Here is a 53,235-nt window from a genome sequence, read left to right as displayed (position 1 = left end):
CAGGCCCGCGACCGCGGCGCCCGCGCCGGCCGCACCCGCACCCGCGGCCGCGGCGGCGGGCAGCACGCAGTGGCTCACCGGCTACTGGCACAACTTCGACAACGGCTCGGTGACGATGCGCCTGTCGGAGATCCCGCAGGCGTACAACCTCGTCGCGATCGCCTTCGCCGACAACCTGGCCGGCACGCCGGGCGGCATCACGTTCAACCTCTCCAGCGCGGAGCTCGGCGGCTACACGGAGGCGCAGTTCAAGGCCGACGTCGCGACGATCCGCTCGCAGGGCCGCAAGGTCGTGCTCTCCGTCGGCGGCGAGAAGGGCAACGTCATCGTCTCCAACGCGACGGAGGCCAAGAACTTCGCGGACACCGCGTACGGGCTCATGCAGGAGTACGGGTTCGACGGCGTCGACATCGACCTCGAGCACGGCATCAACGCGACGTACATGTCGAGCGCGCTGCACCAGCTCTCGGCGAAGGCCGGCCCGAGCCTCGTCCTCACGATGGCGCCGCAGACGATCGACTACCAGGCGACGAGCATGGGGTACTACCAGCTCACCCTGGCGATCAAGGACATCCTCACGATCGTCAACACCCAGTACTACAACTCGGGCTCGATGATGGGCTGCAACCAGCAGGTCTACTCGCAGGGCACGGTCGACTTCCTCACCGCGCTGACCTGCATCCAGCTCGAGATGGGTCTGCGCCCCGACCAGGTCGGCATCGGCGTGCCCGCCGTCCAGAAGGCCGCCGGGGGTGGCTACCAGCCGCTCGCCAACGTCGTGAAGGCCGTCGACTGCCTCGAGGTCGGCACCGGCTGCGGCGCCTTCAAGCCCGCGAAGCCGTACGGCAAGATCGGCGGCGTCATGACCTGGTCGATCAACTGGGACAAGACGAACAGCTACCAGGTCGCGTCCGTCATCGGCTCGCGCCTCGCCAGCGGCCCGACCACGCCGACGGACCCGACGGACCCCACGGACCCCACGGACCCGACCGACCCGACGGACCCCACGGACCCGGGCACCTGCACCGCCCCGGCGTGGTCCGCGTCGGCCGTGTACACGGGCGGCAACCGCGTCTCCCTCCAGGGCCACACCTACGAGGCGAAGTGGTGGACGACGAACGAGAACCCGACGCAGAGCGGGCAGTGGGGCGTCTGGAAGGACCTGGGCGCCTGCTGACCCGGTCCTCCTCCTGAGACGACGACGGCGCGGCACCCTCGCAGGGTGCCGCGCCGTCGTGCGTGGTGCGGGTGGTGGACCACCCGCGGGAGGGACTGCCGTCAGGCGGCGTCGTCCTCGAGCAGCTTCGTCGTCTTGGACTGGTCCAGCGGGATGCCGGGGCCCATCGTCGTCGTCAGCGTGGCCTTGGTGATGTAGCGGCCCTTCGAGGACGACGGCTTGAGACGCAGGACCTCTTCGAGGGCCGCCGCGTAGTTCTCCACGAGCGACTTCTCGTCGAACGAGACCTTGCCGATGATGAAGTGCAGGTTCGCGTGCTTGTCGACGCGGAACTCGATCTTGCCGCCCTTGATGTCGGACACGGCCTTCGCCACGTCCATCGTCACGGTGCCGGTCTTCGGGTTCGGCATGAGACCACGGGGGCCGAGCACCTTGCCCAGGCGGCCGACCTTGCCCATGAGGTCCGGCGTCGCCACGGCGGCGTCGAAGTCGGTGTAGCCACCGGCGACCTTCTCGATGAGGTCGTCGCCGCCGACCTCGTCGGCACCGGCCGCACGGGCCTCCTCCGCCTTCGCGGCGTTCGCGAAGACGATGACACGGGCCGTCTTGCCCGTGCCGTGGGGCAGGTTGACCGTGCCACGGACCATCTGGTCCGCCTTGCGCGGGTCGACACCCAGGCGGAAGACGACCTCCACGGTCGCGTCGTACTTGACCGACGACGTCTCCTTGGCGAGGCGGACCGCCTCGAGCGGCGCGTAGAGACGCTCGCGGTCGATCTTCTCCTCGGCGTTGCGGTACGCCTTGCTGCGCGTTGCCATCTGCTTCTCCTTCTGCAGTCGTGGTCAGCGGGTCCGCGCGGACCCTGCCACCGTCGTCCGCGGGTGCGGATCGACGTCGTGCCCGAGGCCGGCACGCGGTGCGGGCCGGCCTCGGTACGTCGTCCGGGGCGCCTCGGGCGCCCCGGGACAGACGTCGTCTGTCGTCAGCCCTCGACGGTGATGCCCATCGAGCGGGCCGTGCCCGCGATGATCTTCGACGCGGCGTCGAGGTCGTTCGCGTTGAGGTCCTCGAGCTTGGTCCGGGCGATCTCGCGCACCTGGTCGGCGGTGATCTTCGCGACCTTGACGGTGTGCGGCGTGGCCGAGCCCTTCTGCACGCCCGCGGCCTTCTTGATGAGCTCCGCGGCCGGCGGGGTCTTCGTCACGAACGTGAACGAACGGTCCTCGTAGACCGTGATCTCCACGGGGATGACGTTGCCGCGCTGCGACTCGGTCGCCGCGTTGTAGGCCTTGCAGAACTCCATGATGTTCACGCCGTGCTGACCGAGCGCGGGGCCGATCGGCGGGGCGGGCGTCGCCGCACCGGCCTGGATCTGGAGCTTGATGAGGCCGGAGACCTTCTTCTTGGGAGGCATGACTCTTCCCTGTCTTTCTTCTCGTGGACCGACGCCGTGGGCGATGACCCGGTTGCAGTGTTTCCTGAGGTGCTGCGCTCACGAACCGCACGCCTGTGCCGTGCGGCGCGCGTCAGATCTTGGCGACCTGGTTGAACGACAGCTCGACCGGGGTCTCCCGGCCGAAGATGGAGACGAGGACCTTGAGCTTCTGGTTCTCGACGTTGATCTCGGAGATCGTGGCGGGCAGCGTGTCGAACGGGCCGTCGGTGACGGTGACCGACTCGCCGACCGCGAAGTCGACCTCGACGGGAGCCTTCGCGGTGGCCTGGGCAGGCTTGCCGGGCTCCGGGGCGGGTGCCAGCATCGGCGCGAGCATCGAGAAGACCTCGTCGAGTGTCAGCGGCACGGGCTGGTGGGTGTGGCCGACGAAGCCGGTGACACCGGGCGTGTGGCGCACGGCGCCCCACGACTCGTCGGTGAGGTCCATGCGGACGAGGACGTAGCCGGGGATGCGCACGCGTCGGACGATCTTCTTCTGCGCGTTCTTGATCTCGGCCACCTCCTCCATGGGCACCTCGATCTGGAAGATGTAGTCCTCCATGTTCAGGCTCTGGATGCGGTTCTCCAGGTTGGCCTTCACACGGTTCTCGTAGCCCGCGTAGGAGTGGATGACGTACCAGTCGCCGAGCTGCGAGCGCAGCGTGCGCTTGAACTCCGCGACCGGGTCCTCGATGACGTCGCCGTCCTCGTCGACCGGGCGCTCGTCCTCCGACACCTCGTCGTCCGACGCGTCCTCGTCCGCCTCGTCGTCCGAGGCGTCCTCGTCGACCGTCTCGTCAGCCTCGTCGACCGCCGGGACGTCCGTGGTCTCCTCGACGTCGTCCTGGGCACCCTCGGGCTGCGTCGGGTCGACGTTCTCCGTCTGGTCCAGCGACTCCTGGGACACGAACGAACCTGCTTTCTGACGAACTGCTCGATGACTTCTTCTGGAAGCGCCGACGGCGCCCCGAGGGGCGCCGGCTGCCGTGGTGAGGCCCGGCGTGACCGGGCGGAGGTGCGCTCGCTAGCCGAAGACCCACATAACGGCCTTGCCGATCCCGAGGTCGAGCACGGTCACGAATGCCATGACCACGACCACGAAGACCAGGACCACCGTCGTGTAGGTGATGAGCTCCGAGCGCGTCGGCGTGACGACCTTGCGGAGCTCGGCGACCACCTGGCGCACGAACAGGGCGATGCGCGCGAAGATGTTGGGCTTCTTGTCCGCGGACGGACCGCCCTTCTTCTTCACCTCGTCGGCGCGTGCGCCGCCTGCACCCACGGCCTCTGACGGCGATTCGCTCACTCGTTCTTCCCCATCGCTCACGTACGGGACCTGCTCGAACCCTCGGTGCGACCCGGTGCCGGGCCGCGCGCGGTTCCCGGGAAGGTCCCACGAGAGCCACGCCGTGCAGGGTAGACAGGACTCGAACCTGCAACCTGCGGTTTTGGAGACCGCTGCGCTACCAATTGCGCCACTACCCTTCGTGCTCGACGACGCCGTACGAGCCCCCGGCCCCGGGACGAAACACGTCTCACGGGCGCGGACCAGCGTGGCGGGCGTCAACCACCGAGGGATCACTGTACGCGACGCGAGGCCCCTGGTCGAACCGCCGTCCACCGATCGGTGGACACGAGGTCCGGACGAACGGCCGTCGCGGGCGGCAGGGCTCCGCCGACAGGCTGGTCCCATGACGACGACACCCCTCCCCACCGGCTCCCACGCCGCCGGGGCCCGGCAGAGCGGCCCGGCCGTCGAGGTGCGCGGCCTGCGCAAGAGCTACGGCGCCAAGCAGGCGGTCGACGGCGTCGACCTGCGGGTCGAGCGCGGCGAGATCTTCGCCGTGCTCGGCCCCAACGGCGCCGGCAAGACCACGACCGTCGAGATCCTCGAGGGCTTCCGACGCCGCGACGCGGGCGAGGTCCGCGTGCTCGGCGAGGACCCGCAGACCGCGGGCCGCGCGTGGCGCTCGCGCATCGGCGTCGTGCTCCAGGACTCGCGCGACCAGGCCGAGCTCACGGTCGCCGAGATCGTCCGGCACTTCGCGACGTTCTACCCGGCGCCGCGCGACCCGGACGAGGTGATCGACGCCGTCGGGCTGCGGGAGAAGGCCCGGACCCGCACGCGCCAGCTCTCCGGCGGCCAGCGGCGGCGGCTGGACGTCGCGCTCGGCATCGTCGGGCGTCCGGAGCTGCTGTTCCTCGACGAGCCGACGACCGGGTTCGACCCGCAGGCCCGGCGCGCGTTCTGGGCGCTGGTCCGCTCGCTGCGGGAGGACGGCACGACGATCCTGCTCACCACGCACTACCTGGACGAGGCAGCGCACCTGGCCGACCGTGCGGCCGTCGTGCGCGCGGGCCGGGTCGTCGCGCTCGACGCACCCGACCGCCTCGGTGGCCCGGACGCTCGCCGGCCGGAGGTCCGCTGGCTCGACGACGGTGCCTGGCGGTCGGAGCGCACCGACTCCCCCACCGCTCTCGTCGCGTCCCTCGCCGCGCGGTACGCGGGACCCGACGGCGAGGTCCCCGGCCTCGCGGTGACCCGCCCGAGCCTGGAGGACGTCTATCTCGAGCTCATCGGCGAGCCGGCCACGGCGCCCGCCGCCGCGCCGGCCCGCACAGCCGCACCCGGTCCCCTCGACGCACCCGCCGAGGACCCCACGCCCGACGGCACGACCGCCGTCGTCCCCGAGGAGGCCCGCCCGTGACCACCGCCCCGACCGCCACCCGGTCCGCACGCTCCGCCCGGCCCGCCGCCCTGCCCGGCGCCGGCCGGCTCGGGATCGAGCGCACCCGCGCCGAGCTGCGCGCGTTCTTCCGCGAGCGCGACGCCGTGATCTTCATCTTCACGTACCCGCTCATCATGCTCGCGATCTTCGCGACGGTGTTCGACGGGCAGGACCAGGGCACGGCCGGGTACTCCGTGCCGTTCGCGCAGTACTTCCTGCCCGGCATGATCGCGACGGGCGTCATGCTCACGAGCTTCCAGTCGCTCGCGATCTCGATCGCGGTCGAGCGCGACGACGGCTCGCTCAAGCGGCTGCGCTCCACCCCGCTGCCGCCGTCCGCGTACTTCTACGGCAAGGTCGGGCTCGTCCTGCTGACGTCCGTCGTGCAGACCGGGCTGCTCCTCGCGCTCGCCGCGACGGTCTACGACGTCCCCATGCCGTGGGAGATGCCCGACGGCGGTGCGCGCCTCGCGACGTTCGCGTGGGTGTTCGTGCTCGGGTGCGCCGCGGGCGCGGTGTGCGGCGTGGCGTTCTCGTCGCTGCCGCGGTCCGGCAAGTCCGCGACGGCGGTCGTCACGCCGGTCGTGCTCGTGCTCCAGTTCATCTCCGGGGTGTTCTTCGCGTTCTTCGCGCTGCCGTCCTGGATGCAGACCGTCGCGTCGCTGTTCCCCCTCAAGTGGATGGCGCAGGGCATGCGCTCGGTGTTCCTCCCGGAGCAGGCGGCGGCGCTCGAGCCGTCGGGGTCGTGGCAGCACGGCGCGACCGCTGCTGTACTGGTCGCATGGCTGGTCGTGGGGCTCGTGGTGGGTGCGCGGTCGTTCCGGTGGCGGCGCCGTGACGACGGCTGAGACGCCGTCGCCGGGCGGGGCGGTCGCCGGGGTGGTCGACGGGACGTCCGCCGACGCCGCGACCGCCGAGCTCGACGGGACGTGGGCCCGCGACGTGCGCTGGTGGGACGTGGCGTTCTACGTCATCGTCGTGCTCAGCGCGCTCGCGCTCCTCACGGCCGGCGTCAGCGGGAGGGCGCTGCTCGTGTCCCTGGCGGCGGTCGCGACGATCCTCGTGGCCTACCTCGCCTGGGGGCGCCGGGCGGCGCGTACCCGCGACCAGGTGCCGGCCCACGTCTACCTCGTCGTCGCGATCGCGTGCACCCTCGTCGTCGTCGGGCAGGACGCGCTCGGCACGCTCCTGCTGTTCGCGGTGTTCACGCAGATCTGGATGCTGTCGGAGCACCTGTGGGCCCAGGTCGTGCTGTGCGTCGCGCTCGCGGCCGGCACGGCGCTCGCGCTCGCGTTCGACCCGCAGACGGGGCGGGTCGAGCCCGAGGAGCTCGCGAGCGCCGCTCCCCAGATGGGCGTCGCGCTCGCGTTCGCGCTGAGCCTCGGGCTGTGGACCGCGCACACGCTCCGGCAGTCGGAGCGTCACGCACGGCTCGTCGACGAGCTGCGCGCCACGCAGGCCGAGCTCGGCCGGGCCTCGCACGAGGCGGGGGTGCTCGCCGAGCGCGAGCGCGTCGCCCAGGAGATCCACGACACGCTCGCCCAGGGGTTCACGAGCGTGGTGATGCTCGCCCAGGCCGCGAGCGCCGACCTCGACCGGGGCGCTCCGGACGCGGCGCGCGAGCGCCTGGCCCTCGTGGAGTCGACGGCGCGGGACAACCTCGCGGAGGCTCGGGCGCTCGTCGCCGCCTCGGCCCCGGCCCCGCTCCAGGGCGGCACGCTCAGCGAGGCGCTGCGCCGGCTCGCGGACCGGTTCGCCGAGGAGACCGGGACGCGCGTCGCGCTCACGGCGCCGGAGGCTCTGCGCCTGTCGAGCGCCGACGACGTCGTGCTGCTCCGCTCCGCCCAGGAGGCGCTCACGAACGTCCGGCGCCATGCGGACGCGGCGGCCGTGCGCGTCGACCTCCGGCAGGACCGCGCGGGGACGGTGCTCGAGGTGACCGACGACGGGCGCGGCCTGCCTGCCGACGCGTCGGGCTTCACCGAGGGCTACGGCCTGCGGGGCATGCGGGAGCGCGTGGCCGCGGAGGGCGGGAGCCTCGAGGTGGGTCCCGCCCCCGGCGGCGGGACGCGCGTCGCGGTCCGCCTGCCCGCCGGTGCCTCGCTGGACGGACCGTCCACCGGCACCAGCGCGACGGTGCGGGCGGGAGACGCCCGATGAGCCCGGCCGGGAACCCCGTCGTCCGGGTGCTCGTCGTGGACGACCACCCGGTCGTGCGCTCGGGCATCACCGGCATGCTGGCCGCCGAGCCCGACCTGGAGGTCGTCGGGGAGGCCGGCGACGGCGAGCAGGCCGTGGCGCTCGCCGGCGAGCTGGCGCCCGACGTCGTGCTCATGGACCTGCGCATGCCCGTGCTCGACGGGGTCGGTGCGACGGCTGCCATCGTCGGCGCGCCCGGCCGGGGCGGGGGGCGCGGCGCGGCGGGCGCCCCCCGCGTCGTCGTGCTCACGACGTACGAGACCGACGCGGACATCCTGCGCGCGGTCGAGGCGGGGGCCACCGGCTACCTGCTCAAGGACACGCCGCGGGACGAGCTCGTCGCGGGCGTGCGTGCCGCGGCGCGCGGGCAGACGGTGCTCGCGCCGAGCGTCGCGACCCGGCTCGTCACGTCGGTCCGCGGGGCGGACCGGCTCACGGACCGGGAGATCGAGGTGCTGCGCCTCGTCGCGCGCGGGCTGTCGAACGCGGCCGTCGGGAGCGAGCTGTTCATCACGGAGGCGACGGTGAAGACGCACCTGCTGCGCGCCTTCGCGAAGCTCGGGGTGGACGACCGGACCGCCGCGGTGACGGTCGCCATGCAGCGCGGGTTCCTCCCCGGGACGTGACCCGACGTCGGGCGGGGACGGGGCGCGCGCAGGGGGCGGGCCACCGTCGGGCCCCGGCCCGTGCGCGACGGCGCGGGCCGGGTCCGCGTGACAGACTCCCCGTGTGCGAGACCTGGCGACGCTTCCCAAGGCCCACCTGCACCTGCACTTCACCGGGTCGATGCGCCCGGAGACGTTGCGCGACCTCGCCGCGCAGTACGGCGTGCGGCTCCCCCATGCGCTCGTCGACGGCGACCCGCTCCGGCTCCCGCCGACCGAGCGGGGCTGGTTCCGCTTCCAGCGCCTGTACGACGCCGCGCGCGCGTGCGTGCGCTCCGAGGCCGACATGCGACGCATCGTGCTCGAGGCCGCGCAGGACGACGCGGCCGAGGGGTCGGGCCGCCTCGAGATCCAGGTGGACCCGACGTCGTACGCGCCGTTCGTCGGCGGCATCACCCCGGCGGTGGAGATCGTGCTCGACGCGGCGCGGTCCGCGAGCGCCGCGGCGGGGACGGAGGTCGCGGTGGTCGTCGCGGCGTCGCGCATGCGGCACCCGCTGGACGCGCGCACGCTCGCGCGCCTCGCGGCGCAGTACGCGGGCGAGGGCGCCGGCGAGGTCGTGGGGTTCGGCCTGAGCAACGACGAGCGCCGCGGGGACACGGCGGAGTTCGCGCGCGCGTTCGCCATCGCGCGCCGGGCCGGGCTCGCGTCGGTGCCGCACGGGGGCGAGCTGCTGGGGCCGGCGCACGTGCACGAGGTGGTGCGCGAGCTCGTCCCCGACCGCCTGGGCCACGGTGTGCGGTCCGCGGAGGACCGGCGCGTGCTGGACGACGTCGTGGACCGCGGGATCGCGCTCGAGGTGTGCCCCGCCTCCAACGTCTCTCTCGGGGTCTACGAGGACGCGGGGCAGGTGCCCCTCGGGGCACTGGTCGACGCCGGCGCCCGCGTCGCCCTCGGCGCGGACGACCCCCTCCTCTTCGGCTCCCGCCTCGTCGCGCAGTACGAGACGGCGCGCCACGAGCACGGGTTCTCCGACGACGAGCTCGCCGCGCTCGCGCGGTCGTCGATCCGGGCGAGCCGGGCGTCGTCGGGCACGAAGCAGCGGCTGCTGACCGGCGTCGACGACTGGCTCGCGGCGGGCTGACGGCCGCCGCCTTCTCATGTGCGTCTCATCCTGCTCTCCGATACTGGCCTCATGACTCGTCGGACCGTCGCGTGGCTCGTGGGGGCTCTCGTGCTCGTGCTCGGGGGCGCGGCCGCCGCCGGCGCGCTGGCCTCGCGCCCTCAGGACCGGGAGGTCGGGGGCGCCGTGGTCGTGACACCCGCGCCCACGACCCCCGCCCCGACCACCACCGACGACCCGTCGCCGACCACCTCGCCCGACGACGACGATGACGACGACGATGACGACCGTGTGACGCCCGCCCCGCCGTCGAGCGACGACGACGATGACGATGACGACGGGTCGGGCGACGACGGCGGGTCCGACGACGAGGACGACCGCAGCGGCTCCGACCAGGGCGACGGATGAGCTCCCGGGCGCGCCGCGCCGGGCTGACCGTCCGCACCCGCATGCTCGCGGCGTTCCTCGGCCTCTCCGCCCTGGCGCTGCTGCTCGCGGGCGGCGCCGCCTGGTTCCTCCAGCGCGGGCAGATCGACGCGCGCATCGACGAGAGCCTCACCCGGAGCGCGAACGAGCTCGAGACGCTCGCGGCCTCGGGCGTCAACCCCGTCACGGGCGAGCCGTTCACGTCCGCCGAGGACGTCGTCGTCGCCTCGATCCAGCTCACGGTGCCCGCGCACAACGAGGGCATCCTCGGCCTCCGCGAGGGTCGCACGCCGCTCGTCTCGCAGCAGGACGTGCGGCTGCGGCTCGAGGAGGACCCAGAGCTCGTCGCCGCGCTCGCACCGCTCGTCGCGGGGGACGACGTCGTGCTCCGCTCCCCGCGGACCGCCACGGCGGACTACCGCGCCCTCGTCGCCCCCGTGCAGGCGATCGGCGGCGCGGGGGCGTCGCCCGGCCAGGCGCCCGCGGCGCTCGTGCTCGCCTACGACCGCTCGGCCGAGCACGCCGAGTTCGTGCAGGTCTTCCGGACCTACGCGGTCGTCGCGCTCGGCGCGCTCGTGCTCATCGGCGTCGTCGGCTGGGTCGTCGCCGGGCGCCTGCTCCAGCCGATCCGGACGCTCTCGCGCACCGCGCAGCGCATCGGCGACACGGACCTGTCCGCCCGCATCCCCGTGACCGGCAACGACGACCTCTCGGACCTGTCACGCACCGTGAACGGCATGCTCGACCGGCTCGAAGGGTCGTTCGAGTCGCAGCGGCGCCTCATCGACGACGTCGGGCACGAGCTGCGCACGCCGCTCACGGTGGTGCGTGGCCACCTCGAGCTCATGGACCCGCGCGACGCCGCCGACGCGTCCGAGACGCGCGACCTCGCGCTCGACGAGCTCGACCGCATGAACCGCCTCGTGGACGACCTCGTGACGCTCGCGACCGCCGGCCGCCCCGACTTCGTCCGCCCGGGCGACACCGACCTCGGTCGCCTCCTCGACGACGTGCATGACAAGGTCCGCACGCTCGGCGACCGCCGCTGGCTCGTCGACGCGCGCGCCGACGTCGCGATCCTCGCGGACGGGCAGCGCCTCACCCAGGCGCTCCTGCAGCTCGCGGCGAACGCCGTGAAGTTCTCGCAGGCCGGGTCGGTCGTCGCGCTCGGCTCTGCCGTGTCCGACGACGGCGCGCACGTGCGCGTGTGGGTCCGCGACGAGGGCGTCGGGATCGCACCCGAGCAGCAGGAGCGGATCTTCGAGCGCTTCGCCCAGGCGACGACGCCCGGAGCGACCCATCCCGAGGGCGCCGGGCTGGGGCTCGCGATCGTCGCGGCGATCGCCGAGGGGCACGGCGGCCGGGTGCTCGTCGCGTCGACGCCCGGCGTCGGGTCGACGTTCACCCTCGACCTCCCGCTCGTCCCGGTCGCGGGCCCGTCCTCCGGGGCGCGGGCCGACGCCGTCGGTCCGCACGCTCCCGCGCTCGACGGGCGGCACGGCCAGGCACCGGGGGCGCTCACCGCGCCGACCGTGCCGAGCGCGCCGTCGGCCGCCACCCCCTCGCTGCCCCCGCCGACCTCCGGGCCCGCGCCGGACGCGCCGCCCGCCGTCGGGCCGGACGACCCGCACCCGCCCGCGCACCCCGCCCCCGACGGAAGGACCACCCGGTGAGCCAGATCCTCGTCGCGGAGGACGAGACCCGCATCGCGTCGTTCGTGGCGAAGGGCCTGCGCTCCGCGGGCTACGCCAGCACGACCGTCGCGACGGGGCGAGAGGCGTTCGACCTCGCCAGCACCGGCGACTTCGCGCTGCTCGTGCTCGACCTCGGCCTGCCCGACCAGGACGGCTTCACCGTGCTGCGGCGCCTGCGGGAGACGGGCAACCCGATCCCCGTCATCATCCTCACCGCGCGCACGTCGGTCACGGACACGGTCGCCGGGCTCGAGGGCGGCGCCGACGACTACATGGCCAAGCCGTTCCGGTTCGAGGAGCTGCTCGCGCGCATCCGGCTGCGCCTGCGCACCGAGCCCACGGGCGAGGTCACGGTGCTCACGCACGGCGCCCTCAGCCTCGACCTGCGCACGCGCCGCGCGCGCACCGCCGACCGCGAGGTCGACCTCTCGGCGCGCGAGTTCGCGCTCGCCGAGGCGTTCCTGCGCAACCCGGGCCAGGTGCTGAGCCGCGAGCAGCTCCTGTCGCGCGTGTGGGGGTACGACTTCGACCCCGGCTCGAACGTCGTCGACGTCTACGTGCGCTATCTGCGCAACAAGCTCGGCTCCGAGCACTTCGTCACCGTGCGCGGCATGGGGTACCGGCTCGCCGACGCCACCCGCTGACGCGCCGAACCCGGGCCTGCGGGTCGCGAGGTGGTCCCTCGTGACCCGCAGACCCGGGTTCGGCCGGGTCGCTCGGTCCGGCGGATCGGCCGGGCGCCGAGATCAGTCGGCCGACTGCGGCGACGGCGGCGTGACCGGGCTGGGCGGGGTGTTCGGCGTCTGCGGCGTGTTCGCCGTGTTCGCCGTGGGCGGCGTGTTGGGGGTGTTCGGCGTCTGGCTCGTCACGGCGGAGCCGGACGTGTTCGCGGAGCCCGCGGTGTTCGGGGAGGCGGAGGTGTTCGCCGTGACGGTCGTGATCGACGTCCCGTTCTGGACGTCGGTCGGGCTGGGCGTCGCGGACGTGGCGGGGGCGTCGGTCGGCGTGCTGGCCGGCGTGCTCGACGACGTGCTCACCTGGACCGACGGCGAGACGGTCGCCGGCTCCGGGGCGTCGAACGCGCCCTGGGCGGTGGCCACCGTGGCCCCGAGACCGACCGCGCCGAGCGCCCCGGTGACGATCCATGCGCTGCGTGCCTTCATGATCCTTCTCCTTCGTCCGATGGTGCGCACGACCCCTCGGCCGTGCATGATCCGAGCCTCTCGGTCACGCGTGAGATGCCGAGGAAGCGCCGATGAGAGTGCTCTCAGGAACGGGGGCGATCTCGTCGGCGAGCGTCCCGGGGGCCGCGTCCAGCAGCTCCTCCGCGACCCGCAGCCACGCGTCCGCGAGGTCGCGCGAGGCCGCGCCCGTCGTGAGGGACAGCACGACTCCGGCCGCGCGCGCCCGCAGGGCCACGGGGTCGACGCGCTCGTCGAACACGGCCAGGCAGCGGTCGACGAGCTCCCCCACGCCGCCGTACGCGGCCGGGGCGAGCGACGGGAGCACGGCGAGGTGCGCGACGAGGCACGCGAGGTCGTCCACGCGGTGCCCCGGGCCGAGCGTGTCGACGTCGAGCAGGACGCCGACGCGGGCGCGTCCCCGCGAGGCGGGGTCGCCGGGTGCCGCCGGGGTGTCGAGCAGGACGTTCGCCTCGTAGAAGTCGCCGTGGGTCGCGACGACCGGCCCGCGGTCGCGCGACGCGACGGCCGTCCGGACCGCGCGCGCGACGCGGTCCACCCGGTCTGCGTCGAGGCCGTGCACCGCGAGCGCCGACGCCGCGTAGTGCTCGACGCGCTCGGCCCACGCGGGGCGGCGGCGCAGGGTCGTCGCGCGCGCCGGGAGGGCGTCGAGCGCGCGGAGGAGCTCGCGCGGGTCGATCGCGGCGGGCTGGTCGTCCGGTCCGAGCGCCGCGAGGTGCTGCGCGAGCGACGGGCCGCGCGCCTCCTCGAGGACGACCACGCCGTCGTCGTCCCGCGCGAGGCAGCGCGGGGCGTCCACTGCGGCGGACCGGAAGAGGTCGTGCCGACGGACGAGCGAGCGCGCCCGGTCCGGGCGGACCACCTTGACGTAGACCGTGCGCGAGGACGTCCGCGCGCGCAGCACCGCGCGCCGCAGCGGGCGGTAGGCGACCATCGTCACCGACTCGACGGCCTCGCCGTCCGCGAGCTCTCCCGCCGCCGCGAGCCGGCGCGTGAGCTCGACCGCGTCGCAGGCCGCCGCGAGGCCGGGCAGCATCGGGTCGGCGGGATGCCGCCACACGTGCACGACGCGCGGGCCGTCCGCGAGACGGACGACGCCGGGTCCGACCGCGTCCGGAGAGAGGGGCGCCGTCGTCGCGAGCAGGTACTCGGCGGCGTCCGCCGAGACGGCGCCCGCGCCGGGGCCCGCTGGGAGCGCCCGCCGCGCGACGACGTCGTACCCGACGGTGACCTCCGCGCCGGGTCGTGCGTGCACCTGGTGGACGCGCCACGTGTCGAGGCTCGCGCCGTCGGCGCCCAGCGCCACGGCGAGCAGCTCCCCCGCCCCGGGGGCGGTGAGCAGGTCGAGCCAGGCGCGCTGGTCGGGCGCGGGAGGGGCGAGCGTCATGGGTCCAGCGCACCGCACGCGCGTGGGTCGGCGGTGAGACGTGCATGAGAGACCTCTCATGCACGGCGCGGGACCGCTCGGCGACCGGCGGGTCTTGACCAGCCAGGGTCGCCGTGGGAATGTATTGAGGTGTTGATACAAATGTCGTCCGAGCCGCAGGGCATCGACCTGTTCCTCCCGGCGGGCTACGACCTGCTGTGGAGCGGCGCCGTGCTCGCCGTGCTCGTGGGGCTCGGCGTCGCCGTCGTGCTGGTCGTCCGGGCGGCGACGCGCGCGCCCGAGCCCTCGCTCCACGGGCTCACCCAGGAGGACCCCGTGCGCCGCGCCGCGCGCCGGCACGCGACCACGGTGAGCGCCGCCGCGGTCACGGCGGCGCTCCTCGTCGGCGCGGGCGTCGCCCAGGCCGCCGCGACGGCCGTCGGCGGTCTCGCCGAGGGCGTGCTCGTGGGGCTCTCCCCCGCGGTCGTCGGGCTCACGTTCCTCGGCGCGCACGCGGTCGGGGAACGCACCTGGCCCCGGCAGCGGACCGCCGTCCGCGCGGCCACGCTGCGGCCGCGGACCGTCGACGACGTCGCACCCCGGGGCCTGCGTCGCCTCGCCTGGTCGCTCGCGGTGCTCGTCGTGCTGCTCGCGGTGGTCGGGGCGCTCACGGCGGGCGACGACGGGCGGTCCGTCACGCGCGTCGCGGGCGACACCACCTCGACCGCGAGCCCCTACCCCGGCGCGTTCTACGGCGTGTGGCTCGCGCTCGCGGCCGTGCTGGTCGTCGCGGGTGCCGAGGGCGTGCTGCGCCTCGTCGCACGCCGCCCGGCGGTCGCGCAGGTCGACGAGGCGTGGGACGTCGCCCTGCGCCGCTCGTCGGCGCACCGGGTCCTGCGGGGCGCGCAGCTCGCGCTCGGGCTGACGTCCGCGGGGATGCTCGGCGTCGGCGCGAACGCCGCGGCGCGGGTGGGGTACCCGGGGGCGGTCGTCCTGGTGGTCGTCGCTGTCGGGCTCGCGCTGGCGACGATCGCGGTCGTCGTGCGGGCCGCCCCGGACCCGGACGCGTGGGCGGACGAGCACGCGAGCGCGCCGACCGTGGCGGGGCGCGGCCATGCCGCCGGCTGAGCTGCGCGTCGAGATCGACCTGAGGTCGGGTCTCGCGCCGTACGAGCAGATCCGCCGCCAGGTCGTCGCGCACGTCGCCGCGGGGCGCCTCCGGGTGGGCGACCGGCTGCCGACGATCCGCGCCCTCGCCACCGACCTCGGGCTCGCGCCGGGCACCGTGGCGCGCGCGTACCGCGAGCTCGAGGCGGCTGGCGTCGTCACGACGCGGCGCCGCGCCGGGACCGTCGTGTCCGACGGAGTCTCCCCCACCGACGTCGCCGCGCGCCACGCGGCGCACGAGCTCGTCCGCGCCGGCCGCGAGGCGGGGCTGTCCGACGACGCGATCCTCGACGTCGTGCGCGGGGCGCTGCTCGACGAGCCGCCGGCTACCGGTCCGGCCCCGCGCTGAGGCTCGCGCCCCGCGCGACCGGGGCCCGCGACCCGTGCTCGGTCGTGACCGAGCCGGCACCCGACGTTCCGAGGCAGCCGAGCGTCCAGACGTACGACGAGGTGACGAACGGGTGCGGTCGTGTCACGACCGGGTCACGATCCGGCGACTGGCGCCGACGCGGACCATCCGCGACCAGGTCGGGGCGCATGATGGTCTCCGCGGCGGAGGCCGCGGACGCACGAAGGGGGAACAGGTGGAGGACGGGGCTTCGAGGGCCGGCGTGCGGACACGCGCGACGACGGGGACGTGCACGACCGCTGCGACGAGCGCGACGGCGTCGGACGTCGCGACGGCGGCCCGGACGCAGGGTCAGGGCGCGCTCCGGCGCGGTGCGCGGGCGGCGTCGCGCGCCGTCGTGACCGTACTGGCCGCGACGCTCGTGCTCGCGGGCTGCCAGGCCGGGCTGCCCGACCTCGAGCCGGGCCGGACGCCGTCGGCCACCGCGGACGGACCCGCGACGACGGAGCCGGTGAGCCCGAGCCCGACGGAGACCGCTCCCGAGCCCACGGAGACGCCGGCGGCCGAGCCGACGCCCACCGAGGCGCCCGCCCCCGAGCCGACCACGCCCCCGCCGCCCGCGCCGGAGCCGACCCCCGAGCCGCCGCCCGCACCGGTCGAGCTGGCCCGCGGCGCGACCGGCGAGCGCGTCGTCGCGCTCCAGCAGCGCCTCGCCGACCTCGGCTACTTCATCGGCTCGCCCGACGGCGACTTCGGCGGCGGCACCCAGCAGGCCGTGTGGGCGCTCCAGAAGGCCGCGGGGCTCTCGCGCGACGGGGTGGTGGGCCCCGCGACGCAGGCCGCGCTCGACGAGGGCGTCACCCCGCAGCCGCGCAGCGGGTCGGGCAAGGTCATCGAGATCGACCTGGACCGCCAGCTCCTGCTCGCCGTCGAGGACGGCCGGGTGGTCACGGTGGTCAACGCGTCGTCGGGCAACGGCGAGTCGTACGAGGCGAAGGGCCGGACCTACCGTGCGGGCACGCCGCGCGGCGAGTTCCACGTGGGCCGGCAGGTCGACGGCAACCACTCGTCGAGCCTCGAGCTCGGCGACATGTGGCGCCCCAAGTTCTTCACGGGCGGCATCGCGGTGCACGGCTCGGGCTCGATCCCGCCGTGGCCCGCGTCCCACGGCTGCGTGCGCGTCGCGAACTCCGCGATGAACTGGCTCTGGGACTCCTGGCACGCCGACCCGGGCACGACGGTCCTCGTCTACTGACTCCCGCCCCGCGCTGAGTGCATGAAATAGTCGCGCCGGCATGGCCCGGACGTGACTATTTCATGCACTCAGCGCGGGAAGGTCAGAGGGAGACCCCGACGAGGACGGGCTCCGGGACGAGCTCGACGCCGAACGCGTCGAGCACGCCGTCGCGGACCGCGCGCGCGAGCTCGACGAGGTCCTCCGCTCCCGCGCCGCCACGGTTGGTCAGTGCCAGGCTGTGCTTGGTCGACAGCCGCGCGAGGCTCGACGGGCCGTGGACACCGAAGCCCTTGGTGAAGCCCGCGTGCTCGATGAGCCACGCCGCGGACGTCTTGACGAGCGTCGGGTCGATCTCGCCCAGGCTCGGGCCGGTCGTGCGGGACGGCGTCGCGGAGCGCACCGGGTAGCGCGGTGCCTCTGCCGGGAGCAGGTCGGCCTGGTCGGCCGGGACGACGGGGTTGGTGAAGAACGACCCGGCGCTCCAGCGGTCGTGGTCCGGGCCCGCCTCCCCCGACGCGCCCTCCCCCGCCGCCACGGGCACGACGTCCGGGCCGACACCGTCGAGCAGCATGCCCTTGCGGGCCCGGAGCGCGAGCACGGCGTCGCGCACGTCCGCGCTCGGCGCCCGGTCGCCGACCTGCACGCCGAGCGTCCGGGCGAGCTCCGGGTAGGCGACCGGGGCGGACAGCGAGCCGAGACGGGACTGGAAGCCGACGTCGAGGACGACGTAGCGCGGCGACGGGTACCACGGGCCGTCGGTCCCGGCCCCCTCGGCGTCCCGGTCCCCCGCAGCCGGGTCCACCGTCACGTGCATGCTCCGCTTGAGCAACGACGTGCGGTACCCGAACGCGAGCTCGCCCAGCGCGAGCGTGCGCACGCGCGACCGCTCCCGGTCCCAGACCCGCACGGTCGAGATGACGCCCGCGACCTCCTGCCCGTACGCGCCGATGTTCTGGACGGGTGCGGCGCCGACCGTGCCGGGGATGCCGGAGAGCGCCTCGACGCCGACCCACTCCTCCGCGACCGCGCGCGCCACGAGCTCGTCCCAGTCCTGCCCGGCCGGCGCGTGGAAGCTCGCACCGCCGCACGAGTCCTCGGCGTCCACGGTGATCCCGCGCCGCAGGTCACGCACGACGACGCCGCCGAAGCCCTCGTCCCCGACGAGCAGGTTCGACCCGCCGCCGATCACGAGCAGCGGCTCGCCGACCTCGTCCGCCGCGCGCACGGTGTCCACGAGCTCGGCCTCGCTGTGCGCCTCGACGTACCGGTCCGCGGGGCCGCCCACGCGCAGCGTCGTCAGCTCCGCCAGGGACGGCGCGCCGACGGCGTCGGGACGCAGTCCCGGCGCGGTCCGGACGATCTCGGGCAGGTCGCGGTCGACGGGGGCAGCGGGTTCGCACGTCACCGCCCCAGCGTAGTTCGCCCCCGCCCGGGCTCGTGGACCGGGTCAGCGGTGGGGGGTCTCCCCGGTGCGCTGGGCCGCCTGCTGGCCGGCGGAGCCGGCGGCGGTAGGGAGAGGGCGGGTGGCGCCGACGACGAGCAGGCCGACGACGACCGGGATCGCGATCACGAGGAGCGCGGCGCGGTAGCCGACGTGCTCGGCGAGGAACCCGATGAGCGGCGGGCCCATGAAGAACGCGGAGTAGCCGATGGTCGCGACGACGCTCACGCGCACGGCGGCGCGCGCCGGGTCGTCGGAGGCCGCGCTCATCCCGACGGGGAACCCGAGCGCCGCACCCATGCCCCACGCGACCACGCCGAGCAGCGCGAGCCAGATGCTCGGCGAGAGCGTGAAGAGGAGCAGGCCGACGAGCGCGAGGGCCGCACCGAGCCGCAGCACGGTGACGCGGCCGTACCGGTCGAGCAGGCCCGTGCCGAGCAGGCGCATCCCGGTCATGGCCGTGAGGAACACGGCGAGGCCGACGGCGCCCATGGCGTCGGAGGTCCCGAAGCCGTCGACGACGGCGAGGCTCACCCAGTCGTTCGCGGCACCCTCGGTGAGCGCGGCGGCGAGGACGACGAGCCCGATGAGGAGCGTGCGGGGCTCGGTCCACGCGCTGAGCGCGCCGCGCGCGTTCTCCGACGCGGTGAGGGGCGCGCCGCTGCCCGCCGCGGCGGCCGGGTCCGACCCGGCGGCGTCCTCGGCCGCGTCGACGACGTGCTCCACCTGGCCGGCGGGCAGGAAGAACCGCACGCACCACAGGACGCCGAGGAGGCTCAGCACGACGGCGGCCGTGAGGTGCACCTGGACCGGGACGTGCAGCGCGGCCATGAGCGCCCCGACGCCCGCGCCCGCCATGGTGCCGAACGAGAAGCCGGCGTGGAAGCGGGGCATGATCGCCTTGCCGAGCCGCTGCTCGACGGCCGCGCCCTCGAGGTTCATCGCGGCGTCCCACACACCCGTGCCGATGCCGGCGAGGAAGAGCCCGGCGCGCACGACGACGTCCTCCCCCGTCGCCACGCCCGTGACGGCGGTGACGAGGCCGACGACGTTCGTCACGGCGAACAGCGTGACGGCCTTCGACGCGCCGAGCCGCTGGACGACCATGCCGGACAGCGGCAGCGCGAGCAGCGACCCGACCGCCATGAAGAGCAGCAGCAGACCCATCTGCGCCTCGGTGAACCCGAGCGAGTCGCGGACCGCGGGCAGCCGCGACGCCCAGGTCGCGAAGTTGAACCCGTTGAGGAAGAAGACCGCGAAGACGGCCCAGGTGGCGAGCGCGACGACGCGACGGTCGGTGCGGGCGGCGGTCATGCGGAGGTCTCCTCGCGGCGGTGCGACGGGCGGGTTCGGGGGCGGCGTGCGGAGGCACGGTGGGCGGAGGCGGACGCCCCGGTGCGGGCCGTCGCGCGGGGCCGGCGCGAGCGGCGGGGACGGCGCGCGTCGTCGACCCCGTCCGCGACGGCACCGGTCGCACCGTCCTGGTCGAGGTCGCCCGACCGGCCGGCGGCGTCCGCGGCGACCGCCGCGTCGGTCTCGGGTCCATCCTCCACCCCGGGGGCCACACCGTCGTCCGCACCCGCCACGGGACGCGGCGTGCGGGCCGCCAGCGCGGCCGGGGTGCGCAGGGGCGTGACCTGGCGTGCCAGGAGGACGCTGAGGACCATCGCGGCGACGATGAGCACGAGCGCGTGACGCGCGCCCATGGCCTCGGCGGCGAGCCCGAGCAGCGGCGGGGCCGCGAGGGACGCCATGGACGCGAAGGCGGACACGACGGACACTCGGCTCGCGGCGCGCAGCGGCTCGTCGGACGCGGCGGCGATGCCGACGGGCACCGCGAGCGCCGCGCCGAAGCCCCAGAGCACGACCCCGACGCCGGCGAGCTGGAGCGTCGGCGCGAACCCGAAGAGCAGCAGCCCGGCGATCGACGCGACGCCCGAGGCGCGGAGCACGGTGACGCGCCCGAAGCGGTCGATGAGGCGGGTGCCCGCGAGGCGCATGACCGTCATGGCCGCGACGAACGTGCCGAACACGACGGCGCCGATGGCCTCGGTCTGGGCGAACCCGTCGACGACGGCGAGGGAGAGCCAGTCGTTGGCCGACCCCTCGGACAGCGCGGCGGAGAGGATGACGAGGCCGATGAGCAGCGTGCGCGGCTCGCGCCACGCCGAGAGCGCCGCACCGAGCCGGGCGCCGCGGCGGGCGAGGCGGGCGCGGAGCCCGGCGGTCTCGACGTCGACGACCGCGTCGCCGAGCGCCTCGACCGGTGCGGGGGTCGCGATGGGCGCGTCGGACGTCGCGGGAGCCCGCGACGGGAGCGTGTCGTGGACCGTCGCGGGGATCGCGGCGAGGCGCCAGACGGTCGCGACGGCGCCGGTGGCGACGAACTGCACGAGGACCGGTACCTGCGCGTGGGCGCACGCGGCACCGACGAGCGAGCCGACGACGGCACCGATCGAGAACGCCGCGTGGAACTGGGGCAGGATCGTGCGCCCGACCCGCCGTTCGATGCCCGCGCTCTCGACGTTCATCGGGACGTTGCCGAGCGAGAACGCCATGCCGTTGACGAAGATGCCCGCCGCGAGCAGGGTGACGGAGCCCGTCGCGGGGCCCAGGCCGAGCAGGAGGAACGCGACGCCGAACAGGACCGCGGAGACGCCGAACGCGACCCGCCCGCCGAAGCGCGTGACGAAGGGGCCGGCGGCGGTGACGGTCACGAGCGCGCCGACGGCGCCGGCGAGGAGCACGACGCCGAGGTCCGCGGGGGTGAGGCCGAGCGCGTCGCGCACCGAGGGGATGCGCGCGAGCCAGCTCGACATCATGACGCCGTTGAGCGCGAACACGCCGAGGAGGACCCAGCGCGCCCGGGCCAGGGCGCGGGGGTCGGACAGGTGGTCGGACGGAGACTGCGCAGCACCTCCTCGAATCGATTCGATCCGACGGACGAGAGTGCGCTTCGAATCGATTCGAGGCATGGTCACCAGTGTGCGGGTACGCTGGCCGCGCGTCAATCGAGAATCCCGCACGCGCGGGAGGCAGGGAGCGTGATGAGCGACACCCCCGGGAACCGGGAGCCCGCGGCCGCACCGTCGGCCCACCGCCCCACGCTCGCGAAGGTCGCCGAGCGAGCCGGCGTCTCCGTCTCGACGGCGTCGCTCGCCTTCTCCGGCGCGGGCCCGATCACCCCGGAGACGCGGGCGCGCGTGCTCGACGCCGCGAAGGAGCTCGGGTACACCGGGCCCAACCCGCTCGGCCGGCAGCTCCGGTCGGGCCGGTCGGGCGTGGTCGGCGTCGTCGTCGGCGACCAGCTCCGCCGCGCGTTCCGGGACCCCGTCGCCGTGCAGGTGCTCGACGGCCTCGTCTCGACGCTCGGCGAGAACGGCCTGGGCGTCCTGCTCATCCCCGGCATCCCGTCCGACGACCCGGCCCGCGCCGTCGACCCCCTCGTCGAGAGCGCGGCCATGGACGTCGCCGTCCTCGTGTGGGGCGTCGGGTCTGACGACGCGACGCTGGCCGCGCTCCAGCGCCGCGGCGTGCCGGTGGTCATCGGGGAGGGACGCGCGGTCGAGGGCACCCCGCTGGTCGCGATCCGCGACCGGGTCGGGACGGCCGACGCCGTGCGCCACCTCGTCGACCTCGGCCACACGCGCGTCGCGGAGGTCTCGCTCCCCCTCGACAGCTCCGACCGCAGCGGGCCGATCGACGCGGTGCGGCTCGCCCAGGTGGACCGCACGCCGACGGCCAACCGGCTCGCGGGCGTGCGCGACGTCGTCGAACCCGTCGCGAGCTGGGAGACCGAGGCGTCGCTCGTCGAGCACGGCCGCTCCGCCACGCTCGCCCTGCTGGGCAGCACCGCCGCGGACGGGACGATCGTTGCCACCGACCCGTCGACCCGGCCCACGGCGGTGATCGCCCACTCCGACCTGCTCGCCGCGGGCGCGCTCCTCGCCGCGCGCGAGCTCGGGCTCCGCGTGCCCGACGACGTCTCGGTCGCCGGGTTCGACGGGCTCGACCTGCCGTGGCTCGCCCCGGACGTCCTCACGAGCGTCCACCAGCCGCTCGCCCGCAAGGGCTCCGAGCTGGGCCTCGCCGTGATCCGGCAGCTCGCGGGCGACGCCCCGACGACGGTCGAGCTCGACGTCGAGCTGGTGGTGGGGACGACGACGGGCCCCGCCCCCACCACCTGACACCGGCCGCTCGGACCGGGTCAGCCCAGCCGGCCCGGCTGGAGCGGGTTCGCCCGCGCGGCCGCCATGAGGTACCAGGACGTCGCCCCGACGTGCTGCACCTGGAAGTACCCGAACCCGAACCCCGAGTCGAGCAGGCTCGACGCGGCGACGACGCCACCGCGATCCGGCAGCGCGGTGCCGCCGATCGTCTGGCCGGCCCCGACGCCCTCCTGCGCGCCCTGCACCTCGCGCAGCAGGCCCTCGGCGCGGACCCGGTCGTCGTCCCGCTCGCAGCCCCGGCGCCCCCGCCGCCGGTCGTCGCGGTTCCCGCGCCCTCGTGCCCCGCGGTCCGCGAGCGCCGACGCGAGCTGCGCCGTCCCCTCGAGCCACACCCCCTGCTGGTGCACCGGCAGGCCGTTGTACGACGCCGTGGACGTCAGGCTCGCGCTCGAGAACGTCACGCCCTCCACGACCGTCCCGGCCGGGAGCTGCGACACGCCCTCACCCGCGACGTCGCGGGCGGCCAGCGCGTCGTCCGCCCAGTCGAGCGCGCGGGCGTAGCGCCGCTCGCGCAGCGCGAGCCACCCCCACGTCTGCGGGTCGAGAGGGAGCGGAGCCCGGTTGATCTCGGTGCCGTCGTTCGTGCCGGTGTACAGGTAGCCCCCGTCGGGCTCCCACATGCGGTCGACGAACGCGCGCGCGTGCTCGGCGGCACGGCTCCAGCGCCGGTCGCGCGTCACGGACCCGAGCTGGCGGAAGAACGCGACGCAGTCGACGTTGTGCTCGGTCGAGCCGTTGGGGATCGGGGCGTTCGCGCCGTCCACGCCGAACGAGAACCCGCCGAGGGGCGCCTGCGACCACGTGTTCGCGACGATCCACTCGCCGATCCGCCGCGCGGCGTCCAGGTAGCGCCGCTCGCGCGTCACCACGTGCAGGTGCAGCAGCGCGATGCCCGGCCAGGCCATGTCGCCCACCGCCGTCCCGAGGAAGCCGAACTGCCACCCGACGTTCGCCGTGCCGTCCGGCAGCACGAGCCCGTGCTCCTGCGGCGTTCCGTCGTAGAAGGTGTACGGACCGACGTTGTACGCCTGGCGCAGACGGCCGTCGTCGTGGTCGGGGTCGTTCTCGAGGGCGAACACGAGGCCGTCGCCGAGTGCCCGCGCGCGGTCGAGGTAGCGCCGGCCGGCGGTGAGCGTCGCGAGCACCGCGAGGGCGTTGTCGTAGACGAACGCCGTGGAGAACAGGCCGAGCTGGTCGGCGTACGACTGGGCGAGCCGCGGGCCGGGGTTGACGTCGGGGTAGGCGTCGGTCGCCGCGGCGAGGAAGCCGTGGGCGCGCTGGACCGACGCCGCGCGGCCCCGCGCCGGGCCCCCGGTCCTCTGCCCGACGGCGCCCGTCGCGGCGGGCAGGGTCACGCCCGGTCGTGCTGCTGCCGGGGTCGCGGTGAGCCCGGCGAGCGCGAGCGCACCGCCGAGCGCGAGGACGGTGCGTCGGTCGAACCCCCGCGGGGGCACGGGCGTGGGGCTGTGGTCCCGAGGGTCGTGGGGTGCGGGTCGGCCACCGTGCTGGGTCATGAGCGTCTCCTTCGACGTCGTGAGGGGCGCGACCCACGCTAGTGGGAGCGTTCCCATGACGAAAGGGGGCGGGCCGTGGCGAACGATGTCGAATCGTGCGAGCCGGCCCCGCACGAGACTCAACCTTCCGGAGCCGTCGCGCGTGTGACAGTCATGACCGTGAACGCGATCGCCCTCTCGGCCGACGACGAACCCGACGAGAGCCCACCACCCGACGCCGTCCTCCCCGTGGTGCGGGTGGTCACGTCGCACGAGCTGGAGTTCAGCGACTTCATGGCGAGCGCCGCTCCCCGGCTCGCGCGCACCGCGTGGCTGCTGTGCGGTGACGAGCACCTGGCCGACGAGCTCGTCCAGCAGGCCCTGACCCGCACGTACCTGCACTGGCGCACGGCGCGCGAGCGCGACCCCTACGCCTACGCCCGCCGCACCCTGGCCAACCTGCGGGTCGACACGTGGCGCCGCCGACGACGGGAGGTGCTGGTCGCCCCGCCCGACCTCCCCGAGACGGCGAGCGACGCCCGGGCCGACCAGCACGCCGAGCGGGACGTCCTCGTCCGCGCGCTGGCGACGCTCACGGCCCGTCAGCGCCGGATCGTCGTGCTGCGCCACCTCGTCGGGCTGAGCGAGAGGGAGGTCGCCGACGACCTCGGCGTCTCCGTCGGCACCGTGAAGTCCACGGCCTCCCGCGGGCTGGCACAGCTCCGCTCGGTCCTCGGCGCCGCGGACTCGGACTCCCCCGCCCCGGGCCCCACCACCCGGCGCACCGACGCAAGGAGGCAGCGATGAGCGACACCCCGACGAGGACCGACGACGCGTTCGCGCGCTCCCTGCGCGAGCGGGTCGACGCCGTCGCACCCCGCATCGACGTCGACGTCACCCGGGTCGTCCCGGCGGCGCGCCGGGTCCGGCGACGTCGTCGTGCCGTCGTCGCGGGCGTGTGCGCCCTCGCCGTCGTGACGGGCGCCGGTACCTGGGCGGCACGGGAGCACGGTCTGCTGCGCACCGAGCCGCTGCTGCCCGCGACCGTCACGCCGTACGTCCCCGACGCGGGCGCACCGACGATCGACGGCGGCTGGCCCGACTCCCCGTACTGGCACGTGCGGTCGGAGTCGGCCGGCACGGACTCCACAGGAGCCGCATCGCACGAGGTCCGCGACACCTGGTACGGCAACGACCGGCCCGGCGTCGTCACGATCGAAGGCTCGCCCGAGGACGGCTTCTCGTTCGGGCCCCGAGGCTGGGGCGACCTCCTGATCGACGGCGAGCGCGTCACCGTCGGGTGGGACGGGCTCTACGCCCTCCCGACGGAGCCCCCGCAGCTCGAGCAGCTCCTGCGGGCGAGCGTCGAACCGGACCGCGGCGCGGGGTCGGACGACGACAAGGTGTTCGACATGGCCCGGTCCCTGCTCGTGGACAGCCCCGCGCCGCCCGCGCTGCGCGACGCGCTCTGGACCGTCATGACGGGTCTGCCGACGAGCACGCCGCTCGACGAGGTGACGGACTCCCTGGGCCGTACGGGCGAGGGGGTCCAGAGGTCCCTCCAGGGCCAGACGGACCGCCTCGTCTACGACCCGGTGGGGCACCGCGTGCTCGAGTCGTCGACCGAGCTCGACCCCGGCGTCCTCGAGGAGATGGAGGCACAGGGCCAGCTCGAGGGCGTGATCATGTCCGTCTCCGGACGGACCACGTACCTCGAGGAAGGCCCGGCCGACGGCACCCCGGTCGAGCCGTCGCTCGAGGACAGCGGGTGCGTCGCCTGGGAGACGTGCTGACGCGGACAGCACCCCACGACGACGAGGGCGCCGCACCCGGCCGGGTGCGGCGCCCTCGTCACGTCAGGAGCGCGTGGTCGCCGAGGGCGACCGCGGTTCAGAGGCGGACGACCGCCTGCGTCTTGCCGAGCACGCGCGCGCCCTCGAACGTGACCGTGAGGTCGACGCGGACGGTGCCGGCGTCGACGTCAACCACGCCGACGGTCCCGGTGACCTCGAGCGTCGCGACGCCGGGGTTCGGCACGGGCACGGGGCGCGTGAAGCGCGTCTGGTAGTCGACGACGGCGCCCGGGTCGCCGGCCCAGTCCTCGACCAGCGCGACGGCGGCGCCCATGGTGAACATGCCGTGTGCGATGACGCCGGGCAGGCCGACCTCGGCAGCGAAGGCGTCGTTCCAGTGGATGGGGTTGAAGTCGCCGCTCGCGCCGGCGTAGCGGACGAGGCGCGCGCGGTCGACCTCGACCGTGCGCGTGCCGATCACGTCACCGACCGAGAGGTCGGTGAGGACGGGGCGGACGACGTCGGTGCTCATGCACCCTCCCCGCGGACGGCGAGGGTGGACGTGACGGTCGAGACCGACTCGGTGCCGCCGTCGGGCAGGACCGCGGCGATCTCGCAGCGCGTGGTGACCATCGCGAGGCCGGCCCGCTCGACGATCGAGTCCACGTGCAGCACGGTCACGAGCTCGTCGCCCGCGACGATCGGCCGGTGGTGCGTGAAGCGCTCGTCCGCGTGGACGACGCGCGAGAAGTCGATGCCCGCCTCGGGGTCCTCGATGAGCTGCCCCTCCGCCCGCTGGGCGACGACGACCGCGAAGGTCGGAGGTGCGACGAGGTCCGGATAGCCCGCACCCCGCGCCGCCACGAGGTCGTGGTGCACGGGGTGGGTGGCGCCGACGGCGCCGGAGAACTCCCGCAGTTTCTCGCGTCCCACCGAGTACGGCGCGTTGGCGGGGTACTCGCGGCCGACGTAGGCCAGGTTGACGCTCACTGCGGTGCGCGGGCGCGGAGCCGGAGGCTCAGCGGGTCTCGCGGTGCGCGGTGTGCTTGCCGCAGCGCGGGCAGAACTTCGCGAGCTCCAGGCGGTCCGGGTCGTTGCGACGGTTCTTCTTCGTGATGTAGTTGCGCTCCTTGCAGTCCACGCAGGCCAGCGTGATCTTGGGGCGAACGTCAGCGCTCTTGCTTGCCACGGTTGTGAGCCACCTCTCGCGCCTCCGGAGGGCGCATGTGCTGTGCAGGTCGCACGACGCCGGCCGCCGTACGAGGTTGTCGAAAGTGGTAGCGGAGGCGGGGATCGAACCCGCGACCTCACGATTATGAGTCGTGCGCTCTAACCATCTGAGCTACCCCGCCGCGTGACTGAACGCGAGGTCGTCTCGCCAGTATTCCAGCAAGACGACCCCGCGTCACCACAGAGCCCCGAAAGGGAATCGAACCCTTGACCTTCTCCTTACCATGGAGACGCTCTGCCGACTGAGCTATCGGGGCAGCGCGGAAAACTTTACACGGAACACGGCGTCGAACGAAATCGGCGCCGTTCCGCCGTTCCTGGGCCCTTCGGTACCGCCCACGCCGGGTCGTGCGCCGCCCGACGACACGGGGTCGCGCGGTGCGCCGGGAGACGTGGTGACGGCGGCAGGCCCTGGGGCAGACGACGACGGGGCGCCACCCGCAGGTGACGCCCCGTCGCTCCGGTGGCAGGTGAGGGATTCGAACCCCCGAAGGCTGAGCCGTCTGATTTACAGTCAGATCCCTTTGGCCGCTCGGGCAACCTGCCGTGTGGAGTTGTCGCTCGCCGGAACGGACTGCACGTGGTGCAGCCCCTGCCGTGCGGGCGAGCCAACGATACAGCCCCGTCGGACCAGGTGCGAAATCCGGGTCCCGACGTCCGTCCGCGCGTCCGTCCGTACAGTGGTCCGGTGACCCACCCCTCCCCCGCGCCGGACCACCTCCCCGGCACCGGGAACCCCGGCCCCGCGCCCACCGGCGCACCGTCGTCGCCTACCCCGGCCGCGCCGTCGGGCAGCCCGCGCGGCGCGCCTGCCCCGACCGACCGCTGGGGGCTCCTGCTCGGCGCCGGAGCGTTCTTCCTGTGGGGCGCGATGCCCCTCTACTTCCCGCTCCTGGAGCCGGCGGCGCCGCTCGAGATCATCGCGCACCGGGTCGTGTGGAGCCTGCTCTTCTGCCTCGTGCTCCTCGCCGCGACGCGCCAGCTCGGCGGGTTCGTCACCGCGCTGCGCACGCCGCGCACCCTCGGCGTCCTCGCCGTCGCTGCCGTCCTCATCGTCACCAACTGGACCGTGTACGTGTACGGCGTCCTCAGCGGCCACGTGCTGGACGCCGCGCTCGGGTACTTCATCAACCCCCTCGTCACCGTCCTGCTCGCCGTCGCGGTGCTGCGCGAGCGGCTGCGCCCCGCGCAGTGGGCGGCCGTCGGTATCGGCGCCGCCGCCGTCGTCGTCATCAGCACGGGCTCGGGCGGCCTGCCGTGGATCGCGCTCGTGCTCGCGGCGTCGTTCGGCCTGTACGGCCTCGTGAAGAACCGGGTCGGGCGCACGGTCGAGGCGCTCCCCGGGCTCGCCGTGGAGACCGCCGTGCTCACGCCGCTGGCCCTCGTGTACCTGGTGTGGCTCTCCGCCACGGGTGTCGGCACGTTCGGCGCCGAGGGCGTCGGCCACGCGCTCCTGCTGGCGTCCGCCGGGATCGTGACGGCCCTGCCCCTGCTCCTGTTCAGCGCCGCCGCGCGGCGCCTCCCGCTGAGCGTCGTGGGCCTCCTCCAGTACCTGGGCCCCGCGCTGCAGTTCCTGTTCGGACTCCTCGTCTTCCACGAGCCCATGTCACCGACCCGCTGGGCGGGCTTCGGGCTCGTCTGGCTCGCGCTCGTCGTGCTCTCGGTCGACGGGCTCCGCGCGGCCCGTGCGACGCGCCTCGCGAGCCGTCCCTGAGCCCGCTCGACTACGGTAAGACCCAGCACCCGTTCCCGGCCCAGAGAGGACCTACCCATGGCCGACTCCTCGTTCGACATCGTCAGCAAGGTCGACCGCCAGGAGGTCGACAACGCGCTCAACCAGGCCGCCAAGGAGGTCGCGCAGCGCTACGACTTCCGCAACGTCGGCGCCTCGATCGCCTGGAGCGGCGAGAGCATCCTCATGGTCGCGAACTCGGCCGAGCGCGTGCTCGCCATCCTCGACGTCCTCGAGACCAAGCTCGTCAAGCGCGGCATCTCCCTCAAGTCGCTCGACACGGGTGACAAGGAGCCCAAGGCGTCGGGCAAGGAGTACCGCCTCGCGGCCACCCTCAAGGAGGGCCTGTCGAGCGAGAACGCGAAGAAGATCACCAAGATCATCCGTGACGAGGCGCCCAAGGCCGTCAAGACGCAGATCACGGGCGACGAGGTCCGGGTGACGAGCAAGTCGCGCGACGACCTGCAGACCGTCATCGCGCTGCTCAAGGGCGCCGACCTCGACGTCGCGCTGCAGTTCACCAACTACCGGTAGCGCTCGCCGTGACCCTGCCCGACGGCGGCCCGCGCCCGGTCGCGCCGGGTCGTCCTGCCGCGTCGTCGAGCGCGCTCCCGCGCGTCGTCGCGACCGACCTCGACGGCACGCTCCTGCGGTCCGACGGGACCGTCTCGGAGCGCACGCGCGCCGCGCTGCGCGCCGCCGAGGACGTCGGGGTCGAGGTGGTGTTCGTCACGGCGCGCCCGCCGCGCTGGCTCGGCCAGCTCGCCGACGTGGTGGGCGGGCACGGGCACGTCATCTGCCTCGGCGGCGCGGCGGTGTGGGACCTGGCCACCGCGAGCCCGCTCGACGTGTGCGGCTTCACCGCGGACGAGGCCGCCGCGCTCGTCGCCGACCTGCGCGCCGCGGTGCCGGGCGTCGCGCTCGCGTTCGAGAGAGTCGACGGGCCGACGTTCGACCCGGGCTTCCGCTCCACCCCGGACGACGACGCGGACGTCGTCTCCGTCGTCGAGTCGACCCTCACCCCGCCCGGCACCCTGCCCGGGACCGGCCCCAGGCAGCCGGTCGGGAAGATCCTCGCGCGGGACCCCGGGGCGCCGGTCGACGACGCTCCCGCGACGCAGCCCGTCGTCGTCGCGGACGGGCAGACGACGGCGCAGGAGACGTTCTTCGCGCGCGTGCGCGAGGCGGTCGGCGACCGGGCTCACCTCGCCTACTCCGGGGCGGCGGGCCTCGCCGAGCTCCTCGCCCCGGCCGTGACGAAGGATGCCGCGCTCGCGCGCTGGTGCGCTCGGCTCGGCGTCGACGCCCACGACGTCTGGGCGTTCGGCGACATGCCGAACGACCTGCCGATGCTGCGCTGGGCGGGCCGCTCGTTCGCCGTCGCGAACGCGCACCCCGACGTCCTGGCCGCGGCGACAGACCGCACCGCGGCGAACGACGACGACGGAGTCGCTGCCGTCCTTCTCGACGCGCTGGGGGTCAGCGCGCCGGGCGCCTCCGCGCCGTGATCGCGAGCCCGACGTGGAGGGCGACCGCGGCGTACGCGGCGAGCAGGCCGAGCCACCCCTGCGCGAGCACCTGGTCGTCGAGGACGCGCCAGGTCCCGATGCCCGCCCCGATTGCGGTGAAGGTCCCCACGACGACGTAGAGCGCCGTCTCGCGCGCGACCGGACCCGGCGCGCGCCGCGTCAGTGCGAGACCGATCGCCGCCGCCAGGCACACGAGCCCGGACACGGTCACAGCCGTCACGACGTCGTCGACGATCCACCCCCGGCCGTGCCGCTGCCGCAGGACGAGCGTGGGCGCGCCGAGCGCGAGGAGCAGGAGGGCGAGGTCGCGCGCTAGATGCGTTCGGCGGCGGGGCACGAGGTCATCGTGCCACCTGCCCTGCACGTTAGGGCCGCACGTCGACCCGGCCTGGCACGCACCTGGCACGCCCCGCCCCGCGTCGCGTCAGTGGTACGTGATGCCGCCGTAGCCCGGGCCGTGACCGGCCATCGTCTCCAGCCGCTTGATGCGCTCCGCCATCGGGGGGTGGGTCGCGAACATCTTGGCGACGCCCGCGCCGCGGAACGGGTTCGCGATCATGAGGTGGGAGACGTCCACGAGGTCGCGGTTCTGCGGGAGCGGGGCCCGTTGGGTGCCGGCGTCGAGCTTGCGCAGCGCGGACGCGAGCGCGAGCGGGTCGCCGGTGAGCTTGGCGCCGTCCTCGTCGGCGTCGTACTCGCGCGTGCGGGAGATGGCGAGCTGGATGAGCATCGCCGCGACGGGCGCGAGCACGACCATCGCGATCGCCGCGAGCGGGTTGCCGCCGCGGTCGCGGTCGCCGCCGAAGATCAGCAGGAACTGCGCGAGCGACGTGATCACGCCGGCCAGGGCTCCCGCGACCGACGACGTGAGGATGTCGCGGTTGTACACGTGCATGAGCTCGTGCCCGAGCACCCCGCGCAGCTCGCGCTCGTCGAGGAGGCGCAGGATGCCCTCCGTGCAGCACACGGCCGCGTTCTTGGGGTTGCGGCCCGTCGCGAACGCGTTGGGCGCCTGCGTCGGCGAGACGTAGAGACGGGGCATCGGCTGGCGCGCCTCGGTCGAGAGCTCGCGCACGATCCGGTACATGGCGGGCTGCTCGAGCTCGCTCACGGGGCGCGCGTGCATCGCGCGGATCGCGATCTTGTCCGAGTTCCAGTACCCGTAGAACGTCGTCACGAGGCCGATGCCGACGAACAGCCACAGCAGGTTCGCCCGGGCGCCGAACAGCACCCAGAGGCCCAGGACGATGGCCCACATGACGCCGAACAGGCCGGCCGTCTTGAGACCGTTGAAGTGCTGACGCCCCACGCTGTGCTCCCTTCCGCGCCTCGGGCACCCGCGTGGTCCGCCGGGCACCCGACGGGCGCCGACCCCGTCGACGCCCACCCTGATGAACGTCCGAGGCGACCGTCCCGTTCCCGGGAGACGACGACGGCGCCCCACCCGCGGAGGGTGGGGCGCCGTCGGACGTGCTCAGGTGCTCACGTGCCCAGGAGGGGCCGCCGGGTCAGCCGACCTGCGACTCGCCGCGCGCCACGCGGATCATGTCCTCGCGCGGCACGACCTTGATGCGCTCGCGGCCGTGCGGCTCGCCCAGCGAGCGCTCGTACGCGTCGAGCAGCTCCCAGCCCGACCACTCGATGTGGTCGACCCCGCGCTCGCGGAGGAAGTCCACGACGGCCTCGGGGTCGCCGAGCGGCGCGACGCGCCCAGCGGCGAGGTCCGCCGCCGCGACATCCCCGCCGTCGCCGGCGCCCGTGACGTCCTCCACCAGGTGGCGGATCGTCTCGGACGCGTCCGACTTGGTGTGCCCGATGAGGCCGACCGGGCCGCGCTTGATCCAGCCGGTCGCGTACACGCCGGGGATGTGCTCGCCGTCGATGTCGATGACCCGGCCCTCGCGGTTCGGGATGACGCCCTTGAGCTCGTCGAACGGGATCTCCGGCAGCGGCGACCCGAAGTAGCCGACCGCGCGGTACACGGCCTGCACGGGCCACTCGTGGAACTCGCCCGTGCCGGAGACGGTGCCGTCGCCGTTGAGCTGGGTGCGCTCGGTCCGCAGCGCCTCGACCTTGCCGTCGCCGAGGACCGCGGCCGGGGCGTGCAGGAAGTGGAGGTGCAGGCGGCGCGACGCCGTGTTCTCGCTCGGGTCCTTGAGCGTCCAGTCCGTGAGGGTCTTGACGACCTGCTTCGTCTGGTTCGAGGAGCTGATGGCCGCCATCGAACCCTCGTCGAACTCGAAGTCCTCCGGGTAGACGATCACGTCGACGTCGGGGACGTGCCCGAGCTCGCGCAGCTCGAGCGGCGAGAACTTGGCCTGAGCCGGCCCGCGGCGGGCGAAGACGTGCACGTCCGTCACCGGGGAGGACTTGAGGATCTCGTAGACGTTCTGCGGCACCTCGGTCGGCAGCAGGTCGTCCGCGTGCTTGGCGAGCACGCGCGCCACGTCGAGCGCGACGTTGCCCGCGCCGAGGACCGCGACCTGCTGAGCCTCGAGCGGCCACGTGCGCGGGACGTCGGGGTGGCCGTCGTACCAGGACACGAAGTCGGCCGCGCCGTACGAGCCCGGCAGGTCGATGCCCTCGACCGGCAGCGCCGCGTCGCGGATCGAGCCGGTCGAGAAGATCACGGCGTCGTAGTACTGGCGCAGGTCGTCCAGCTTGAGGTCGACGCCGTAGTCCACGTTCGCGAGCAGGCGGATGTCGCCGCGGCTCAGCACCTTGTGGAGCGCCACGATGATCTGCTTGATGCGCGGGTGGTCCGGCGCGACGCCGTAGCGCACGAGGCCGAACGGCGCGGGCAGGCGCTCGAACAGGTCGATGCTCACGTCGAGGTCGGTCTTGGACAGGATGTCCGCGGCGTAGATCCCGGCGGGACCAGCGCCGACGATCGCGACGCGCAGTGGACGGATGCTGCTCACAGGACAGGGCGCCTTCCGGTCGAGGACGGGGGTCTCTCCCGCGCGGCCGACGGGCCGTTCCGCGTCGACCGGTTCGGGTACCGGCCGCAGGAGACCTCTCGATTGTACGACTGGGGTGAGGGTTGCCTCACTCGGGCCCTCTCCTCCATGACCAGGGTCTCACCGGTCTCGCCTGGTGGATACCTCGTCTTGTGATCCGGGCGAATGTAACGCCGGGTCAGCGGTCGACGCGCAGGCTCTCCTGGACCGCGCGGATCTCCGCCGCAGCCCACGGGTGCTGGAGGACCGTGCACGTCCCCGTCGTCTGGACGAGGTCGGCCACCGGCCCGCGCGGGACGACGACCGTCCGCACCGACTGCACCAGCACCGCTCCCCCGCCGCCCTTGAAGGACGCCTCGACCCACCGCCCCGGCAAGCCGTCCACGTCCACGTCGCCGCCGTCGAGCTGACGCAGCCTCGGCAGCGGCTTGAGCTTGCGCAGCACCTCGGCGTGCGCGTCGTCCAGCGTCTGCTCGGCCCGGATGCGCGAGACCACGACGATGACGTTCGGGTTGAACTCCCCCTCCTCCACCTCGCGCCCGACCGCGAGCGGCAGGGCGACGTGGGGCAGCGGGACCCAGCCGTCGGGCGCGTCGAGCCGCACCCCCACCGGCGCGGGGAAGTCGTCGCTCGGGTAGCGCAGCTCGGCCATGCGTCAGGTCCTCTCGGTCGCTCTCGTCGCGCTCCGGCGGTGCGGGGCGCGCCAGCAGTCTCGCAGACCGGCGGATCCCCGACCGCCCGGACGGGCCGGCTGCGGGCCACGCCCGCGTCCGACCCCGGACACACCGAGGGCGCGGGACCCGTCCCGGGTCCCGCGCCCTCCGTGGAGCTCAGCGGATCAGCTGTTCGAAGCCTGCTCCTGCTGCTGCGCGTTCTGCGTGGCCTTCTGGCCCGCGTCCGTCAGCGTCTGCGCGACGTTGTTGAGCTGCGTCTGCGCGGCCGGCCAGTCGCTGCCCTTGAACTGCTGGGCGTCGGGGCCCTCCCACGGCACGCTCTGGATCTGCGAGTTCAGGTTCTGCATGGTCGTGCGGATCTCGTCCGCCTTCTGCTGCAGCGTCTGACCGAGCCCACGCAGCTCCTCGACGTTCGCGCCCCACATGCCACCAGCCATGGTGTTCTCCTTCTGTGTCTCGACCCCCACCCTGCGTGGACGTCGTCCCGTTGTCGATGGCCCTACTCAACCATCGGCCCACGAACCCCGTCGATGGGGAGGTGTCCCCATGAGGTCCCCGCGGGCGTCACGTCGCTACCGCGGGAGCGCGACGTGCAGCTTGCGCGCCCTCCCGGAGACCACGAGGAAGCCGCGTCCCGGCGGGAAGTCCGCGCGGCGGATCCGGCCGAGGCCGGTCCCGAGCAAGGTGTCGCCGTCGAGGTCGCCGGGGGTGAGGAGCAGGCCGCTGCGACCGGCCTTGAACGGCTGAGCGATCGCCCACGCCTGCCCCCAGGTCGACGACTCGGCCTCGCCCACGACGAGCTGCTCGGCACGCGTGGCGGCCCGCACGAACGCCACGAGCGGCTGCTCCGCCGGCGTCCCCGTGAACTCCGTCACCGACTCGACGAGCACCGTGAGCGTCCCCGGGCGCAGCGAACCCCCGTCGAGCGCCTGCGTGAGCGACTCGAGGAGCGTCACGACCTCCTCGGGCGACGTCGCCGCCGTGTCCCAGGCGTCGAGCGCCGAGATGCTCGTGCGGCGCGGCGAGAGGTACACGACCCGGCCCGCGCGCGCCCGGCGCACGGCCTGGGCGATGGTGACGAGCGCCGTCGTGCGACCACCCCCGGGCGGGCCCGAGAGCATGAACGTCCCCCGGGCCGGCAGCGCGACCGGGGCGATGTCGAGGTCGTCGAGGCCGATCGTCGGCCGACCACCTGTGACCTCGGGCAGCGCGTCCAGCGCGAAGCTGTCCGGGAGCCGCTCGACGCCCGGCGCCTGCTGGATGCCGAGGCGCGTCATCGCGTCGCGCAGCTTGCCCAGCTCGCGCGCCTGGAGCGCGACGTTCGGGTCGCCGCCCAGCACCGCGATCTGGACCTCGTTCTCGTCGAGCACGCCGCGTCCGGGCGGGGACGTGAGCGACAGGACGTCCTTGGGGACGCCGAGCGTCAGGTAGTCGTCCTCGCTCGCGAGGCGCAGCACGAGCCGCTTCTGGATCGTCGACCCCAGCGACGTCGGGACCGACGCCGCGCGGTCGCCCGCGACGACGACGTGCACGCCGACCTGGCGCCCGTCCGTCGCGATCGCGGTGAACGCGCCCCACACGGGGAACGCGTGCGCGGGCCGGAACTCGTACGACTCGCGGAACGCGCCGATGCCGTCGACCAGCAGCAGGATGCGCGGCTCGGCGGGCGCGTTCGCGAGGCGCCGGTACTCGTCGAGGCTGCCGGCGCGGACCGCGGCGTAGCGGGCGGAGCGCTCGTCGACGAGGTCGCGCAGCGTGCGCAGCACGCGCTGGACGCGTTCCTCGTCGTCGCCCGAGATGACCGCGCCGACGTGCGGCAGGTCCTCGAGCATCCGCAGGCCGCTCGCGCCGGCGTCGATCGCGTAGACCTGTACCGGGCCGCCGCGCGCCGTGATGGCCGCCGACACCGCGATGGTGCGCAGGGTCGCGCTCTTGCCCGAGCCACCGGTGCCGTAGATCGCCATGTTGCCGTCGCGGTCGGGCTCGTAGAAGACGGTGGGCTGCGCCTGGGTCGTCGGGTCGTCCTCGACGCCGAGGAGCAGCATCGTGTCCGTGCGCGGGTTGGGCAGGCGCGCGAGGTCGTACGTCGGGGCGAGCTCGGCGAGCCACGGCTTGCGCGGCACCGGGACCGCGGCCTCCGTCGCGGCCCGCGAGATCGTCGTGACGACGCGCGCGATGTCGTTGGGGCCGGGGTCGGTGACCTCCGCGACCTCGGGCTCCGGCAGCTCCCAGCGGATGTCGGAGCCGAACGCCATCTCCTGGATGTCGATGCGCGACCGCTCGGGCTCCGCCGTCGTCCAGCCGCCCGCGTAGCCGGTCTGGAACGGCGTGATGCGGCCAGGACCGGTCTTCACCGCGCCACGGCCGGGGATCGACGGGTCGAAGTGCGCGGCCATCGGGATGCCGAGGATGTCCGTCGAGTCGTCCTCGTCCGCCATGCGCAGCGCGACGCGCAGGTTCGTGTTCGCACGCAGGTTGTCCTTGATGACGCCCGCGGGCCGCTGGGTCGCGAGGATGAGGTGCAGGCCGAGCGACCGGCCGCGCTGGGCGACGTCCACGACGCCGTCGACGAACTCCGGGACCTCGTTGACCAGGGCCGCGAACTCGTCGACCACGATGAGCAGGCTCGGCGGTGCGTCGGGGTCGCCGGTCCGCTCCAGCGAGGCCAGGTCCTTGGCCTTCTTCCGGTTGAGCAGGTGCTCGCGGTAGCGCAGCTCGGCGCGCAGCGACGTGAGCGCGCGACGCACGAGGTGGGGCGACAGGTCCGTGACGAGGCCGACGGTGTGCGGCAGGTTGACGCAGTCGGCGAACGCGGCGCCGCCCTTGTAGTCGACGAAGAGGAACGTCACGCGGTCCGGGCTGTGGGCGGCGGCCATGCCGAGCACCCACGACTGGAGGAACTCGGACTTGCCCGCGCCCGTCGTCCCGCCCACGAGCGCGTGCGGGCCCTGCGTGCGCAGGTCGAGGTAGAGCGGCTCGGTGCCCGAGTGCCCGACCAGCCCGCGCAGGTTCGTCGGCGCCTTGCGGCGCACGGGCGGCGAGCCGTCGCGCGGCGTCAGGGAGCCGTTCTCGCGCCACGCGTCGATGAGGCGGCCCGGATCCTCGGCCAGCGCGGTGCCGGCGAGCGTGAGGTAGGAGACCGAGCGCGGCAGGTCGGAGTCGTCGTCGACGGGCGCGCCGACGTCGACCACGGGGGCGAGGATGCGCGCGACCTCGTGGGCGGTCGCGAGGTCCACCGTCTCGCACGCCACCGGGAACGACAGCCGGCCCACCCGGACCTCGCCGCTCGTGGCGCCCGCGGTGGCTCCGGGGGCGCCTGCGCCCGCGGTGTCGATGGTGTCCACGAGGACGAACGTGCGGCACGCGGCCGGGAGCTGCTCGACCGAGGGTGCGACCCAGACGACGTGCACGCCGGCGTCCGCGCCGCGCTCCACGAGGCGCGTCAGGCGCGAGCGGTCCACCGGGGCGTCGTCCTCGACGAGCACCACGACCGTCGGCAGCACCGGCTTGGGCGTGTCCTCGCCCTCCTCGGGGTCGATCGGCCCGCGCAGCTCGGCGTGCGTGTCGAGGTCGGCCCCGCGCGCCTCGACGAGGTCCTCGAGCTGCGACAGGAGCGCCTGCGCGGCGCCGGGGTTGTCGGCCAGGTGGTCGCCGCCCAGCGGGCTGTGCGGCGAGCCGGTGTGCGGCAGCCACTCGAGCCACTCCCAGTCGGCGCGCGAGCGCTGCGACGTCACGGCCGCGAGCACGAGCTCCGACGGCGAGTGCAGGCCCGCGAGCTGGACGAGGATCCCGCGCGCGACGGCGTCGACCGCGGCTCCCGCACCGGCGACGCCGAGCGCGCCGTCCGTGCGCAGGCGCGCGACGACCGGGACGCCGGAGATGGTCGCGCACTGGGCGTGCAGCTTCTCCAGCTCGTTCCAGTACTCCGGCAGCGTGTTGTTCTCGCCCGGCTGGTCGAGCTGGGTGCGCGACGGCGCAGCGCCGAGCCCGATGCGGACGGAGAGGAACGCGTCGTGCTCCGGGCGGTGCGTCCACATCAGGCCACCGAGCCGCCGGACCGCGTCGACCGTGTCGCCCACGGACGGGGCCTCCGAGAGGCGCACCGCTCGCTCGACGGCGTGCGTGCGGTCGATCGTCTCGCGCATCGCGACGACCCCCGCCTCGAACTGCTCGCGCTGCGCCTTGAGCTTGCGCTTGGCCTGGACCTTCTGGTCGAGGTAGTTGCCGAGCATGAGGATCGGGCTCAGCCCGACGAAGACGATCGACAGGACGTTCTTCGTGACCGAGTAGAGGATCGCGCCCATGAGCAGCGGCGCGACCATCGCCAGGTAGGGGAAGCGCTGCGGCTCGGGCGGCTGCGGCGGCTTGGGCGCCTTGAGCTTGCGCTCGGGGAAGCGGGCGACGACGCGCGGGGAGCGGTTGAACTCCACGACCGGGCTCGTCGGCGCGAGGCTCGTCGTGCGGTGCAGCGCGACGACGGACACGACCGTGCTGCCGATCGTCACCGTGTCCGACGACGTGAGCGTCGAGCGCATCATGCGCTGGCCGCCCATGACGAGGCCGTTCGCCGAGTTCGTGTCGGTGATCTCGATCGTCTCGCCGACCGTGAGGCGGGCGTGCCGCTTGGAGATCTGCGGGTCGCTCAGCCGGATGTCCATGTTGCGGTCGCGGCCGAGGTAGCTCGTCCCGACGGGCAGCGGGAACTCGCGGCCCGCGTCCGGCCCCTCGAGCACGCGCAGGACGGCGACGGCCGCGCCGCGGTCCTGCCCGGGAGCGTCGAACTGCTCGGAGACACGCACGATCGACACCGTGGACCCGGACCGCAGCCCGGCCTCCGTGAGGTCGCTCGTCGGGGAGAGCACACGCCCCTGGCCCGACCCCGACGGCGCGGTGCCGACCTGCAGCGTGAGCCGGTCCGGGACCGCCGTGCCCGACCGGGTGGGGTCGCCCGCGAACAGCGCCTCGGCGACGTCGCGCACGGTGGCCGTCGCGTCGGCCGTGACGGCGACGTTGGTCGTGCTGGCGTCGGGGCGGTGCAGCGTGAGCTTGATTCGCACGAAGGTTCCTGTTCAGGTCCGGGGAGAGGGACGGGCAGGCCGGGGCTCCGACGGTCCGGCGACGGTGCGCAGGGCGCGACCGGTCGGGGCACGCGTCGAGCGCGCCCGTCGCGGCCGACGCCGTCAGCCGTCGTCGGTGAGGTCGAGCAGGGGCAGGTCGGCAGAGGTCACGAGGCGCGACGCGACCGCGTACTCGACGAGGCGCGCGCGACGGTTCGTCGCGAGCGCGCCGGGGCCGCCGCGCAGGCCCTTGACGCCGATCCGGTCGAGCTTGTCGCACACGTTGTCGAGCTTGCGGTTGAAGCGCGTCGTCGCCCAGCCCAGCCGCGCCGCGGCCGCGGCCGACGACGGGATCTCGGACAGGCCCGTGCCGTCGCGGCGCAGCATCGGCTCGGCCAGCGCCACGATGAGCTGCTTCTGGCTCGTCGTGAAGGTGATCATGCCGATGGTCGTCGCGCCGCCCGACTCCGTGTCCTCGGAGCGGATCTCCTGGTACGGCGCCCCGCGGAGCTGCGCGGTGAGCTCGTACGTCGTCGGCCCGGCGGTGAACACGATCGACGTCGTCGGGAAGACGATCGGAAGGCGGTTGCCCGGCGAGAGCCAGGACTGGACCCCGCCGCCCGAGTCGCACACCGTCGCGGAGATGAGCGACCCGACGTTCGAGAGCCACCAGATGCCGCCCTCGTGCGAGATGCGCAGGAAGCGGCGGTGCAGGTACGGGTTGTCCTCGATCGCGAGGTCGCCGTCCCGCCCGATGTCGAACGGGTCCCCGTCCACGGACGGGCGGAACCACTCCCCGCAGAACTCGACCGCGAGCTCGCTCACGCCGCCTCCCCCGTCACGCAGGCCTTCTGGGGCGCCGCGGAGAACTTGCCGTCACGGTCCACGATGACCTCGATGCAGACCTGCTCGCCCGGCTTGGCCCGCAGCTCGACGGTCGTCTCGTCGAACGCGTCCTTGTACGGCGAGTCCTCGATCGGGTCGAGCTTCTTCCAGGCGAACATGTCGCCCTCCTGGGCCTTGTCCGAGTCGTAGGCCCAGGTGAACGTCGCGACCTCGCGCGCCGGGTCGTACGTGCCCACGAGGTCGTTGACCGGCGGGACGAGGTCGCCCAGGTTGTCGGACGGCACGAAGTCGTCGTCCGTGGCGGCCGTCTCCTCCCCGCCCCCGTCGGGGGTCGTGTCGTCCGCGGTGGCGTCCGGACGCAGCAGGAAGAACCCGCCGACCGCGACCGCGACCCCGACGACGCCGGCGAGCGTCGCCCACAGCGCGCCACGACCGGACCGTTCCTCCGCCGGCGCGGCGGCCGGTCCGCCGTCCTCCGGCCCGGTGGGCCGGTGGACCGTGTCCTCGACCGGCGGCTGGCCCCAGGTACCCGGCCGCCGGGCGCCGGGGTACATCCGCGGGTCGGTGAGCTCCGCGACGGGCGCGTGCCCGCCCGGGCCGACGGCGGACGTCGGCGTGGTGCCCGCGGTGTGCGCGGGCGCGCCCTGGTTCCAGGCCGCGGGCACGTAGGGCTGCTGCGGGGCGCGCGGTCCCGGCTGCTGCTGCGGGGCTGCCGGTCCGGGCGCCACGGTCTGGCCCGGCCACGGGGCTCCCGGCTGACCGGGCCGCAGCGGCGTCGTGGGCTGGGTCGGCCGGCTCGGGGCGACGGGACCCGACGACGTCCCGCCCGACCCCGACGGGTCGATCGACACGACCTGGCGCAGGCGGGTCCCGGCGTCGTCGTCCGGCTCCTCCTCCTGCACGTGCCCCGTGTCGTCGAGCAGGTCGATCGGGGTGACCGCGTACGACAGCTCGTTCTGCACCTGCTGGAGGGCGCGCGCGAACGCGAGGACCGTCGGGTAGCGCGACCCGGGGTTCTTCGCCATCGCGGTCGCGAGCACGCGCTCGAGCGAGGCCGGCACGTCCGTGCGGCCCGTCGGGGGCAGCGGCGAGGTCTCGATGCGCGAGATGAGGTTGGCGCTCGAGTTCGAGCCGCCGGGCACCTCGAACGGGGTCCGGCCCGCGAGCAGCGTGTACGTCGTCGCGGCGAGGGCCCACACGTCCGTCGCGATGCCGCTGCGCGGCGGCTCGGCGAACGACTCGGGCGGGGACCACGGGATCGACATGCCCTCCGCGCGCGCGGCGTCGTCGACCGTCGAGGAGATGCCGAAGTCCGTGAGCGCCGGGTGGCCGTACTCGGTCACGAGGATGTTCGCGGGCTTGATGTCGCGGTGCAGGATCCCCGCGCGGTGCGCCGTCTCCACGGCACCGGCGATCTGGACCGCGGTGCGCAGCGCCTCGGCGACCGAGAGCCGCTCGGTGCGGTACCGCGCGCCCAGGTTGGGGCGCGAGCAGTACTCCATGGCGAGGTACGGGCGACCGTCGTCGGCGATGTCCGCCTCGTACATCGTGACGATCGACGGGTGCGTCGAGAGAGTCGCCATGAGGTCGGCCTCGGCGTCGAACGCCGCCCGCTGCGAGTGGCTGGACCACTCGTGCAGCAGGACCTTGACCGCGACCCGTCGGCGCGGGCGCTGCTGCTGGTAGAGGAAGACGTCGGAGAACCCGCCCGAGCCGACCAGCGAGACGTACTCGAAGCCCGTGATCTCCGGCGGTGGGGACGGCGCGCGCTTGGTGCTCACCGGATCCCCTCGAAGACGAGGGTCACGCCGTCACCGAGGTCGGCGACGTCCCCGTCGACGACCAGGACCGGCTCCGACGGGTGCAGGCGCCGCGGCGGCTGACCCGCGCGCAGGAGCGTCGTCCCGTTGGTCGTCGCCATGTCGCTCACGAGCACGTGCCACCCCTCGAGCGTGATCTCGAGGTGCGAGCGCGAGATGTCCTGCTGCGGGCTGGGCACCGTCACCAGACGGGGCAGGTCGGCCGCCTGCGACCGGGGCGTGCGCGGACGCCGGCCCACGACGACGGGACGGTCGAGCTCGACCGTCTGCCCCGTCGAGACGAGGACCCGCCCGAGCGGCGGACGGATCGCGAGCTCGGCGTCGCCCTCGAGGGGACCGCCGCAGAGGGCGCACGCGTCCCGCGACGGCGGGTTCGCGTGCCCCTGGGCGCACGTGCGCGCGAGGATCTGCTGCTGGCCGGGCCCGGGCGGAGCGCTGAACGACGGCGGAGGTGGCACCGGAGGGGCGGCACCGGCGTCCTGCGCGGCCGCGCGCAGGTCGGCGATGGCGGACGAGTGCACCGTGTGGCCGTCGTGGTCGAGCCCGGGAGCGGGCTCACCCTCGGGCTCGGTGGGCTCGCCGTCGGGGTCGACGACGGTCGCAGCACGGTGCGCCGCGGCGGGCGTCGCGCCCGTCCACTCCCGCGGGACGCCCGCGATGAGCCCGTCAGCGATCGGGGCCGGCGGCGGCTGGAGCGGTTCTCCCGCGCCGGGGGCCGGGGGGACGGGCGGCGTCACGGGGCTCGACGGCGCGGGCTCGTCGTGCTCCTCGTCGTCCTCCGTGCGCACGGCCGCGTCCTCGACCGTCCGCAGGATGGTCGACCCCCACAGGTGGGCGTAGTCGTCGTCGGCGTCCGCCTCCGGCGACGCGGCCGGTGCGGGCTCCTCCGTCGTCGCCGCGGGCTCGTCCGCGACCACGGGAGGTACCTGGGCGCCGGACTCCGGCTCGGGCGCGATGGTCTCCTCCGGGAGGCGGAGCGTCGCGCCGAGCGGGGCCGCGGTCACCACGGCGGGCGCGGCCTCCTCGGCGACCGGCTCGACGGTCGTGCCCCAGGAGGGTCGGTCCGTCGGCGCGAGGTCGACGGCGGGTGCGTCGTCGTCCAGGAGGTCCTCGACGACGGGCGGGGCGGGGCGCTCGGCGAGGGGCCACGCGACGGCGCCCGCGAGGACGACGCCGGAGACCAGCGGGAGCGAGGCCGTGCTCCCGAGCAGGGGCCCGCCCGCAGGCGCCTCGTCGAGGGCGCCGACGACACCGGTGTCAGCGCGGACGAGGAGCTCGACGACGTCGTCCAGGACGCGCTCGGACCAGGTCGTGACGCCCTCGCCCTCGACCCGCACGCGCTCGCCGCCGTCGAGCTCGAGCGTCACCGTGACCCGGCCGCGCGCGGCGACGTGGACGCGACGGTCCGCGACCACCGCCACCACGAACGGCGGCACCGTCCGCAGGCTCGAGCCGAAGGCGCCGGTGAGGACCTGGAGGACCTCGACGACCCCCGCGTCGGTGCCGAGCTGGTCCCAGACCTGCTCGACGAGCGAGGCCTCCACCGGACCGGGCAGCACGACGACCGTGCCGCCTCGCACCACGGCGCGTGCGGTTCCCGTGACGTAGCGCAGCGTCACGTCTGACCCCCGATCTGCAGACGAACATCCCTGGGCAGCGTGTCCTCGTCGACGACCGGACCCGGCGCTGCGGCCTGGTCACGCGGTGTCGTGCTCCCGCCGCTCGTGTCGTCGGACACGCCCGTCGCGTCGACGACGACGACTGTGATGTTATCCCGGCCGCCGGCCGCGATGGCCTCGTGGACCAGGCGCTCGGCGGCGGCCTGCGGGTCGGGCGAGGAGAGCAGGACCTCCGCGATCCGCTCGTCCGTGAGCTCGCCCGTCAGCCCGTCCGAGCAGACGAGGACGCGGTCGTGCCGCTCGATCGGCAGGTACCAGAAGTCCACCTGCGGAGCGTTGCGCGAGCCGAGCGCGCGCGTCACGACGTGCCGACGCGGGTGGGTGAGCGCCTCCGCGGGCGTCAGCAGCCCGGCGTCGACCATCTCCTGGACCTCCGAGTGGTCGACGCTCACCTGCTCGAGGTACCCGCCGGCGAGGTGGTAGGTCCGCGAGTCGCCCACGTTGACGACGAGCCAGTACGGGTTCCCGTCCTGCTCCGAGACCACCACACCGGTGATGGTGGTGCCCGCCCCCCGGCCGGGCTCGGTGACGATGGCCTGCACGTTCTCCTGCGCGACCGCGATCCGCTCGCGGACCTCGTCCGGCGTGACGACGTCGAGGTCGGCCAGGGGCCGGAGCGCCTCGACGGCCGTCGCGCTCGCGACCTCGCCCGCCTCGTGGCCGCCCATGCCGTCGGCGACGAAGAAGACGGAGCGCGAGACGAGGAACCGGTCCTCGTTGAGGAGCCGACGGGCGCCGCGGTGCGAGGCCGCGCCCCAGGCCAGGTGGACCTCGGCCGGCAGCTCGGCCGTCATGCGGCACCGGGGTGGACGACGATGCGGCGGTCGCCCACGTGGATCGTCGCGCCGACGGGGACGCGCACGCGGGTCCCGGGCTCGGCGACGCGCGGCGGGGCACCCGGCACCGAGACGACGGTGCCGTTGGTGGAGCCCCGGTCCGTGAGCCACAGGCCGCTCGGGTCCGCCCGGAGCTCGGCGTGGGTCTTGGACACGGACCGCGTGGGGTCCTCCACCGCGACGAGGTTCCACGGCCCGTCGTCGGGCGCCTGCGGGTTGCGGCCGAGCAGCGTCGGACGGTCGACGGCGCGACGCTCTCCCGACTCGAGCTCGATGACGACCGACACGTCGGGCGCGGGGTCCATGGCGCGGACGTCCCGCGCCGTCATGCGCGTGCTGTCCCACTCCGCCTCGGCGGGCTCGGGTGCGGGTGCCGGTGCGGTGGCGGCGGGCCTCGCGGCGGGCGCGGGCGGCGCCGCCGGCGTGGGCTGCGCGGGCGCGGCGGGGGCCGACGGCGCAGGGGCGACGACGGGCGCGGGGCCTCCCCCGACGCCGGGGACGCCGGTGATCAGGCCGTCGCCTGCGGGCGACGCGGGCGACGGGAACGCCCAGGGGTCCGGGACGGGAGCGGCGGCCTGCGGCGGGGCGAACGCGCCCGGGGCGGCGGGCGCGGCGGGCGTCGCGGCGCCCTGGCCGCCGAGCGGGGCGGGCGGGTATGGCGCGTACCCGGCGGCCGGTGCGGGGGCGTAGCCGGGCTGAGGCGCCGGTGCGTACCCCCCGGTCGTGCCGTACCCGGTGCCCGCGGGCGCACCGCTCACGAGCGAGGCGACCCCCTCGTGGCCGGCGGCCGGCGAGGACGCGGGCGCGACGCCGCGCACGTCGAGGACGACGGAGCGGCCGGCCTTGTCGTGCCATCCCTGCGACCGGCCGGAGGAGTCGAAGCCCGGGCTGAGCAGGACCACGAGGATCCCGCCCGCCGGCACGACGCCGACGATGATCCAGCGCAGCGCGGCCCGGCCGAAGCCGATCGGCTCGCGCGTCCCCGCGTCGACCGTGCGGATGCCCGTGAGGAGGTTGCCGAGCGTCTTCCCCGTCGAGCCCTCCCAGAACCAGACGCCGACCCACCACGCGAGGGCCAGGACCCCGGCCAGCACGTAGACGACGATCATCTTCCCGATCAGCGTGGCGGCCTCGTCCTGCGTCACGACCTGGACGCTGCCGAGCGGAGCCCCGACGATCGCGAGACCCGCGACCACGACCACCAGCGCGACGAGACTGGGGACGGCGACGTCGACCACGTAGGCCAGGAAGCGACGGCCCCGCCCGGCGAACGGGGCGGTCGCGAGCGAGGACGACGGCGCGACGACGGCTGGGCCGAACGACTTCTGGGTCGCGGCGTAGACCTCGGGCTCCGTCGTGGTGTCCGGTGCCGAGTGCGGCGCAGCCGCGTACGGCAGGTCCGTCCCCGCGCGCGCGGCGACGGCCTGGACGGAGCCGACCGGTCCCGTCGCCGGCTCGGCGACCGGGCGCCCCGTCCGCGGGAAGGGCTGCCCGCACACCGCGCAGAACGCGGACCCCGAGGACTGCGCGGACCCGCAGGCGGCGCACGTCACGTCGCTCATGACTCGTCTCCCTGTCGTCTCGTCGGCTCCGACGACGACCCTGCCGCCGGGGGCACGGCGCCACCCTTCGTGCCGGCGCGGCGGCCGGGCAGCCACCGGCGCAGACCCGAGGAACCGGAGGCCGCGCGCACGGACCGCAACGAGAGTGCGGCACGGACGCGAGCGCGACGGTTCACGGAGGAGCGTAGCCCCCCGACGACGGTGTCCACGTCCGCCCAGAAGGCGTCGATCTCCTGCTCCGTCGGCTCGCCCTCGCCGAAGACGGTCGCGTCGGCCCGGTGCGCGAGCGGGATCGTCGCCGTCGCGCCGTAGGCCTGGGAGAGGAGGCCCGCGCCCTCGCGCCGCGTGGAGCCCGCGGGGACGGGCGTCCCGAGGTCCGTCGCGGTGTCGAGGACCTCGCGCCAGCCGCCGCTCACGCGGTCCACCGGACGTGCCGCCGCGCGCCGTCGGGCCCGACGGCGCGCCTTGTAGGCGAGCACGAGGATCACGGGCAGGGCGAGGAGCGCCAGGGGCACGACCACGGCGACCGCGACGAGGGCCGCCTGGCCCCAGTCGAAGCCGTCGCTCTCGGCCTTCTCCTTCTCCTCGTCGTCGACCTTCCCCGCCTCGGCCTCGGCAGGCTCCTCCGGCGGCTCCGGGTCCTCGAGGATCGGGGGCTTGGGGACCTGGAGGCTCTTGGGCTCCGGCTGGATCTTGTTGTCCTCGTCGGGGATCGCCGTGATCGGCACCCACCCGTAGCCGACGAACGGCACCTCGGCCCAGGCGTGCACGTCGGTCCCGGTCGCCGTGAACGGCTCGCCCGGCTCGAGCGGGTTCTTCTCCAGGTCGGGGTAGAAGCCCATGACGACGCGCGCCGGGATGCCGGCCTGGTTCGCCATGAGGGCGAGCGCGACGGCGAACTGCTCGTCGTCGCCCACCATCTCCTCGTCCGCGAGGAGCGTGTCGATGCGCTCCGCCGAGTGGCCGGGACGCGACGGCGGCTGGGTGTCGAGCCCGCTCGAGAAGACACCGCTCGCCACGAGGCCGTCGCGGAGCGCGAAGAGCTGGTCGACGGGCTCGGTCTCCTCCCCCATGAACTGGGCGGCCTTGCCTGCCAGCGCCGCGGGCAGCGCGTCCTTCGGCGGGGTCGGGACCTCGATCGACTGGTCGATCGCGCTCGCCCGCAGGTCGTCCTCGGTGGGCTCGACCGTGACGAGCGTGTCGAGCGTGTACGAGTCGCCGGGGCGCAGCCCGGCGGTCGTCAGCGCGGTGCCCGTGGTCGAGTTGTAGTACGTCGTCTCGCCGAGCTCGCGCGCGCGGTCGCCCGCGTAGGTGATGCCCTCGAGCGTGCCGACGTCGGGCACCCACACGCCGGTGTAGTCGCCGACCTGGACGTCGACGCGCGTCGGCGTCCCGGACGCGACCGTGGCGATCTCCTCGCCCGCGCGCGTGTAGACGCCCGAGCCGGGCAACCCGCTGGAGACGTCGTAGACGACGCCGTTGTACGTGTCGAGCCCGGCGAGGCGGACCTTGGCGCCCGCCGGGAGCCCCTGGACGGTGAACAGCTCGTCCTCGCGCATGTCCTTGGCGTACTTGCGGAACGCCGTGAGCGGGCTCACGTACTCGTGCAGGTCGAGCGGCGGCACGACCGTCTCGCGCAGCACGGTGCGCGGCTCGTCCGGGAGCAGCACGGGCGCGGCGAACGCCGCCGCGACGCCGCCGACGACGAGCATCGCGGCGCCCGTCCGCACGCGGTGCCACCAGAGCCGTCGCGTCGCGGCCTTGCTCGCCTCGGTCGTGATCTGGTGCGCGCCGAGCCGGGAGGCGGTGACCCGCCACCCGGCCCACAGCAGGCCCACGCCGCCGACGACGAGACCCTGCACCACCGGGAACGCCGCGATGACCGTCCCGAGGAGGATGACCCCGACGAACGCGACCACCACGGGCACGAGCGCCCACTCGGCGCGGCGCGCACGCCACGCGATCGTCCCCACGAGGAGCGCGGTGGCGAGCATGAGGAGGTACGGGACGACCGCGAGCTCCGGGAAGGAGTGCAGCGGCGGGACCGTGGTGACGAACTCCTTCCAGCCCGTGACGGCGCCGCGGAGCAGGTCGGTGATCGTCTGGAGCGACGGGACGACCCCCCCGATCGCGTCGGCCGGGAGCGCGAGCGCGCCGCCGAGGAGCAGGTAGGCGACGACCGCGACCACGAGGACCGTGGCGGCCGACCACCGGCGCCAGGCGCCGAGCCAGGCGACCAGGAGCCCGACGACGGCGCCGCCGGCGGCCGGGACGAGGTAGCCGGTCGAGCCCCACACGGGCCCGAACCCGACCGCGACCGCGCCGAGGACGAGGACGAGCGCGAGCGCGTCGACCGCCCCGAGGGCCGTGAGGGCCCGGGGGGTGTCGGCGCCGCGCAGCCGGGTCGTGTTGCGCTGCGAGGTGCCGGAGGACGGGGCCGGCGTGCCGACCGGGGTGGCGCGGCGCGAGCCGCGCGTCGTGGTGCTGGGAGCGCTCATCAGTCGTTCAGCCTCCGCAGGGCGAGGGGGAGCTCGCCGAGCTCGCCGATGGTGAGGACGACGAGCTCCGCGATGGCGTGCCGGCTGAGCGAGGCCCCGGGGACGCACTGGATCGCCATCACGCGGACGTCCTGGGGAAGCCGGGCGGACGCCGCCCGCAGCTCGGTGGGCGTCACCTTGCTGCCGACGATGAAGGCCACGACCGACGCGTCGCTGATCGTCAGGCCCGCGACGCGGGCGACGTCGACGAGCGACGTGCGCTGCGCGCGCGTCTCGACGCGCGCGAGGTCGTCGAGCAGGCGCGTGCGGTGGTCGCCGCGCAGGTTGCCGTCGTTGACGAGGACCGTGACCCCACGGTCCTCCTTGATCGCCTGCAGCCCGAGCGACCCGCACGCGCTCACGGCGAGCTCGAACTCGTCGTCGTGCGCGTAGTCCTCCGCGCGCGTGGAGAGGAGGACGGCGAGGTGCGACCGGCGCGTCTCCTCGAACTGGCGGACCATGAGCTGCCCGGTGCGGGCCGTCGTCTTCCAGTGGATGTGCCGGCGGTCGTCGCCCGGGACGTAGTCGCGCAGCGCGTGGAACGAGACGTCCGAGTTGGAGATGTCCGTCGTGACGCGGCCCTCGAGGTCCTTGAGGAACCCGGTGGACGAGCCCGAGAGGTTCTTCACGCGCGGGTGGACGAAGAGCTCCTCGGGCTCGGTCCAGACGACCTCGCGGCGCAGCAGGCCGAGCGGGTCCGCCCGCACGGAGCGGACCGGTCCCACGGAGATCACCGAGCGCCGGTGCGTCGGCACCGTGAAGATCTCCTCGTGGCTCGCCTGGGGACGCAGCCGCGGGACGGGGAACGTCGCCATCCCCTGCCCCACCGGGAGCTCCATGACCGACGGGAGCAGCGGCCGCCCCGAGTCGTTGCGCACGTCGAGCCGCCCGACGGCGCGGTCGCCGACCGTGACGCGCTGCTGCGCGAGGTCGAGCACGACGGCGTAGCGGAAGCGGCCCAGCACGAACGCGATCGCGGCGAGCAGCGACACCGTGAGCAGGATCGCCACCACCAGGAGCTCGAGCCACGAGAAGGCCAGCCCGGCCCACCACGCCCCGAGGGTGACGACGAGCGCCGCCCAGCCGAACGGGCTGACCGCCGAGGTCACGGGCTCGACGGCCCGCGCCGCCGGCGCCAGCGCGCGCCCGACGGGCGCCGCGGCGCGACCGAGGGGCGCCGCGAGGGGTCGGAGCAGGCCGGCGAGAGCCGACGACGCGGGTGGCGTGCCGGTCCTGCCGCGCGGGCTGCCGGAGCGGGCGCTCGGGCGGCCGGTCGAGGGGCCGTGTGAGGCGTTCATGCGGTGAGCTCTCGATCGGTACGGGGGATGACGGTCCGCCAGTCGGTCGCGCGATCGGCGGTGCGGGCGGGCGGCGTGGGGAGGGTCGCCCGTCCGGTCAGGCGGAGCGTCGCTCCTGCGGGGCCGCGACGTCGGCGAGGAGCCGGCCGAGCACGGCCTCGTTCGTGGCGCCCGCGAACTCGGCCTCCGGGTCGAGCACGAGGCGGTGCGCCCAGGCCGGCTGCGCGAGCTCCTTGATGTCGTCCGGCAGCACGTAGTTGCGGCCGTGGGCCGCGGCCCAGACCTTCGCGCAGCGCACGAGCGCGAGCGAGCCACGGACGGAGACGCCGACCCGGACCTCGGGCGCGTTGCGCGTCTCCTCGGCGAGCCGGGACACGTACTCGAGCACCGCGCCGTCGACGTGCACGCGCGCGCCGAGCTCGGCCATCTCCGTCACGGCCTGGGTCGTGATGAGCGGCTGGAGCGTCTTGCTCCGGTCGCGCACGGCGGCGCCCGACAGGATCTCGACCGTCGACGCGTGGTCCGGGTACCCGATGGACGCCTTCATGAGGAAGCGGTCGAGCTGGGCCTCGGGGAGCCGGTACGTGCCCGCCTGCTCGATGGGGTTCTGCGTCGCGATGACCATGAACGGGCGGCCGACCTCGTGGCCCACGCCGTCGACGGTGACCCGGCCCTCCTCCATGACCTCGAGGAGCGCGGACTGCGTCTTGGGCGACGCACGGTTGATCTCGTCCGCCAGCACGATCGAGGCGAAGATCGGGCCCTGGTGGAACTCGAACTTCCCGGTCTTCTGGTCGTAGATCGTCACACCGGTGACGTCCGACGGGAGCAGGTCGGGAGTGAACTGGATGCGGTTGTTCGTGCCCTGGACGCTCGCCGCGAGAGCGCGGGCGAGCGACGTCTTGCCGGTGCCCGGCGCGTCCTCGAGGAGGATGTGGCCCTCGGAGAGCATGCAGGTCAGCGTCAGGCGCACCACGTGCGCCTTGCCCAGGACGGCCTGGCCCACGTTGCCGACGAGGCGGTCGAAGGTCTGAGCGAACCAGGTGGCCTGCTCGGGGGTCATGGTGGTCATTCGTCGCTTTCCGTTCGCTGTGCTGGAGGCGTGCTCGGGGTCGTCGAGCCGCTAGTACCAGGTCATGGAGTTCGTGTTCCCGATGGTCGTGTCGATCCGGACCGCGGTCCCCGGCCCACCCCACACGCACTGCTGGCCGCCGGAGTAGTTCCCGTTGCCGTCCGTGCGCAGGGCGCGCCCCTGGGCGTCGTAGCTGTAGTTGCCCGAGCCGATCCGGTTGCCGCCGGCGTAGCAGGTGCTGCGGAACGCCGTGTTCGGCGGCCCGTCCTTGATCGTCAGGTACAGCTCGGCGCACGAGGAGTGCGAGCAGTAGCCGGGCCAGTTCCCGTCCGGGAGCTTGTGGTTGCTGCCCTTGCTGACCGTGAACACCGGCTCGGGCTTCTTGTCGGACGTCGCGGACCGGCAGGTCTCCTTCGCGGCGCCCTCCGTGGGCGTGACCTTCACGCAGATCTCGCGCGTCGCCGAGTACCCCACGCTCAGGGTGCCCGAGCCCGACTTCGCGCTGGACTGCACCGCGCCGCGGACCGACACGCTGTAGTCGCGGCCGTTGTCCGAGGTGGACCAGCGGTAGGAGATGCTCTGGTCGCCGCCGGTCATGGTCACGTCCGGCGCCGGGATCGGGCCGTACGGCGACTCCCGGTTGGCGCTGGCTGCCGCCCCGGGCTCGCGTGCGCCGTCGACTCCCGCGACCGCGCGCACCTTGATCGTGTACGCCGTGCCGTTCGCGAGGCCTCCGACGATCTTGTTGCCGCCGAGCGCCTGCCAGCCGCTGCCGGCGTCGTACTGGTAGGAGATCTCCTCCGCCCGGACGCCGTTGCCGGACGCCGCGCCGAACGAGAGCTGGATCTGGCCGTTCGTCCCGTTCGCGTCGGCACTGAGGTTCGACACCGTGCCCGGGGTCGCGAACGCACGGACCGGGTCGGACTCCGGCGAGAACTCCGCGTCACCGAACTTGTCGGTGGCCTTGTTGTGCGCCTTGACGCGGAACGTGTAGCCCGTGGTGTCGGCGGGCACGCCGAGAGTCGCCGACGTCGCGCCTCCGGTTGCGGTGGTGGTCCCGGCCACGGAGCCGCCGCGCAGCGCCTCGACGGTGTAGGAGGTGATCGCCGCACCGTTGTCGTCCGGCGCGGCCCACGAGACCTGCATCTGCGACGTGTCGCCGATCGAGGTGCGCTTCGCCGAGGGCTTCCCCGGCGCCGCGGGCTTGCCCGCGGGCGTCTCCGCCGCCGAGTACTCGCCCCAGTCCGAGGGTTCCGGGGCGAGGTTGTTCGCCCGGACGCGCACCTTGTACGCCACGCCGTTCTGCAGCCCGTCCCAGGTCACGGACGTGCCGGTGAGCGCGGTCTTCTGGACGGCCCCGGCCGGTGGCGCCGGCGAGATCTCCAGGTCGACCGTCTGGATGGGCGAGCGGTCGGTGTAGGCCTGGTTGGTCCACGTGACGGTGAGCGACTGGTCGCCGAACTCGAGGGTGGGTGCGGCGGGCGGGTCGGGCTTCTCGTCCGGGCGCGCGACGGCGGAGGCCGGGGAGGAGGGTCCGTCGCCGACGGCGTTGGTCGCGAACACGGTGAAGGTGTACTCGACGTTGTTGGTCAGACCGTCGAGCGTGCACGTGGTGGTGCCGCAGGCCTTCTCGTAGCCGTTCTGGGAGCGCACGGTGTAGCCGGTGATCTCGGCGCCGTTGTTGTTCGGCGGGTCCCAGGACAGCACGACCGTCTTCGAGCGGACCTCCTCGACCTGCGGTGTCGCCGGCGCGTCCGGCTTGCCGAGCACCGTGAGCTGGATGCGACCCTCGACCTCGCGGTCGGGGTCCTTCGTCGCGTCCTGCACCCGGTACCGCACCACCATGACGCCGATGAAGTCGTCGCGAGGCGTCACGGTGACCTGGTCGCCCTCGACGCTCGGCGTGCCCTGGCCGGTCTCCACGACCGCGTCGACGAGCTTCAGCGGGGTGTCGGGGAACGGGTTGGAGTCGTTCGCGAGCACGGGAACGGTGGTCGGCTTGCCCTGGTGGGCGTCGTCGACGGTGTCCTGGTTGGCGCGGGCGAGGGGCCGGGTGGAGGCGACGACGGTGAGGGTGGCGGTGCCCTCGACCGGGGGGTGCTCGCCGTCGGTGACGGTGATCGGGACCTGGACGACCGAGCCCTTGGGGACCTCGGGGGTGGCCTGGGCGTGCAGGGTGGTGCCCTCGACGGTGACCGTCAGGCCCTGGGCCTGGCCGGTGGCCTTGAAGGTCAGGGGGTCGCCGTCGGGGTCGGTGGCGAAGCGTGCGAGGTCGATCGACGCCTCCTCGCCCGCCGCGACATCGAGCGTCGGGGTGCCCACGAGCTCCGGCGCCAGGTTCTCCGGCGGCAGCACGGCGACGGGGATCGTCAGCACGTTGGTGTGGCCCTCGGGGTCGTCGGGGCCGGAGCCGTCGGTCACCTCGAACGACACCGCCGCCGGACCGGTGTAGTCGGCGTCAGGGGTGTACACGATCTCGGTCACGGAGGGCACCTCGCGCGAGCCCTCGGTCGCCGTGACCTTGTCCTCGACCGTGAGCCGCGGCGTCCTGCCCTCGACGACGAGCACGTGCTCCGTGATGTCGATCGGCAGGGACTCGCCGGCCAGCACCTCGAGCTGGGTCCCGGGCCGGAGCGTGGGCTTCTGGTCGGTGAGGCCGGGGACCTTGACGAAGGCCTTGGCGGTCAGGCCGTCGATGTCGGTCGCGGTGTAGGTCACGACCTGGCGGTTCTCGGTGA

46 protein-coding genes and 4 tRNA genes are annotated in these 53,235 nt (G+C 74.4%); 18 read left to right on the top strand and 32 right to left on the bottom strand.

The window, feature by feature from the left end; translation table 11 throughout:
- A partial coding sequence (locus ACFVN3_RS19175; RefSeq protein ID WP_378234576.1) for a glycosyl hydrolase family 18 protein occupies nucleotides 1–1,177 on the top strand: 1,177 nt, incomplete at its 5' end.
- Nucleotides 1,178–1,278: 101 nt separating this feature from the next.
- On the opposite strand, the gene rplA is transcribed toward ACFVN3_RS19175, so the two are convergent.
- The 5 genes from rplA to ACFVN3_RS19150 form a co-directional block, all read right to left on the bottom strand.
- Nucleotides 1,279–1,995, bottom strand: coding sequence for a 50S ribosomal protein L1 (rplA, locus tag ACFVN3_RS19170; RefSeq protein WP_378221332.1), 717 nt, complete (start codon nucleotides 1,993–1,995; stop codon nucleotides 1,279–1,281).
- A 164-nt stretch (nucleotides 1,996–2,159) separates the two neighbouring features.
- Nucleotides 2,160–2,591 (bottom strand): 50S ribosomal protein L11, encoded by a 432-nt coding sequence (gene rplK, locus ACFVN3_RS19165; RefSeq protein ID WP_378234575.1) that lies wholly within the window; start codon nucleotides 2,589–2,591, stop codon nucleotides 2,160–2,162.
- A gap of 112 nt (nucleotides 2,592–2,703) precedes the next feature.
- Nucleotides 2,704–3,519: a transcription termination/antitermination protein NusG gene (gene nusG / locus ACFVN3_RS19160; protein WP_378234573.1), complete on the bottom strand. Its 816-nt coding sequence runs from the start codon at nucleotides 3,517–3,519 to the stop codon at nucleotides 2,704–2,706.
- A 117-nt stretch (nucleotides 3,520–3,636) separates the two neighbouring features.
- Complete coding sequence (secE, locus tag ACFVN3_RS19155; protein WP_082141381.1) at nucleotides 3,637–3,918, bottom strand: preprotein translocase subunit SecE; 282 nt, start codon at nucleotides 3,916–3,918, stop codon at nucleotides 3,637–3,639.
- A 106-nt stretch (nucleotides 3,919–4,024) separates the two neighbouring features.
- A tRNA-Trp gene (locus ACFVN3_RS19150) sits at nucleotides 4,025–4,097 on the bottom strand.
- A 206-nt stretch (nucleotides 4,098–4,303) separates the two neighbouring features.
- On the opposite strand from ACFVN3_RS19150, the gene ACFVN3_RS19145 reads away from it, so the two are divergent.
- The 8 genes from ACFVN3_RS19145 to ACFVN3_RS19110 all read left to right on the top strand — a co-directional run bounded on the left by ACFVN3_RS19145 (nucleotide 4,304) and on the right by ACFVN3_RS19110 (nucleotide 12,032).
- Nucleotides 4,304–5,320 (top strand): ABC transporter ATP-binding protein, encoded by a 1,017-nt coding sequence (locus ACFVN3_RS19145; RefSeq protein ID WP_378234572.1) that lies wholly within the window; start codon nucleotides 4,304–4,306, stop codon nucleotides 5,318–5,320.
- A complete protein-coding gene (locus tag ACFVN3_RS19140; RefSeq protein WP_378234571.1) occupies nucleotides 5,317–6,189 on the top strand; it encodes an ABC transporter permease in 873 nt (290 codons plus the stop codon). The genes ACFVN3_RS19145 and ACFVN3_RS19140 overlap by 4 nt, the downstream gene beginning before the upstream one ends.
- Nucleotides 6,176–7,501: a sensor histidine kinase gene (locus ACFVN3_RS19135; protein ID WP_378234570.1), complete on the top strand. Its 1,326-nt coding sequence runs from the start codon at nucleotides 6,176–6,178 to the stop codon at nucleotides 7,499–7,501. Before ACFVN3_RS19140 ends, ACFVN3_RS19135 begins: the two co-directional genes overlap by 14 nt.
- Nucleotides 7,498–8,166, top strand: a complete 669-nt coding sequence (locus ACFVN3_RS19130) for a response regulator (protein WP_378234569.1) — start codon at nucleotides 7,498–7,500, stop codon at nucleotides 8,164–8,166. The genes ACFVN3_RS19135 and ACFVN3_RS19130 overlap by 4 nt, the downstream gene beginning before the upstream one ends.
- Before the next feature lie 103 nt (nucleotides 8,167–8,269).
- Nucleotides 8,270–9,289 carry an adenosine deaminase gene (locus tag ACFVN3_RS19125; protein ID WP_378234568.1) on the top strand — a complete coding sequence of 340 codons (1,020 nt, stop codon included), beginning with the start codon at nucleotides 8,270–8,272 and terminating at the stop codon, nucleotides 9,287–9,289.
- Nucleotides 9,290–9,340: 51 nt separating this feature from the next.
- On the top strand, nucleotides 9,341–9,676 hold the full coding sequence (locus ACFVN3_RS19120; RefSeq protein WP_378234567.1) for a hypothetical protein: 336 nt from the start codon (nucleotides 9,341–9,343) through the stop codon (nucleotides 9,674–9,676).
- Nucleotides 9,673–11,367 (top strand): ATP-binding protein, encoded by a 1,695-nt coding sequence (locus ACFVN3_RS19115; protein ID WP_378234566.1) that lies wholly within the window; start codon nucleotides 9,673–9,675, stop codon nucleotides 11,365–11,367. Before ACFVN3_RS19120 ends, ACFVN3_RS19115 begins: the two co-directional genes overlap by 4 nt.
- Complete coding sequence (locus ACFVN3_RS19110) at nucleotides 11,364–12,032, top strand: response regulator transcription factor (RefSeq protein ID WP_378234565.1); 669 nt, start codon at nucleotides 11,364–11,366, stop codon at nucleotides 12,030–12,032. The genes ACFVN3_RS19115 and ACFVN3_RS19110 overlap by 4 nt, the downstream gene beginning before the upstream one ends.
- Nucleotides 12,033–12,134: 102 nt before the next feature.
- On the opposite strand, the gene ACFVN3_RS19105 is transcribed toward ACFVN3_RS19110, so the two are convergent.
- Complete coding sequence (locus ACFVN3_RS19105) at nucleotides 12,135–12,551, bottom strand: hypothetical protein (protein ID WP_378234564.1); 417 nt, start codon at nucleotides 12,549–12,551, stop codon at nucleotides 12,135–12,137.
- Nucleotides 12,552–12,615: 64 nt separating this feature from the next.
- A complete protein-coding gene (locus ACFVN3_RS19100; protein WP_378234563.1) occupies nucleotides 12,616–13,977 on the bottom strand; it encodes an aminoglycoside phosphotransferase family protein in 1,362 nt (453 codons plus the stop codon).
- A 141-nt stretch (nucleotides 13,978–14,118) separates the two neighbouring features.
- On the opposite strand from ACFVN3_RS19100, the gene ACFVN3_RS19095 reads away from it, so the two are divergent.
- From ACFVN3_RS19095 to ACFVN3_RS19085, 3 genes are all read left to right on the top strand, one after another.
- Nucleotides 14,119–15,084, top strand: a complete 966-nt coding sequence (locus ACFVN3_RS19095) for a hypothetical protein (RefSeq protein WP_378234562.1) — start codon at nucleotides 14,119–14,121, stop codon at nucleotides 15,082–15,084.
- On the top strand, nucleotides 15,071–15,472 hold the full coding sequence (locus ACFVN3_RS19090; RefSeq protein WP_378234561.1) for a GntR family transcriptional regulator: 402 nt from the start codon (nucleotides 15,071–15,073) through the stop codon (nucleotides 15,470–15,472). Before ACFVN3_RS19095 ends, ACFVN3_RS19090 begins: the two co-directional genes overlap by 14 nt.
- Nucleotides 15,473–15,734: 262 nt before the next feature.
- Nucleotides 15,735–16,727, top strand: a complete 993-nt coding sequence (locus ACFVN3_RS19085; RefSeq protein ID WP_378234560.1) for a peptidoglycan-binding protein — start codon at nucleotides 15,735–15,737, stop codon at nucleotides 16,725–16,727.
- 82 nt (nucleotides 16,728–16,809) lie between these two features.
- On the opposite strand, the gene ACFVN3_RS19080 is transcribed toward ACFVN3_RS19085, so the two are convergent.
- The 3 genes from ACFVN3_RS19080 to ACFVN3_RS19070 all read right to left on the bottom strand — a co-directional run bounded on the left by ACFVN3_RS19080 (nucleotide 16,810) and on the right by ACFVN3_RS19070 (nucleotide 21,125).
- A complete protein-coding gene (locus ACFVN3_RS19080; protein ID WP_378234578.1) occupies nucleotides 16,810–18,078 on the bottom strand; it encodes a UDP-N-acetylmuramate dehydrogenase in 1,269 nt (422 codons plus the stop codon).
- A gap of 78 nt (nucleotides 18,079–18,156) precedes the next feature.
- A complete protein-coding gene (locus ACFVN3_RS19075; RefSeq protein ID WP_378234559.1) occupies nucleotides 18,157–19,464 on the bottom strand; it encodes an MFS transporter in 1,308 nt (435 codons plus the stop codon).
- The gene (locus ACFVN3_RS19070) at nucleotides 19,461–21,125 is read right to left on the bottom strand and encodes an MFS transporter (RefSeq protein ID WP_378234558.1); all 1,665 of its coding nucleotides are present in this window, start codon (nucleotides 21,123–21,125) and stop codon (nucleotides 19,461–19,463) included. Before ACFVN3_RS19070 ends, ACFVN3_RS19075 begins: the two co-directional genes overlap by 4 nt.
- Nucleotides 21,126–21,197: 72 nt before the next feature.
- Here ACFVN3_RS19070 and ACFVN3_RS19065 point away from each other — a divergent pair, with 72 nt between their 5' ends.
- A complete protein-coding gene (locus ACFVN3_RS19065; protein WP_378234557.1) occupies nucleotides 21,198–22,337 on the top strand; it encodes a LacI family DNA-binding transcriptional regulator in 1,140 nt (379 codons plus the stop codon).
- 20 nt (nucleotides 22,338–22,357) lie between these two features.
- On the opposite strand, the gene ACFVN3_RS19060 is transcribed toward ACFVN3_RS19065, so the two are convergent.
- Nucleotides 22,358–23,893 carry a Tat pathway signal sequence domain protein gene (locus ACFVN3_RS19060; RefSeq protein ID WP_378234556.1) on the bottom strand — a complete coding sequence of 512 codons (1,536 nt, stop codon included), beginning with the start codon at nucleotides 23,891–23,893 and terminating at the stop codon, nucleotides 22,358–22,360.
- Between the two features lie 159 nt (nucleotides 23,894–24,052).
- Here ACFVN3_RS19060 and ACFVN3_RS19055 point away from each other — a divergent pair, with 159 nt between their 5' ends.
- Nucleotides 24,053–24,679 carry a SigE family RNA polymerase sigma factor gene (locus tag ACFVN3_RS19055; RefSeq protein ID WP_378234555.1) on the top strand — a complete coding sequence of 209 codons (627 nt, stop codon included), beginning with the start codon at nucleotides 24,053–24,055 and terminating at the stop codon, nucleotides 24,677–24,679.
- The gene (locus ACFVN3_RS19050) at nucleotides 24,676–25,665 is read left to right on the top strand and encodes a hypothetical protein (protein ID WP_378234554.1); all 990 of its coding nucleotides are present in this window, start codon (nucleotides 24,676–24,678) and stop codon (nucleotides 25,663–25,665) included. The genes ACFVN3_RS19055 and ACFVN3_RS19050 overlap by 4 nt, the downstream gene beginning before the upstream one ends.
- 97 nt (nucleotides 25,666–25,762) lie before the next feature.
- On the opposite strand, the gene ACFVN3_RS19045 is transcribed toward ACFVN3_RS19050, so the two are convergent.
- The 6 genes from ACFVN3_RS19045 to ACFVN3_RS19020 all read right to left on the bottom strand — a co-directional run bounded on the left by ACFVN3_RS19045 (nucleotide 25,763) and on the right by ACFVN3_RS19020 (nucleotide 27,441).
- A complete protein-coding gene (locus tag ACFVN3_RS19045) occupies nucleotides 25,763–26,197 on the bottom strand; it encodes a MaoC family dehydratase (RefSeq protein ID WP_378234553.1) in 435 nt (144 codons plus the stop codon).
- The gene (locus ACFVN3_RS19040) at nucleotides 26,194–26,655 is read right to left on the bottom strand and encodes a MaoC family dehydratase N-terminal domain-containing protein (protein WP_378234552.1); all 462 of its coding nucleotides are present in this window, start codon (nucleotides 26,653–26,655) and stop codon (nucleotides 26,194–26,196) included. Before ACFVN3_RS19040 ends, ACFVN3_RS19045 begins: the two co-directional genes overlap by 4 nt.
- Before the next feature lie 28 nt (nucleotides 26,656–26,683).
- Entirely contained in the window at nucleotides 26,684–26,854 is a 171-nt protein-coding gene (gene rpmG, locus ACFVN3_RS19035) for a 50S ribosomal protein L33 (protein ID WP_021482899.1), read from the bottom strand.
- An 86-nt stretch (nucleotides 26,855–26,940) separates the two neighbouring features.
- A tRNA-Met gene (locus ACFVN3_RS19030) sits at nucleotides 26,941–27,017 on the bottom strand.
- Between the two features lie 62 nt (nucleotides 27,018–27,079).
- Nucleotides 27,080–27,152, bottom strand: a tRNA-Thr gene (locus ACFVN3_RS19025).
- A gap of 207 nt (nucleotides 27,153–27,359) precedes the next feature.
- Nucleotides 27,360–27,441, bottom strand: a tRNA-Tyr gene (locus tag ACFVN3_RS19020).
- A gap of 142 nt (nucleotides 27,442–27,583) precedes the next feature.
- Between ACFVN3_RS19020 and rarD the strand changes: the two genes are divergently transcribed.
- Genes rarD through ACFVN3_RS19005 form a run of 3 tightly spaced genes read left to right on the top strand, consistent with a single transcriptional unit; the run spans nucleotide 27,584 to nucleotide 30,135 of the window.
- The gene (gene rarD, locus ACFVN3_RS19015; protein ID WP_378234551.1) at nucleotides 27,584–28,609 is read left to right on the top strand and encodes an EamA family transporter RarD; all 1,026 of its coding nucleotides are present in this window, start codon (nucleotides 27,584–27,586) and stop codon (nucleotides 28,607–28,609) included.
- A gap of 57 nt (nucleotides 28,610–28,666) precedes the next feature.
- Nucleotides 28,667–29,161, top strand: a complete 495-nt coding sequence (locus ACFVN3_RS19010) for a YajQ family cyclic di-GMP-binding protein (RefSeq protein ID WP_378219565.1) — start codon at nucleotides 28,667–28,669, stop codon at nucleotides 29,159–29,161.
- 14 nt (nucleotides 29,162–29,175) lie between these two features.
- Nucleotides 29,176–30,135, top strand: coding sequence for an HAD family hydrolase (locus ACFVN3_RS19005; RefSeq protein WP_378234577.1), 960 nt, complete (start codon nucleotides 29,176–29,178; stop codon nucleotides 30,133–30,135).
- Here ACFVN3_RS19005 and ACFVN3_RS19000 read toward each other — a convergent pair.
- From ACFVN3_RS19000 to ACFVN3_RS18930, 15 genes are all read right to left on the bottom strand, one after another.
- A complete protein-coding gene (locus tag ACFVN3_RS19000) occupies nucleotides 30,107–30,493 on the bottom strand; it encodes a hypothetical protein (RefSeq protein ID WP_378234549.1) in 387 nt (128 codons plus the stop codon). The genes ACFVN3_RS19005 and ACFVN3_RS19000 overlap by 29 nt on opposite strands.
- 87 nt (nucleotides 30,494–30,580) lie before the next feature.
- Nucleotides 30,581–31,465, bottom strand: coding sequence for a zinc metalloprotease HtpX (gene htpX, locus ACFVN3_RS18995; protein ID WP_378234547.1), 885 nt, complete (start codon nucleotides 31,463–31,465; stop codon nucleotides 30,581–30,583).
- A 199-nt stretch (nucleotides 31,466–31,664) separates the two neighbouring features.
- Nucleotides 31,665–33,077 (bottom strand): FAD-dependent oxidoreductase, encoded by a 1,413-nt coding sequence (locus ACFVN3_RS18990; RefSeq protein ID WP_378234546.1) that lies wholly within the window; start codon nucleotides 33,075–33,077, stop codon nucleotides 31,665–31,667.
- A gap of 217 nt (nucleotides 33,078–33,294) precedes the next feature.
- Nucleotides 33,295–33,768 (bottom strand): LpqN/LpqT family lipoprotein, encoded by a 474-nt coding sequence (locus ACFVN3_RS18985; RefSeq protein WP_378234544.1) that lies wholly within the window; start codon nucleotides 33,766–33,768, stop codon nucleotides 33,295–33,297.
- A 186-nt stretch (nucleotides 33,769–33,954) separates the two neighbouring features.
- Complete coding sequence (locus ACFVN3_RS18980) at nucleotides 33,955–34,227, bottom strand: WXG100 family type VII secretion target (protein WP_021482523.1); 273 nt, start codon at nucleotides 34,225–34,227, stop codon at nucleotides 33,955–33,957.
- Between the two features lie 135 nt (nucleotides 34,228–34,362).
- Entirely contained in the window at nucleotides 34,363–38,847 is a 4,485-nt protein-coding gene (locus ACFVN3_RS18975; protein ID WP_378234543.1) for an FtsK/SpoIIIE domain-containing protein, read from the bottom strand.
- 123 nt (nucleotides 38,848–38,970) lie between these two features.
- Nucleotides 38,971–39,672 (bottom strand): hypothetical protein, encoded by a 702-nt coding sequence (locus ACFVN3_RS18970; protein WP_378234542.1) that lies wholly within the window; start codon nucleotides 39,670–39,672, stop codon nucleotides 38,971–38,973.
- Complete coding sequence (locus ACFVN3_RS18965; protein ID WP_378234541.1) at nucleotides 39,669–41,474, bottom strand: protein kinase; 1,806 nt, start codon at nucleotides 41,472–41,474, stop codon at nucleotides 39,669–39,671. Before ACFVN3_RS18965 ends, ACFVN3_RS18970 begins: the two co-directional genes overlap by 4 nt.
- Nucleotides 41,471–43,132, bottom strand: a complete 1,662-nt coding sequence (locus tag ACFVN3_RS18960; protein ID WP_378234540.1) for an FHA domain-containing protein — start codon at nucleotides 43,130–43,132, stop codon at nucleotides 41,471–41,473. The genes ACFVN3_RS18965 and ACFVN3_RS18960 overlap by 4 nt, the downstream gene beginning before the upstream one ends.
- Nucleotides 43,129–43,986 (bottom strand): PP2C family protein-serine/threonine phosphatase, encoded by an 858-nt coding sequence (locus ACFVN3_RS18955; RefSeq protein WP_378234539.1) that lies wholly within the window; start codon nucleotides 43,984–43,986, stop codon nucleotides 43,129–43,131. The genes ACFVN3_RS18960 and ACFVN3_RS18955 overlap by 4 nt, the downstream gene beginning before the upstream one ends.
- Nucleotides 43,983–45,590 (bottom strand): RDD family protein, encoded by a 1,608-nt coding sequence (locus ACFVN3_RS18950; protein WP_378234538.1) that lies wholly within the window; start codon nucleotides 45,588–45,590, stop codon nucleotides 43,983–43,985. The genes ACFVN3_RS18955 and ACFVN3_RS18950 overlap by 4 nt, the downstream gene beginning before the upstream one ends.
- Nucleotides 45,587–48,088: a transglutaminase family protein gene (locus tag ACFVN3_RS18945; RefSeq protein ID WP_378234537.1), complete on the bottom strand. Its 2,502-nt coding sequence runs from the start codon at nucleotides 48,086–48,088 to the stop codon at nucleotides 45,587–45,589. The genes ACFVN3_RS18950 and ACFVN3_RS18945 overlap by 4 nt, the downstream gene beginning before the upstream one ends.
- Nucleotides 48,088–49,425, bottom strand: a complete 1,338-nt coding sequence (locus ACFVN3_RS18940; protein ID WP_378234536.1) for a DUF58 domain-containing protein — start codon at nucleotides 49,423–49,425, stop codon at nucleotides 48,088–48,090. Before ACFVN3_RS18940 ends, ACFVN3_RS18945 begins: the two co-directional genes overlap by 1 nt.
- Before the next feature lie 97 nt (nucleotides 49,426–49,522).
- Nucleotides 49,523–50,497 carry a MoxR family ATPase gene (locus ACFVN3_RS18935; RefSeq protein ID WP_157759590.1) on the bottom strand — a complete coding sequence of 325 codons (975 nt, stop codon included), beginning with the start codon at nucleotides 50,495–50,497 and terminating at the stop codon, nucleotides 49,523–49,525.
- A gap of 51 nt (nucleotides 50,498–50,548) precedes the next feature.
- Nucleotides 50,549–53,235, bottom strand: a 2,687-nt coding sequence (locus ACFVN3_RS18930; protein ID WP_378234535.1) for a fibronectin type III domain-containing protein, incomplete at its 5' end; no start/stop codon positions are given.

It is taken from the genome of Cellulosimicrobium sp. NPDC057862, assembly GCF_042797035.1.
In the GTDB taxonomy this organism is placed as follows: Bacteria; Actinomycetota; Actinomycetes; order Actinomycetales; family Cellulomonadaceae; genus Cellulosimicrobium.
The sequence above is the reverse complement of the archived record's forward strand: the minus strand, read 5'-3'. Positions and strand labels throughout refer to the sequence as shown.

Excerpts from the sequence above, each read along its gene's own strand:
- rplA (WP_378221332.1), bottom strand. The coding sequence starts at position 1,995 with ATGGCAACGCGCAGCAAGGCGTACCGCAACGCCGAGGAGAAGATCGAC.
- rplK (WP_378234575.1), bottom strand. The coding sequence starts at position 2,591 with ATGCCTCCCAAGAAGAAGGTCTCCGGCCTCATCAAGCTCCAGATCCAG.
- ACFVN3_RS19145 (WP_378234572.1), top strand. The coding sequence starts at position 4,304 with ATGACGACGACACCCCTCCCCACCGGCTCCCACGCCGCCGGGGCCCGG.
- ACFVN3_RS19130 (WP_378234569.1), top strand. The coding sequence starts at position 7,498 with ATGAGCCCGGCCGGGAACCCCGTCGTCCGGGTGCTCGTCGTGGACGAC.
- ACFVN3_RS19120 (WP_378234567.1), top strand. The coding sequence starts at position 9,341 with ATGACTCGTCGGACCGTCGCGTGGCTCGTGGGGGCTCTCGTGCTCGTG.
- ACFVN3_RS19115 (WP_378234566.1), top strand. The coding sequence starts at position 9,673 with ATGAGCTCCCGGGCGCGCCGCGCCGGGCTGACCGTCCGCACCCGCATG.
- ACFVN3_RS19105 (WP_378234564.1), bottom strand. The coding sequence starts at position 12,551 with ATGAAGGCACGCAGCGCATGGATCGTCACCGGGGCGCTCGGCGCGGTC.
- ACFVN3_RS19100 (WP_378234563.1), bottom strand. The coding sequence starts at position 13,977 with ATGACGCTCGCCCCTCCCGCGCCCGACCAGCGCGCCTGGCTCGACCTG.
- ACFVN3_RS19095 (WP_378234562.1), top strand. The coding sequence starts at position 14,119 with ATGTCGTCCGAGCCGCAGGGCATCGACCTGTTCCTCCCGGCGGGCTAC.
- ACFVN3_RS19090 (WP_378234561.1), top strand. The coding sequence starts at position 15,071 with ATGCCGCCGGCTGAGCTGCGCGTCGAGATCGACCTGAGGTCGGGTCTC.
- ACFVN3_RS19075 (WP_378234559.1), bottom strand. The coding sequence starts at position 19,464 with ATGACCGCCGCCCGCACCGACCGTCGCGTCGTCGCGCTCGCCACCTGG.
- ACFVN3_RS19070 (WP_378234558.1), bottom strand. The coding sequence starts at position 21,125 with ATGCCTCGAATCGATTCGAAGCGCACTCTCGTCCGTCGGATCGAATCG.
- ACFVN3_RS19065 (WP_378234557.1), top strand. The coding sequence starts at position 21,198 with ATGAGCGACACCCCCGGGAACCGGGAGCCCGCGGCCGCACCGTCGGCC.
- ACFVN3_RS19060 (WP_378234556.1), bottom strand. The coding sequence starts at position 23,893 with ATGACCCAGCACGGTGGCCGACCCGCACCCCACGACCCTCGGGACCAC.
- ACFVN3_RS19050 (WP_378234554.1), top strand. The coding sequence starts at position 24,676 with ATGAGCGACACCCCGACGAGGACCGACGACGCGTTCGCGCGCTCCCTG.
- ACFVN3_RS19045 (WP_378234553.1), bottom strand. The coding sequence starts at position 26,197 with ATGAGCACCGACGTCGTCCGCCCCGTCCTCACCGACCTCTCGGTCGGT.
- ACFVN3_RS19010 (WP_378219565.1), top strand. The coding sequence starts at position 28,667 with ATGGCCGACTCCTCGTTCGACATCGTCAGCAAGGTCGACCGCCAGGAG.
- ACFVN3_RS18985 (WP_378234544.1), bottom strand. The coding sequence starts at position 33,768 with ATGGCCGAGCTGCGCTACCCGAGCGACGACTTCCCCGCGCCGGTGGGG.
- ACFVN3_RS18980 (WP_021482523.1), bottom strand. The coding sequence starts at position 34,227 with ATGGCTGGTGGCATGTGGGGCGCGAACGTCGAGGAGCTGCGTGGGCTC.
- ACFVN3_RS18955 (WP_378234539.1), bottom strand. The coding sequence starts at position 43,986 with ATGACGGCCGAGCTGCCGGCCGAGGTCCACCTGGCCTGGGGCGCGGCC.
- ACFVN3_RS18950 (WP_378234538.1), bottom strand. The coding sequence starts at position 45,590 with ATGAGCGACGTGACGTGCGCCGCCTGCGGGTCCGCGCAGTCCTCGGGG.
- ACFVN3_RS18945 (WP_378234537.1), bottom strand. The coding sequence starts at position 48,088 with ATGAGCGCTCCCAGCACCACGACGCGCGGCTCGCGCCGCGCCACCCCG.
- ACFVN3_RS18940 (WP_378234536.1), bottom strand. The coding sequence starts at position 49,425 with ATGAACGCCTCACACGGCCCCTCGACCGGCCGCCCGAGCGCCCGCTCC.
- ACFVN3_RS18935 (WP_157759590.1), bottom strand. The coding sequence starts at position 50,497 with ATGACCACCATGACCCCCGAGCAGGCCACCTGGTTCGCTCAGACCTTC.